Annotated in this window: 52 protein-coding genes and 1 pseudogene (1 of these 53 cut by a window edge); 19 read left to right on the top strand and 34 right to left on the bottom strand. The window is 60.5% G+C overall.

Translation table 11 applies throughout. From position 1 onward, the window contains the following. Positions 1-72 carry the 5' portion of an SDR family oxidoreductase gene (locus QCE79_RS18025; RefSeq protein WP_309846521.1) on the bottom strand. It extends 726 nt beyond the left edge of the window, so only the first 72 of its 798 coding nucleotides appear in the window; the start codon lies at positions 70-72; its stop codon lies beyond the left edge, outside the window. 105 nt (positions 73-177) lie between these two features. Between QCE79_RS18025 and QCE79_RS18020 the strand changes: the two genes are divergently transcribed. Next, positions 178-726 (top strand): MarR family winged helix-turn-helix transcriptional regulator, encoded by a 549-nt coding sequence (locus QCE79_RS18020; RefSeq protein WP_250467814.1) that lies wholly within the window; start codon positions 178-180, stop codon positions 724-726. A gap of 26 nt (positions 727-752) precedes the next feature. Here the strand turns inward: QCE79_RS18020 and aqpZ are convergent, their stop codons facing one another. Further along, positions 753-1,484, bottom strand: a complete 732-nt coding sequence (aqpZ, locus tag QCE79_RS18015; protein ID WP_309846518.1) for an aquaporin Z — start codon at positions 1,482-1,484, stop codon at positions 753-755. A gap of 393 nt (positions 1,485-1,877) precedes the next feature. Between aqpZ and QCE79_RS18010 the strand changes: the two genes are divergently transcribed. Further along, the gene (locus QCE79_RS18010; RefSeq protein ID WP_244831103.1) at positions 1,878-2,624 is read left to right on the top strand and encodes a glucose 1-dehydrogenase; all 747 of its coding nucleotides are present in this window, start codon (positions 1,878-1,880) and stop codon (positions 2,622-2,624) included. 48 nt (positions 2,625-2,672) lie between these two features. On the opposite strand, the gene QCE79_RS18005 is transcribed toward QCE79_RS18010, so the two are convergent. After that, positions 2,673-4,244 (bottom strand): amino acid carrier protein, encoded by a 1,572-nt coding sequence (locus QCE79_RS18005; protein ID WP_250527138.1) that lies wholly within the window; start codon positions 4,242-4,244, stop codon positions 2,673-2,675. Between the two features lie 290 nt (positions 4,245-4,534). On the opposite strand from QCE79_RS18005, the gene QCE79_RS18000 reads away from it, so the two are divergent. Genes QCE79_RS18000 through QCE79_RS17980 form a run of 5 tightly spaced genes read left to right on the top strand, consistent with a single transcriptional unit; the run spans position 4,535 to position 9,175 of the window. Continuing rightward, complete coding sequence (locus QCE79_RS18000; protein WP_309846514.1) at positions 4,535-5,344, top strand: class II aldolase/adducin family protein; 810 nt, start codon at positions 4,535-4,537, stop codon at positions 5,342-5,344. A 31-nt stretch (positions 5,345-5,375) separates the two neighbouring features. Then, on the top strand, positions 5,376-6,380 hold the full coding sequence (locus QCE79_RS17995) for an aliphatic sulfonate ABC transporter substrate-binding protein (RefSeq protein WP_250511373.1): 1,005 nt from the start codon (positions 5,376-5,378) through the stop codon (positions 6,378-6,380). A gap of 23 nt (positions 6,381-6,403) precedes the next feature. Continuing rightward, positions 6,404-7,219: an ABC transporter permease gene (locus QCE79_RS17990; RefSeq protein WP_244831099.1), complete on the top strand. Its 816-nt coding sequence runs from the start codon at positions 6,404-6,406 to the stop codon at positions 7,217-7,219. 3 nt (positions 7,220-7,222) lie between these two features. Beyond that, the gene (locus QCE79_RS17985) at positions 7,223-7,939 is read left to right on the top strand and encodes an ABC transporter ATP-binding protein (RefSeq protein WP_250493852.1); all 717 of its coding nucleotides are present in this window, start codon (positions 7,223-7,225) and stop codon (positions 7,937-7,939) included. A gap of 39 nt (positions 7,940-7,978) precedes the next feature. Then, positions 7,979-9,175, top strand: a complete 1,197-nt coding sequence (locus QCE79_RS17980) for an acyl-CoA dehydrogenase (RefSeq protein WP_309846509.1) — start codon at positions 7,979-7,981, stop codon at positions 9,173-9,175. A 23-nt stretch (positions 9,176-9,198) separates the two neighbouring features. Here the strand turns inward: QCE79_RS17980 and QCE79_RS17975 are convergent, their stop codons facing one another. Genes QCE79_RS17975 through QCE79_RS17945 form a run of 7 tightly spaced genes read right to left on the bottom strand, consistent with a single transcriptional unit; the run spans position 9,199 to position 17,060 of the window. Then, on the bottom strand, positions 9,199-10,497 hold the full coding sequence (locus QCE79_RS17975; protein WP_309846505.1) for an NtaA/DmoA family FMN-dependent monooxygenase: 1,299 nt from the start codon (positions 10,495-10,497) through the stop codon (positions 9,199-9,201). A gap of 15 nt (positions 10,498-10,512) precedes the next feature. Beyond that, entirely contained in the window at positions 10,513-11,742 is a 1,230-nt protein-coding gene (locus QCE79_RS17970; RefSeq protein WP_244831095.1) for an acyl-CoA dehydrogenase family protein, read from the bottom strand. Between the two features lie 10 nt (positions 11,743-11,752). Beyond that, on the bottom strand, positions 11,753-13,120 hold the full coding sequence (locus QCE79_RS17965; protein ID WP_309846500.1) for an LLM class flavin-dependent oxidoreductase: 1,368 nt from the start codon (positions 13,118-13,120) through the stop codon (positions 11,753-11,755). Continuing rightward, complete coding sequence (locus tag QCE79_RS17960) at positions 13,117-14,196, bottom strand: ABC transporter substrate-binding protein (RefSeq protein WP_250467803.1); 1,080 nt, start codon at positions 14,194-14,196, stop codon at positions 13,117-13,119. Before QCE79_RS17960 ends, QCE79_RS17965 begins: the two co-directional genes overlap by 4 nt. A 31-nt stretch (positions 14,197-14,227) precedes the next feature. Then, positions 14,228-15,082 carry an ABC transporter permease gene (locus QCE79_RS17955; protein ID WP_309846496.1) on the bottom strand — a complete coding sequence of 285 codons (855 nt, stop codon included), beginning with the start codon at positions 15,080-15,082 and terminating at the stop codon, positions 14,228-14,230. Beyond that, positions 15,079-15,984, bottom strand: coding sequence for an ABC transporter permease (locus QCE79_RS17950; RefSeq protein ID WP_309846493.1), 906 nt, complete (start codon positions 15,982-15,984; stop codon positions 15,079-15,081). Before QCE79_RS17950 ends, QCE79_RS17955 begins: the two co-directional genes overlap by 4 nt. Next, positions 15,981-17,060 carry an ABC transporter ATP-binding protein gene (locus QCE79_RS17945; RefSeq protein WP_309846490.1) on the bottom strand — a complete coding sequence of 360 codons (1,080 nt, stop codon included), beginning with the start codon at positions 17,058-17,060 and terminating at the stop codon, positions 15,981-15,983. The genes QCE79_RS17950 and QCE79_RS17945 overlap by 4 nt, the downstream gene beginning before the upstream one ends. Before the next feature lie 225 nt (positions 17,061-17,285). On the opposite strand from QCE79_RS17945, the gene QCE79_RS17940 reads away from it, so the two are divergent. Continuing rightward, the gene (locus tag QCE79_RS17940; protein ID WP_309846487.1) at positions 17,286-18,167 is read left to right on the top strand and encodes a prolyl oligopeptidase family serine peptidase; all 882 of its coding nucleotides are present in this window, start codon (positions 17,286-17,288) and stop codon (positions 18,165-18,167) included. Between the two features lies 1 nt (position 18,168). On the opposite strand, the pseudogene QCE79_RS17935 reads toward QCE79_RS17940, so the two are convergent. Beyond that, positions 18,169-18,858, bottom strand: a pseudogene (locus QCE79_RS17935) (GNAT family N-acetyltransferase); the annotation flags it as partial. A 149-nt stretch (positions 18,859-19,007) separates the two neighbouring features. Here QCE79_RS17935 and QCE79_RS17930 point away from each other — a divergent pair. The 3 genes from QCE79_RS17930 (at position 19,008) to QCE79_RS17920 (ending at position 20,323) form a co-directional block, all read left to right on the top strand. Beyond that, on the top strand, positions 19,008-19,187 hold the full coding sequence (locus tag QCE79_RS17930) for a CsbD family protein (protein ID WP_244831087.1): 180 nt from the start codon (positions 19,008-19,010) through the stop codon (positions 19,185-19,187). Positions 19,188-19,342: 155 nt separating this feature from the next. Further along, entirely contained in the window at positions 19,343-19,810 is a 468-nt protein-coding gene (locus QCE79_RS17925; protein ID WP_309846484.1) for a zinc-finger-containing protein, read from the top strand. A gap of 42 nt (positions 19,811-19,852) precedes the next feature. Further along, a complete protein-coding gene (locus QCE79_RS17920; RefSeq protein WP_244831085.1) occupies positions 19,853-20,323 on the top strand; it encodes a hypothetical protein in 471 nt (156 codons plus the stop codon). 2 nt (positions 20,324-20,325) lie between these two features. Here the strand turns inward: QCE79_RS17920 and QCE79_RS17915 are convergent, their stop codons facing one another. Genes QCE79_RS17915 through QCE79_RS17900 form a run of 4 tightly spaced genes read right to left on the bottom strand, consistent with a single transcriptional unit; the run spans position 20,326 to position 24,437 of the window. Next, the gene (locus QCE79_RS17915) at positions 20,326-21,573 is read right to left on the bottom strand and encodes an enolase C-terminal domain-like protein (RefSeq protein ID WP_309846481.1); all 1,248 of its coding nucleotides are present in this window, start codon (positions 21,571-21,573) and stop codon (positions 20,326-20,328) included. Between the two features lie 4 nt (positions 21,574-21,577). Beyond that, a complete protein-coding gene (locus QCE79_RS17910; RefSeq protein WP_244831083.1) occupies positions 21,578-22,885 on the bottom strand; it encodes an MFS transporter in 1,308 nt (435 codons plus the stop codon). 27 nt (positions 22,886-22,912) lie between these two features. Beyond that, the gene (locus QCE79_RS17905; protein WP_250527122.1) at positions 22,913-23,680 is read right to left on the bottom strand and encodes an SDR family oxidoreductase; all 768 of its coding nucleotides are present in this window, start codon (positions 23,678-23,680) and stop codon (positions 22,913-22,915) included. Positions 23,681-23,717: 37 nt separating this feature from the next. After that, the gene (locus tag QCE79_RS17900) at positions 23,718-24,437 is read right to left on the bottom strand and encodes a FadR/GntR family transcriptional regulator (protein WP_309846476.1); all 720 of its coding nucleotides are present in this window, start codon (positions 24,435-24,437) and stop codon (positions 23,718-23,720) included. Positions 24,438-25,346: 909 nt separating this feature from the next. Between QCE79_RS17900 and QCE79_RS17895 the strand changes: the two genes are divergently transcribed. Continuing rightward, positions 25,347-26,738 carry a hypothetical protein gene (locus tag QCE79_RS17895; protein ID WP_309846473.1) on the top strand — a complete coding sequence of 464 codons (1,392 nt, stop codon included), beginning with the start codon at positions 25,347-25,349 and terminating at the stop codon, positions 26,736-26,738. Between the two features lie 15 nt (positions 26,739-26,753). Here QCE79_RS17895 and QCE79_RS17890 read toward each other — a convergent pair whose 3' ends face one another. The 10 genes from QCE79_RS17890 to QCE79_RS17845 all read right to left on the bottom strand — a co-directional run bounded on the left by QCE79_RS17890 (position 26,754) and on the right by QCE79_RS17845 (position 36,956). Next, positions 26,754-27,518 carry an SDR family NAD(P)-dependent oxidoreductase gene (locus QCE79_RS17890; RefSeq protein WP_250493840.1) on the bottom strand — a complete coding sequence of 255 codons (765 nt, stop codon included), beginning with the start codon at positions 27,516-27,518 and terminating at the stop codon, positions 26,754-26,756. Between the two features lie 17 nt (positions 27,519-27,535). Continuing rightward, entirely contained in the window at positions 27,536-28,177 is a 642-nt protein-coding gene (locus QCE79_RS17885) for an ANTAR domain-containing response regulator (protein WP_244831078.1), read from the bottom strand. Between the two features lies 1 nt (position 28,178). Next, positions 28,179-29,333 carry a transporter substrate-binding domain-containing protein gene (locus tag QCE79_RS17880; RefSeq protein WP_250527119.1) on the bottom strand — a complete coding sequence of 385 codons (1,155 nt, stop codon included), beginning with the start codon at positions 29,331-29,333 and terminating at the stop codon, positions 28,179-28,181. Positions 29,334-29,407: 74 nt separating this feature from the next. Beyond that, a complete protein-coding gene (locus tag QCE79_RS17875; protein ID WP_250467791.1) occupies positions 29,408-30,394 on the bottom strand; it encodes an acetamidase/formamidase family protein in 987 nt (328 codons plus the stop codon). Between the two features lie 13 nt (positions 30,395-30,407). Continuing rightward, positions 30,408-31,115 carry an ABC transporter ATP-binding protein gene (locus tag QCE79_RS17870; protein ID WP_244831075.1) on the bottom strand — a complete coding sequence of 236 codons (708 nt, stop codon included), beginning with the start codon at positions 31,113-31,115 and terminating at the stop codon, positions 30,408-30,410. Beyond that, positions 31,112-31,822, bottom strand: coding sequence for an ABC transporter ATP-binding protein (locus tag QCE79_RS17865; protein WP_250467789.1), 711 nt, complete (start codon positions 31,820-31,822; stop codon positions 31,112-31,114). Before QCE79_RS17865 ends, QCE79_RS17870 begins: the two co-directional genes overlap by 4 nt. Continuing rightward, a complete protein-coding gene (locus QCE79_RS17860) occupies positions 31,819-32,799 on the bottom strand; it encodes a branched-chain amino acid ABC transporter permease (RefSeq protein ID WP_250511420.1) in 981 nt (326 codons plus the stop codon). The genes QCE79_RS17865 and QCE79_RS17860 overlap by 4 nt, the downstream gene beginning before the upstream one ends. 66 nt (positions 32,800-32,865) lie before the next feature. After that, positions 32,866-33,735, bottom strand: coding sequence for an ABC transporter permease subunit (locus QCE79_RS17855; protein WP_244831073.1), 870 nt, complete (start codon positions 33,733-33,735; stop codon positions 32,866-32,868). A 63-nt stretch (positions 33,736-33,798) separates the two neighbouring features. Then, positions 33,799-35,031, bottom strand: a complete 1,233-nt coding sequence (locus tag QCE79_RS17850; protein WP_309846463.1) for an urea ABC transporter substrate-binding protein — start codon at positions 35,029-35,031, stop codon at positions 33,799-33,801. Between the two features lie 182 nt (positions 35,032-35,213). Then, entirely contained in the window at positions 35,214-36,956 is a 1,743-nt protein-coding gene (locus tag QCE79_RS17845) for an IlvD/Edd family dehydratase (RefSeq protein WP_309846462.1), read from the bottom strand. 321 nt (positions 36,957-37,277) lie between these two features. Here QCE79_RS17845 and QCE79_RS17840 point away from each other — a divergent pair, with 321 nt between their 5' ends. The 4 genes from QCE79_RS17840 to QCE79_RS17825 are packed head-to-tail and all read left to right on the top strand — an operon-like array spanning position 37,278 to position 40,977. Then, positions 37,278-38,384 carry a sugar ABC transporter substrate-binding protein gene (locus QCE79_RS17840; RefSeq protein WP_309846461.1) on the top strand — a complete coding sequence of 369 codons (1,107 nt, stop codon included), beginning with the start codon at positions 37,278-37,280 and terminating at the stop codon, positions 38,382-38,384. Then, positions 38,384-39,397 (top strand): ABC transporter permease, encoded by a 1,014-nt coding sequence (locus QCE79_RS17835; RefSeq protein ID WP_244831930.1) that lies wholly within the window; start codon positions 38,384-38,386, stop codon positions 39,395-39,397. The genes QCE79_RS17840 and QCE79_RS17835 overlap by 1 nt, the downstream gene beginning before the upstream one ends. Continuing rightward, positions 39,394-40,182, top strand: a complete 789-nt coding sequence (locus QCE79_RS17830) for an ATP-binding cassette domain-containing protein (protein ID WP_244831069.1) — start codon at positions 39,394-39,396, stop codon at positions 40,180-40,182. Before QCE79_RS17835 ends, QCE79_RS17830 begins: the two co-directional genes overlap by 4 nt. A 51-nt stretch (positions 40,183-40,233) precedes the next feature. Beyond that, positions 40,234-40,977 carry a FadR/GntR family transcriptional regulator gene (locus tag QCE79_RS17825; protein ID WP_244831068.1) on the top strand — a complete coding sequence of 248 codons (744 nt, stop codon included), beginning with the start codon at positions 40,234-40,236 and terminating at the stop codon, positions 40,975-40,977. Here the strand turns inward: QCE79_RS17825 and QCE79_RS17820 are convergent. From QCE79_RS17820 to QCE79_RS17805, 4 genes are all read right to left on the bottom strand, one after another. After that, the gene (locus QCE79_RS17820; RefSeq protein WP_244831067.1) at positions 40,974-41,294 is read right to left on the bottom strand and encodes a DUF1330 domain-containing protein; all 321 of its coding nucleotides are present in this window, start codon (positions 41,292-41,294) and stop codon (positions 40,974-40,976) included. The genes QCE79_RS17825 and QCE79_RS17820 overlap by 4 nt on opposite strands. A gap of 90 nt (positions 41,295-41,384) precedes the next feature. Beyond that, the gene (locus QCE79_RS17815; protein ID WP_250493834.1) at positions 41,385-42,191 is read right to left on the bottom strand and encodes a family 1 encapsulin nanocompartment shell protein; all 807 of its coding nucleotides are present in this window, start codon (positions 42,189-42,191) and stop codon (positions 41,385-41,387) included. A 1-nt stretch (position 42,192) separates the two neighbouring features. Next, positions 42,193-43,242, bottom strand: coding sequence for a Dyp-type peroxidase (locus tag QCE79_RS17810; protein ID WP_309846455.1), 1,050 nt, complete (start codon positions 43,240-43,242; stop codon positions 42,193-42,195). A 48-nt stretch (positions 43,243-43,290) separates the two neighbouring features. Next, positions 43,291-43,614, bottom strand: coding sequence for a DUF6566 family protein (locus QCE79_RS17805; RefSeq protein WP_250467782.1), 324 nt, complete (start codon positions 43,612-43,614; stop codon positions 43,291-43,293). 406 nt (positions 43,615-44,020) lie between these two features. On the opposite strand from QCE79_RS17805, the gene QCE79_RS17800 reads away from it, so the two are divergent. Further along, entirely contained in the window at positions 44,021-44,161 is a 141-nt protein-coding gene (locus QCE79_RS17800; protein ID WP_309846452.1) for a hypothetical protein, read from the top strand. 26 nt (positions 44,162-44,187) lie between these two features. Here QCE79_RS17800 and QCE79_RS17795 read toward each other — a convergent pair whose 3' ends face one another. Both QCE79_RS17795 and QCE79_RS17790 read right to left on the bottom strand, forming a co-directional pair. Continuing rightward, positions 44,188-45,804: an NYN domain-containing protein gene (locus QCE79_RS17795; RefSeq protein ID WP_309846449.1), complete on the bottom strand. Its 1,617-nt coding sequence runs from the start codon at positions 45,802-45,804 to the stop codon at positions 44,188-44,190. A gap of 45 nt (positions 45,805-45,849) precedes the next feature. Next, on the bottom strand, positions 45,850-47,259 hold the full coding sequence (locus tag QCE79_RS17790; protein ID WP_250467778.1) for a replication initiation protein: 1,410 nt from the start codon (positions 47,257-47,259) through the stop codon (positions 45,850-45,852). A 635-nt stretch (positions 47,260-47,894) separates the two neighbouring features. Here QCE79_RS17790 and QCE79_RS17785 point away from each other — a divergent pair. Continuing rightward, positions 47,895-49,106, top strand: coding sequence for a ParA family protein (locus QCE79_RS17785; RefSeq protein WP_244831060.1), 1,212 nt, complete (start codon positions 47,895-47,897; stop codon positions 49,104-49,106). Further along, the gene (locus QCE79_RS17780; protein WP_309846444.1) at positions 49,103-50,080 is read left to right on the top strand and encodes a ParB/RepB/Spo0J family partition protein; all 978 of its coding nucleotides are present in this window, start codon (positions 49,103-49,105) and stop codon (positions 50,078-50,080) included. Before QCE79_RS17785 ends, QCE79_RS17780 begins: the two co-directional genes overlap by 4 nt. A 3,391-nt stretch (positions 50,081-53,471) precedes the next feature. On the opposite strand, the gene QCE79_RS17775 is transcribed toward QCE79_RS17780, so the two are convergent. The 3 genes from QCE79_RS17775 to QCE79_RS17765 form a co-directional block, all read right to left on the bottom strand. Next, positions 53,472-54,194, bottom strand: a complete 723-nt coding sequence (locus QCE79_RS17775) for an OmpW/AlkL family protein (RefSeq protein ID WP_404989382.1) — start codon at positions 54,192-54,194, stop codon at positions 53,472-53,474. A gap of 102 nt (positions 54,195-54,296) precedes the next feature. Then, on the bottom strand, positions 54,297-55,031 hold the full coding sequence (locus QCE79_RS17770; RefSeq protein WP_250527108.1) for a TenA family transcriptional regulator: 735 nt from the start codon (positions 55,029-55,031) through the stop codon (positions 54,297-54,299). 8 nt (positions 55,032-55,039) lie between these two features. Then, positions 55,040-57,394 (bottom strand): EAL domain-containing protein, encoded by a 2,355-nt coding sequence (locus QCE79_RS17765; RefSeq protein ID WP_244831055.1) that lies wholly within the window; start codon positions 57,392-57,394, stop codon positions 55,040-55,042. Positions 57,395-57,671: the final 277 nt, after the last annotated feature.

Here is a 57,671-nt window from a genome sequence, read left to right as displayed (position 1 = left end):
CGCATACACCGCGCCGATACCCGACGACGCGCCCGTGACAACCGCAATCTTGCGGGATGCTTGATTCACCATGACTTCTCCCTGACGAAGGAATAAACTGGAGTTAGTTGAGGGCTCAAGTATATGTGTATTTGGCCGAAGCTTGTCAAGCGCGAGGCAATCAACCATCCTATGCGTATGGAAAAGAAAGCTACATCTAAGGCACGAGCAAAGCGTGCCGAGTCCGTCCCGACTATCGAGTCCGATGCCGCGGACGTGTTTGCACCGCTCGCCTGCACGAACACGGCGCTGCGCCGGGCATCGCGTCGACTGAGCCAGCTTTATGACGAGGCGCTCGCGCCGCTCGACATGAAGGCGACGCAAATGGCGCTGCTCTCGCAGATCGATCGATACTGCAAGGAGCACGCAAGCGAAGGACCGTCCCTGCAGGAACTGGCGTCGCGGCTCGGCATTCAGGTGTCGGCGGTGACGCATGCCATGCGTCCGCTCGTGCGTGACGAACTGGTGGAACTACGCGCGGATGCCGAGGACAAGCGCTCGAAGCGCTGTGTGCTTACGGCGTTGGGCAGAAAGCAATTGAAGGCCGCGCTCGCGTATTGGGTGGCTGCGAACCGGCGCGTGGATCGCGTGCTCGGAGCGGGCGCTGCGGCGACGTTGCGGACGCTTGCGGACAAGGTCGCATCGGATGATTTCTTCGAGGCTTATCAGGCCGACAGCGCGCGGTAGCTTCACCGCGCGCCTGGGGCTTGGCGTCAGCTCACCTTGCGGCCCACGATAGGCGCGGTGGGCGACAACGACCCGGACATCGCCGGATAGATCAGACCCGCGAATACCGCGCCTATTATTGGCGCCACCCAGAACATCCAAAGTTGCTGGATTGCCCACATGCCCGCGAAAAGCGCGGGACCGGTCGAGCGCGCCGGGTTGACCGAGGTGTTGGTCACCGGAATGCTTACCAGATGAATGAGCGTGAGGCAGAGTCCGATGGCGATCGGCGCGAAGCCGACCGGCGCGCGCTCATGCGTGGCCGCGAGAATGACGAACACGAACATGAACGTCATCACGACTTCGGACACGAGTCCCGCGCCTAGCGTGTACTTGCCGGGTGAATGATCGCCGTATCCGTTGGCGGCGAATCCCGCGAAGCGGTCGAAGTCCGGCGCACCCGCGGCGACATATGCGAGCACGGCCGCGCCCGCTATAGCGCCAAGCACCTGAGCGACGATATAAGGACCGACATCGCGCGCGGGAAAACGGCCCGCAACCGTCAGGCCGATTGTGACAGCGGGATTAACATGGCATCCGGAGACGGGACCGACGGCATAGGCCATCGTGAGAAGGCTCAGTCCGAACGCGAGCGACACACCAAGGAGCCCGATTCCGACAGTCGAGAATTTTGCCGCGATGATCGCGCTGCCGCATCCGCCCACCACCAGCCAGAACGTTCCGACGAACTCCGCTAACATTCGATTCTGTAGAGGCATGGCCTTTCTCCGCAGGTTAGTCGCAGTTTAGTAAGTAATACCAATCTATCTGAATTATGTGGAGCCGCTGTTGAATACGCAGCCGCCGAAATCGCACCTTCTGTGCTCCTTAAGAGTATGCGAAAGTACGCCGATTGCTAGCCGGATGTTTCAGAATCGGTAATGCTCGCCATTGGGCCCTTTCACCTCTGAAGAATGCGCAAGCCGCGTGGTAATTCATCGTTCAATGAATAACCAGCGTTCGATTGTTCGTTAAATCCCGCAAATCAATTCGTCATATCGGGCTTTTTCAAGATGTCGCTCACGGATACATTGCTTCTCAACGCAAGCCGGCCTGAACCTGATTCAACGCCGGCTTAACTTTCAGCGAATCATCGATAAAGGAAGACAGACATGGGCAAGCTCACCGGCAAGGTTGCAGTCGTAACGGGTGCGTCGAAGGGAATCGGCGCGGCAATCGCCAAGGCGCTCGCGGCAGAAGGCGCTTCCGTGGTCGTGAATTACGCAAGCAGCAAGGCGGGCGCGGATGAAGTGGTCGCGGCCATCACCGCGGCAAACGGCAAGGCGACCGCAGTGGGCGGCGATGTGTCGAAGTCGGCGGATGCGCAAGGAATCGTCAATGCCGCCGTCGAAACCTACGGACGGCTGGATATTCTCGTGAACAACTCGGGCGTGTACGAGTTCGCACCGGTCGAGGAAATCACCGAGGAGCATTACCATAAGCAGTTCAATGTGAACGTGCTCGGCGTGCTGCTGACGACCAAGTTCGCTGCGGCGCACCTCGGCGAAGGCGGAAGCATCATCAACGTGAGTTCGGTCGTGTCGCGTATCACGCCGCCGCAAAGCGCGGTTTATAGCGGCACGAAAGGCGCGGTCGATGCCATCACCGGTTCCCTCGCCCGTGAACTCGGCCCGAAGAAGATCCGCGTGAACTCCATCAACCCCGGCATGATCGTGACAGAAGGCACGCAGAGCAACGGCATCATCGGCTCCGACTTCGAGACTCAGATCGTCGCTCAAACGCCGCTTGGCCGCGTTGGCCGCCCGGACGATATCGCGACGATCGCGGTATTCCTGGCCTCGGATGATTCGAAGTGGATCACCGGCGAGCAACTGATCGCCAGCGGCGGTATGCGTTAAGTTGAGCGTTAACGGGTCCTCGCGAGAGGACCTTCGATCACGCCGCCGTCAGCGGGTTGTCTGCTGCGGCGGCGTGGCGCTTTTCCGATCGTCCAGCCAATATTCTGTCTTCACGCCGATGTTCGCCGAGACGAACCTTCCGCCGCTTCCCTTCCGATAATCCGCCAGCGCGCGATACACGAGCCGTTGCCCGGCCAGCACGATCGGAACGTTGAGCAGCACCATGACGATATTCATCAGGTCCGACAACGCCCACAGGTTCGGCAATTCGAGGCCCGCGAGCACCGTCAACGCGCCGAACGGCACGAACACAAGCGAGCCGACGACTCTTATTCCCACGATGAACGCGCGCCCACGCGAGATGAAATTCGCGGAAATCTCCGCGAACGAGATCATGCCTAGCAACGTTGTGAACGCAAAAAGGCCGTAGCACAGACACATCACGATGCGGATCACGTGGCCCACCGACTCAGGCACCAGCGCCTGCACGGAAGCCAGATAAACCGTGATCTTCGATGCCCTCACCGATTCCCACGCCTGACCATCGACCGTGCCGGTCCACACGTGCGCCATCACGACGATGAAGCCCGTCATCGTGCAGATGACCATGGTGTCGAAGAACACGCCCAGGCTTTGCACGAAACCCTGTTCGCACGGGTGATCGTTATCGGCAATGGCGGCCGCCATCGTAATGGTGCCCTGTCCTGCTTCGTTCGACATCAGCCCGCGCTTCACGCCCTGCGCGAGCGCCGTGCCAATAGCGCCGCCGAACAATGCATGCGGCGCGAACGCCCCGACCACCACTTCGCGAAAGAAGTACGGAATGAGCGGCAGATTAATGAGGATGATAACGAGCGACATCAGGCAGAAAAGCGCGGCCTTGATTGGCACAAGTACATCGGTATAAGCCGTGACTCGCCGAATGCCGCCCATGATGATGAACGAACACGCGACGATCAACCCGCCCGCAATGAAGTAATACACCGCCGATTGCCGCGCGAGATGCGTGCCGGCGACGGTATCGGCAATGGTGCCTATCGCGGTGAACACGTTGAACGTTTGCGGCGGCACGTTGAAAAGCGCATAGACGATAAACACGAGCGACAGAAACGTGCCGACAATTCGCCGGTCGCCGAGAATGCGGCGTCCATAAAACGGCAAGCCGCCGACGAACTCGTTCTGCTTTCTCTCCTTGAAGAGTTGCGCCAGTGTGGATTCCATGAAAGCGGTCGTCATGCCGAAGAACGCCGCGACCCACATCCAGAATAATGCGCCTGGTCCGCCGACGGAAATCGCGCCCGTGATGCCGACAATATTTCCCGGTCCCGCACGCATCGCAAGTCCCAGCATGAACGATGCAAGCGCGCTTACGCCCGTGCTCGATGTCTGCCGGCGCAACATGATACGCACGATCTTGCGCATATTCATGGTCTGGACAAAGCGCGTGCGAATGGAGAAGTAAATGCCGACGCCAACCAGCAGCAGTATTGCGAAGGGGAACTGTCCGAGAACCGGAATCTGTGAATAAGCTTTGAAGTTGGTGGGAAAGTCCCAGAGAAAATCGGAAATGGGCGCGATGAATGCGAAGAACGCATTCACGGATTGGAAAAGATTTTCCACGCAGGCTTATCCTTTGTTGCTGCGACCTGTCCTTTAGGACGGTCGAATTGCAAAAATCTGGCTGATTGCGAGAGCATTGATGCGACCGGCTACTTGCGCGGGCGCTCATTATACTGTCACGCCGCGTCTCAAATAGTCCTGCATTCACGCGCGATTATTTACAAAGCTGTCCCCATCGCATAACTAATCAAGCCGCGCGCTCAATAGCGAATCACCTTTCGATGTTTGTTCGCGCACCTGCATGCCAGCAGAATGCCCTTCTCCATCGAATGCAAGGAAAGGTGACTGCAATGGCCGAAGCGGACAGCGCGACGCTCGTGGATATCGCGGAAATCGCGGAAATCGAACGATTCGAACAGACAGGACGCATCGATCTTGCGGCCGCGCATCGCGCAGCGGTCATGCACGATCTGCACGAAGGTATCGCCAATCACTTTTCGCTGTCGCTGCCCGATCCGCGCGGGCGCTTTCTCGTCGCGCCATTCGGTTTGCATTGGTCCGAAGTCAAGGCCAGCGATTTCCTCACGCTCGATTACGACGCCAACCGCATTGCCGGAGAAGGCGTGGTGGAGCAATCGGCGCTATGCATTCACCTGCCGATCCATCAGGCAGATCCAGTTCGTCATGCCGCCGTGCTGCATACGCATATGCCCTATACGACCGCGCTCACGCGTCTTGCGGATCAGCGGCTGTTGCCTATCGGCCAGGCGGAATTGCTGCTGCTCAAGCACATTGCCTACGACGACGAATACACCGGGCTAGCCTACGACAACGAGGAAGGGCGGCGTCTTGCCGACCGTCTCGGCGACAAGAGCATCTTGTTCCTGGCGAATCATGGCGTGATCGTCACGGGGCGCAGCGTGTCGCAGGCGTATGACCGTCTTTATCTGCTCGAACGCGCGGCGCGCTTTCAGGTGCTCGCGTATTCAACCGGCAAACCGCTGCGGCTTTTATCGCAAGAGCAGCAGGACAAGGTGCATCGCCAATACACGGAAGCGGCAAAGGAAGGCGCGGCTTGGTCCGGCAAGCCCTACCACGTGCTGCATTTCGAAGCGCTCAAGCGTCTGCTCGATCAGCGCAATCCCGGTTACGCCCTCTGACTTCCCGCCACTCTTCTGCCGACATACCCACGTGACCGACCAATCGACCAACACCGTTCTATCCGACGACACTCCCGGCTCTTCGACTCGCCGCAAGCTGATTATCGGCGGCCTCGCCACGGCGGCGGGCTTCATGATCGGCACGTCCGCGCGCGCGGCTCCGGTGCTGCGCGTGGGCGACATGAATTCCATCGGCTGGAAAGCCTTCCTCGAAGCCTCCGGCGAAGCGAAGAATCTGCCGTACGAAATCGAGTGGAGCAAGTTTCCCGCAGGCCAGCCGGAATTGCAGGCCTTCAACGCCGACGCACTCGATGTCGGTCAGACCGGCGACAGCGTGTTCCTCTTTGCATATGCGGCGGGTTGCCCAGCGCGCGCGGTCAGCGCGATTACCTTCGCGCCGAGCTTCATTCCGCTGCTCGCGCAACGCGACTCGGGAATCCGCAAGGTCGCGGACCTGAAGGGCAAGAAGCTCGCGGTCAATGCAGGCGGCGGGCCGCAACTGATGGCTTACGGTCTCATCGAAAAGGCGGGGTTGAAGCGCGAAGACGTGAACCTCGTGTTCCTCGATCCCGGTGCCGCGAAGCCCGCATTTGCCGCCGGCGCCGTCGATGCGTGGCTCACCTGGGCGCCATATTCGACGCTTGCGATCCAGCAGAACGGCGCGTATCCCATCGCCGATCTGCGCGACGTCGACTATCTCTATAGCGGCAACAACTTTCTGCTCGTGCATGAGAAAGCGGCGCGCGACAAGCGCGATGCGATCCGCGACTTCCTCGCTCGCAGCGAGCGCGCGCAACGTTGGGCGCTCGCCAATGTCGATGCGGCCGCCGCCGCGCTCGTGAAGGACACGCATCTCGATCCCGCCACCGCGAAGTCCTTGCTCGCCGAGTACAAGCCGACGCCCGCGCCGCTCGATTCCAACGTGCGCAACGCGCTTCAGCACGCCGCTGACGGTTTCTATCGCTACGGCATGATCAAGCAGTCGATCGGCAACGTGAGCACGGCCTTCGATGGCCAGCTCGCGACGCGGGCATGAACACTTTCCGGAGGATTCGTCTCATGTCGCATCCAACACTTGCCGTCGAAGGCCAAGCCGCGCCCGCGCCGCGACGCGCCGCCGTATTGCGCTGGCGGCGGCTAGTCGTGCCGGTGGCGTTGTTGTCGGCATGGCAACTGGCGTCGTCAACCGGGTTCGTCAACGAACGGCGCTTCTCGTCGCCCGCGCAGATTGCCACGACGCTCTGGGAACTCGCGGCCAGCGGCGAACTCGGCACGCATCTGCTTGCGTCGCTGGCGCGCGCGGGAAGCGGGCTTGCCATCGGCCTCACGCTCGGTGTCGCGCTTGCGCTCGTTAGCGGTCTCTCGCGCCGTGGCGAGGATTCCGTCGATGCCCTTTTGCAAATGACGCGCACCTTGCCGCATCTGGCGCTCGTGCCGCTGTTCATCCTGTGGTTCGGTATCGGCGAGACACCGAAGATCGCGCTCGTCGCGCTGGGCTGTCTGATACCGGTCTACCTCAATCTGTTCGCGGGTATCCGCAGCGTCGATGCCAAGATCGTCGAGATGGCGAGCACGCTCGGCCTCACACGTGCCGAGCAGATTCGCCATATCGTGCTGCCGGGCGCATTGCCTTCGTTTCTTGTCGGCTTGCGCTATTCGCTGAGCATTGCGTGGCTCTCGCTCGTGGTGGGCGAGCAGATCAACGCGTCGAGCGGGATCGGCTATCTCGCGATCACGGCGCAGAACTACATGCGCACCGACATCATCATGGCGTGTCTCCTGATCTATGCACTGCTCGGACTCGTCACCGATGCCCTGGTGCGCGGCGCCGAAAAACGTCTGCTCGCATGGCGGCCATCCACGATCAAGGACTGAGCGATGACCACACGCGATCCCATCATCCGTATCCGGCAACTGACGCGGCGCTTCGGCGCGCACACCGTACTCGATCGGCTCGATCTCGACATCGAACGCGGCTCTTTCGTGGCGTTGCTCGGCCGTTCGGGTTCGGGGAAGTCCACCTTGTTGCGCACGCTGTCGGGCCTCGATGAAGCACCCGCCGGCACGGTCGACGTGCCGGACAAGCGCGCGGTCGTGTTTCAGGAGCCGCGTCTCGTACCGTGGAAAACCGTCGAGGAAAATCTTGCGCTCGGTTTGCGCAAGCCCGACGCGCGCGCCGTGATCGCCGCGGCACTCAACGAAGTGGGCGTCGGGCATCGGCTGCATGCATGGCCGCTGACGCTGTCGGGCGGCGAAGCGCAACGCGTGGCGCTCGCGCGTGCGTTGGTCCGCGATCCGAAAGTCTGGCTACTCGACGAACCGTTCGCCGCGCTCGATGCCCTCACGCGCATCCAGATGCAGCGGCTCATTGCGCACGTGTGGAAAGCGCATGCGGCGACGGTGCTGCTCGTCACGCATGACGTCGATGAAGCGCTGCTGCTCGCCGACCGCGTGCTCGTCCTGGAGCATGGCCGCATTGGCAGCGATATCGACATCGCGTTGCCGCGCCCGCGCGTGTCCACCGATCCCGCGTTTGCGGCGCTACGCGACCGCTTGCTCGCGACGCTCGGCGTGCCCGCCGAAGCGCACGCGTAATCCGACATCTTTCCCTCTCATCGTTCAAGGAAGATCAACGTGACCAACACCGCACCATCTGCACTCGATGTCCGCGACTTGCGCGCGCTTTTGCCCTGGGTCGCCGATCAGGAAGCGCAACCCGGCCGCGACACGGCCGCCTTCAAGGCCACGATGCAGCGCCTTAAAAACGCGCGCATCGGCGCATTGCGTTTGCCGCGCGAACGTGGCGGCGCCGCGTTGACGCTCACGCAGTTATTCGACTTCGTGATCGATCTTGCAGCAGCCGATCCGAATGTCGCGCACGCGTTCCGCAACCATCTGAATCTGGTGGAGAGCCTGTTGATCGACCATAAACGCCTCCCCGCATTCGATACCTATCTCGACCGCGTCGCGCGTGGCGAGACTTATGGCGCATCGGCGACGGAACTCGGCAAGCGCAACGTAGGCAACTTCGATTACGACACAGCGGTCACGTCCGGCCCTGACGGCCTGCGTCTGAACGGCAAGAAGTTCTACAGCACGGGCAACCTGTATGCGGACCACATCTATGTCTATGCAGTCGATGAAGCCGGCAAGCAGATCAAGGTCGTCGTGCCCGCCACGCGCGAAGGCGTGGATATAGTGGACGACTGGGACGGCTTCGGTCAGCAGTTCACGGCAAGCGGCTCGACCAACTACACGAACGTGAAGGTGTTGCCCGATGAGATCGTCGATAACAGCCGCGTCACCGCGCTGCCGTATGTCGCGACCTTCGCGCAGTTGTATCTCTCGGCGGTGGTGGCGGGCATTTTGCAGCGCGTTGTTTCCGATGCCGCGCACTTGCTGAAGTCGCGCGAACGCAATTTCTATCACGGCGTCGATGAAGTACCCGCCAACGACCCGCTTCTGCAAGCAGTGCTCGGCCGCATCGAAAGCGTGGCGCATCTGGCGCGTGTGAGTGTGCTTGAAGCGGCGCAATGGCTCGAACGCGGCTTCGACAGCGCCGCATCGGGCGATGTCTCCTCGCATGCGTTCGAGCGCGCCGCCAACAGCACGGCGAAGTCGAAAGTGGTGATCGACGAACTCGCCTTGCGCGCAGCGGGAGAACTGTTCGAACTCGGTGGCGCTTCGAGCACGCGCGTGAGCCAGCGGCTCGACCGGCATTGGCGCGCGTTGCGTACGGTGACGGCGCACAATCCGCTCATCTTCAAGGCGCTTGCAATCGGCAGGCAGGCGGCGCATGGCACGCCGCTGCCCAATCTCTCCTACTTCTGAATCATGCTCGCGTGCCGTGCAAGTCAACCCGCCTTCACGCGTTCGCGCAACGTCGCATGTTCATACGACGCGGGCCGCAAGCCGCGTCGCCGCAATTCGGGGACCACGAGATCGACGAACTCGTCCATGCAGGCAGGCAACGCGTGCGTGATGCAGATAAAGCCATCGCCGCCGCCTTCATCGAGCAAGGTCTGCAAATGATCCGCGACTTCCGACGCCGTACCCACGACATGCGGTCCCTGTCCCGCAGCGAAATGACGCGCGATCTCGCCGAGCGGCGTATGCGGCGCGAAGTCTTCGGTGATGGTGGAAAGATGCCCGCGAATGCCGCTCGTTTCGCCGATATCGGGAAACGGCGCGTTGGCGTCGAAGCGCGAGAGGTCGGTGTTGAGAAACGCGGACAACATGGTGAGGCCCGCTTCGACCGTCACGTTGTCGCGAATGGCCTTCTGCTTCTGCAAGGCTTCTTCGCGAGTCTGCCCGACGATAGGCACGATACCCCACAGAATGCGCACATCGCCCGCGCTACGTCCGGCTTTCGAGGCTTCGCCCTGCACCTTGTCGACGAACTCGCGCATGCCGCGCGCCGAATGCCGCAAGCCGAACACGAGTTCCGCATGCCGTCCCGCGAATGCCGCGCCCGCGCTCGATGAACCCGCCTGCGCAATCAACGGCCTGCCCTGCGGCGAGCGCGGCACCGTGAAGCGCCCCTGGCTCGCGAAGAAGTCGCCGTGAAAGTCGATCCTCGCGACTTTCGATGGATCGGCGAACACGCCCGACGCGCGGTCCGCGACGATCGCGTCCGGCTCCCAGCTATCCCATAGCGTCTGGCACAGCTTGAGATACTCCTCCGCGCGCCGATACCGCGTGTCGTGTTCATCGAGCTTCTGCCCGAACTGACGTGCTTCGGGTTCGCCCGCCGTGGTCACGAGATTCCAGCCCACGCGTCCTTCGGTCAGATGATCGAGCGTCGCGAACTGCCGCGCGACCCAGTACGGCGGCAGAAACGCGGTACTCAGCGTCGTGATGATGCCAACCGACTGCGTTACACGCGCCATGATCGGAATGAGCGGCAGCGGGTCATGTCGCGGACATTGCACGGCCCAGCGCAAGGTGTCGTCACTGTCGCCGCGATACGTCTCGTAGATCGAATACGAATCCGACAAGAAGATGGTGTCGATGCCGCCGCGCTCCGCCGTGCGCGCAACGTGCTCCCAATACGCCGGACGGTCGTAGCGCAAGCCCTGGAACGAGCGCGGCAGACGCCATTGCCCGACCGTGTGCGGCGAAGCCGAATGCGACAGAAAGAATGCAAGCAGCACGATACGTGTCCTTGTTTAGCGCGTGGAAACGTTCGGACGCTCGACGCCGAGCACGTGTCGCGCAACCACGCCTTTTTGCTTGTCGACCGAATCGTGCAGCGTCAGCGTGCGCGCGTTGCGCCAATGCCTGTCCGCCGCGACGCGCCTCGTGGCCGAACGCGCGCCGCCGATCTGAAAGAGCCGCGAACCCGCCTCGATGGAACTGCCGCTCGCATGCACCTTCGCCTGATAAACGGCGACCAGCACCTCGGCAATATCCGCTTCGCCGCGCGTGAAGGCGTCCATCGAACGGGCTGCTTCGTTGATCAGCGCGCGGCTAGCACTCAGCGCGATGCGGATATCGGCGACATGCGCCTGAATCGCGGGCTCCTCGGCGGCGCGTGCGTAACCGTTGGTCGGCTTCTGCACGTGATTCACGAAGTGCAAGGTATCGTCGAGCGCCGCTTCGCCGATGCCCGCGAGAATCGCCGCAAAGCCGAGTTGATAGAGCGGCGCGAAGATAGCCGCAGCAGGCACGCTGGCCGGATTGCCCGCAACCCAGCGGCCATCGATCACGCTTTCGTTCACGACGAGCCGACCGCTCGATGTGGCCCGCTGACCGATGCCGTCCCACGTATCGAGCACGTTCACCGCTTCGTGACTGCGCGGCAGCAGCACGAGAACGGACTCGGGCGGACGGCCTTCGTCGTCGGTCACGGTCGCGCACTGGAAGAGCGCGTAAGTGCAGCCGACCGAGCCTGTCGCGAAGGCTTTTTCCGCCTTGACGCGCCAGCGGCCGTCGTCGAGACGCTCGGCATACGACTTGAGGTTCGTGCGCTTGTTGTCGTACGTGAAGCGCTCGTCGGGTTCGGCGGCGGTGAAGCAGAAGGTCGCGCCATCGTCGCGCACGGCGGCGGCGAGTTCATCCACAAGTGCGGAATCGGCCAGCAATTCCAGCGTGAAAAGCGCGCCTGTCTGCACCGTATAGAGCTGCGCGGTGTTGCTGCAGGCGCGCGCGATCGATGTCACCGCATCGAAGAAATGCGTGAAGCTCGTGCCGCGTCCGAAGCCCGCTCCGCCGCGTTCCAGCGACAGACCGGCTGCGAGCAGACCCGCATCGTGCAAGGTGCGGATGTTGTCGTAGGGAAACGTCGCGGCTTCGTCGGTTTGCGCACTGCGTTGCTTGAGCACCGGCGTGGCTTCGGCAAGTCCACGATGCAGGCGTGCGATGGCATCGGAGAAAATGGTTCGATCGATCTGGTTCATGTCGGCTGGCTCAAAGGTCGCGATATTGCGCGCCCGGATGCGTCGCTCGCAGATGAGGTCCGCGCCCGGCAAAGAGCTTCTCGCGCAGCGTGCCCTCGGCATACTCGGTGCGATAACGCCCGCGATTCTGCAGTTCCGGCACGACGAGATCCACGAACGCATGCAGGCTTTCGGGCATCACGAGACGCCGCAGATTGAAGCCATCGACGCCAGTTTCATCTATCCATGCAATCAACTGATCCGCCACCTCGCGCGGATCGCCGACGATGAACGGCCCGCGTCCGCCGATCTGATCGAAGCGGCTCATGTCGCGCGGCGTGATGGGCCGGCCTGCACGCTTCGTGAGATTCTCGACGGTCGACTGCAGCGCGTTGCTCTTCACATAGCGAATCGGTTCGTCCAGATCCAGTTCCGCGAAGTCGATGCCGGTCCAGCCCGACACCAGCGCAAGTTGTCCCAACGTATCGACGTATTTGGCATACTCGGCCTGCAATTCGCGCGCGTCCTTCGACGTGCGCGCAACCACGACGGTCGCGCCGAGATAGAGCAGCTCATCGTCGGCAGCGCGGCCTGCATCGACTGCATGCTGGCGGATGTCGCGCGCCGCCGCCGCGACGATGGCAGGCGTCTGTCCTTCGAGAAACACGCATTCCGCATGCTTGCCCGCGAACGCCTTGCCGCGTCCCGACGCACCGGCCTGATACAACACCGGCGTGCGCTGCGGCGAAGGCTCGGTGAGATTGAAGCCATCGACACGGTAATACGGGCCTTCATGCTTCACGCGCCGCACGCGCGACGGGTCGGTATAAGGATGTCCCGCACGCTTGTCGCGCACCGCCGCGCCTTCGGCCCAGCTTCCTTCCCACAGCTTGTAGACGGCTTCGAGGAAGTCCTCGCCGGCCGCGTATCGCTCGTCGTGCTCGCGCGCTTTCGCGAGACCCATGCCACGCGCCGCGCTTTCCAGATAACCCGTCACGACGTTCCAGCCCGCACGGCCGCTCGTCAGATGATCGAGCGTGGAAAAGCGCCGCGCGAACTGATACGGATGCTCGTAGGTGAGGTTCGCCGTCACGCCGAAGCCGATGTGCTTCGTCGCATAAGCCATGGCGGGCACGGTCAGCAACGGATCGTGCGAGGGCGCTTGCGCAGCCGCGAAGAGCGTGGCGTCGGTGCCGCCGCCGTAGACATCGTAGATGCCGAAGACATCGGCGAGAAACACGCCGTCGAAGAGACCGCGCTCGGCCGTCTGCGCGAGTTCTACCCAGTAGCCGAGCGTGTTGTGTTCGAGCGAGCGGTCGCGCGGATGCCGCCAGAAGCCCGCCCACGAATGCGCGGGTGCGTTCATGTGGAACGCGTTGAAGTGGATGTGCTGGGTCATTTTCTGGAGACGATGGTCCGGTTCCACGAGTCCTGCGCGCGATCGAACGCGCCCCAGAACTTGTTCCAGTCCGGGTGATATAGCGCCTGGGCTTGCTCCGGCTTGTAGATGAGCTTGGCCGCGAGTTGCGGGTCGGCTTCGATCACGGGCGCAAGCAGGCGGTTGGTCGGGCCGTAGTAGAAGTCCGTTGCGTTGCCGAGCTGATAAAGCGCGCCGTAGATCTCGTTCAGGAACTGCGCCGCGAGTTCGGGATGCGGCGTGCCCTTGACGATATCCGCCGTCGATGCGAACGCGATGGAGCCTTCCGTCGGACGCACCGCGCGCGCGGGCTTGTAGGCATCCTGAAGCGCGTAGGCACGGCCATCGGCAATGACGGTAAGCCAGATATCGCCGGACTTGATGAGTTGCTCCGCCTGTTGCGAGGTCTGCCAGAACGTGCGCGCATTGATCTTCGCAATCTCCGCAACGGCCTTGTCGAGATTGCCTTCATCGCCGCCATTCAGACGCGACGTTTCGATCAGCAGCGCGCGGCCCGCGCCATTGGCGAGATCGGGCAACGCAACGTGACCCGCGAGCTTCGGGTTCCACAAGTCCTTCCACGATGAGGGCGCGGGAATGCCTGCTTGCTGAAACTTGTCCGCGTTGTAGACGAAGATCGCCGAGACGAAATCGAAGTCAGGCGCATAGCCCTGCGCGTTCTTCGCGAGATCGAGCGCGAAATTCACGTTCGGCACTTTCGCCGGATCGAGCTTTTGCAGCACGCCTGCCTTGATGGCTTGCGCGCGCACGTCGCCGTCGAGCAGCACGACGTCATAGGGCACGTTGCGGCCGTTCGCGGCGACGAGCTTGGCGACGTGATCGATCGACGCGCCATCGATGAATTGCACCTTCACGCCCGTTTTATTGGTGAAGATGTCGCCCGCGTATTTGATCTGCGTCTGCGTGGACTTGCCGCCCCACGACGACACGCGCAGCACGATGTCTTTGGGGTCTGCGCTCTGCGCATGCGCGAGCCCGGCAACGAGGGATGCGGTCAGTGCGAAGAGCCCGAGCGCGAGCCTGGCGATAACTTTCAAGAATGGCCTCGTGAGGAAAGAAGGAGAAGGCTCAACGCCGCGAAAAGAGACGTTCGAGACGGAAGAAACGATTGAGCAGCAACGCGAGCGCGGCCCAGAACGCAACGATCAGCGTGGACAGCGCGGTAACCGCGTTATCGAACTCCACTTCCATCGCGTTGAAGAGTTTGACGGGCAAGGTCGGACGGCTCGGGTCGCCCACGAACCATGCGACCACCACGTCGTCGAACGAAAGCACGAAGGCGAACAGCATTCCCGCGATCACGCCGGGCAAAACGAGTGGCACGGTCACGCGCCAAAACACTTGCCAAGGCGTGGCGCCAAGGTTCTGCGCGGCTTCATCGAGCGCATTGTCGTAGTGCGCGAAGCTCGCGACCACCGAGCGCACGACGAGCGGCAAGGTGAACACGGCCTGCATCAGCACGATGGCCGCGCTCGTTCCGTTGAGTCCGATGTCGTGCCAGTCGGCGGCGAGCATGAAGAACTTGAAGCCCGCCACCGCAATGACGATAGTCGGCACGCCCAGCGGCGCAACGCATAGCGCATTCACGATGCCGCGCCCCGCATAACGTCCGCGCACGATCGACAACGAAAGCGGCACACCGACGAGCGTGGCGAGCGCGGTCGTCGCCGTGCCCAGCGCGACGCTGTAGCGCAGCGCAGCGTAATAGTCCGGCGAGATCGAGCGATACCAGTGGAGCGTCCAGTCGCTCGGCGGAAACGCGAGCGCGCCGCTCTTCGAAAACGAAGCACTGACGATGCCGATAAACGGCAGCAGCAAAAACACGGGCACCGCGAAGGTCGCGATACGCAGCAGCCATTTCAACGCGCTCGATGCGGCATCGCGATGCCACACGACGGACGACGTACTCGCTTGGGTACTCATGTCCGCGCTCCGCTCATTCGCACGGCGAGCAGCATCGATGCGAGCGCGGCGATCATCGTCAGGATGGCGGCGGTCGAGCCGACCGTGTAGTTCAGCACGCCGTGCATCTGCTGATCGATGTAGAGCGCCATGAACATCACCCGATGCCCGCCGAGAATGCCGGGCGTGACGAGCGCGCTGATCGCGGCCATGAAGACCATCGACGCGCCCGCCGCCAGTCCCGGCCGGCACAGCGGCAAGACCACGCGCACGAACGCCAGAAAAGGCGTCGCGCCGAGATTGATGGCGGCTTCCTCGAGCGCGGGATCGATCTTGCGGATGGCGCTCGTCAGCATCAGCACCATGAAGGGAAACTCCACATGCACCATGCCGATGAGCGCGCCGGTGTAGTTGAAGATCCACTGCACGGGTTCCTTTACCAGACCGGAACCCAGCAAGAGCGTATTGAGCATGCCGTGTTCGGTAAGCACCGGAATCCAGCCGAGATTGCGGATCACGGCGCTGATGAGCAACGGCAACACCGTCACGAACAAAAGCGGCGTGCGCCAGCGCGAACGCGTGCGCGCAAGGTGATAGCTGAACGGAAAGCCGAACACCGCGCAGATGATCGCCGTCAATGCGCCGAAGACGAGCGTGTCGAGCAGGATCTGGAGGTAGTACGCATCAGAGAGAAAGCGCGCGTAGTTGGAAAGCGTCCATGTGTCGTCGACACGGCCCATCGAGCCGCCGCCGTGCAGCGACAAGATCAGCAGATAGCCAATAGGCGCGACGAAGAACACGCCAAGAAACGCCAGTCCGGGCAAGGCGAGCGCGCCGTAGGCGGCGCCCCTGCGCTTCGTCGCCGAAAGCGGCGAAGGCGTCGCGGCGAGATCGCCACCTGTCAGCAAGGCATCGTTGCTCATGTGGCGGCCTCGTCGCGCAAGAGGACGGCATCGCCGTGGTCCCAGCCGAGCGTGACGGTATCGCCAGCGGCGGGTGCCGCGCGGCCCGACGTGCGCACGATGAGCGGCTCGCTTGCCTGCGTGCGGACTTCGAGATACCAGCCGTCGCCCGCATACGTGGCGAGTTCCACGCGGCCCTGCACGCGGTTCGGCAAACCCGCGCCGATCTGAATGCGCTCCGGCCGCAACGCGAGCAACAGCGGTTCGCCGGGCGCGGGCGCTGCGCCGCCGGCGAGATCGACATCGAATGGTTCGGCCGTCTCGCGGCTTTGCACGCGTAGGCGGCCATCGGCGCCGAGCGCGCCCGCCGTCACCGCGACGAGATTGATCTTGCCGATGAAACTCGCGACGTATCGATCCACCGGCCGGTCGTACAGTTCCTGCGGCGAGCCGATCTGACTGATACCGCCCTGCCGCATCACGACGATGCGATCCGAAAGACTCAGCGCCTCGCTCTGATCGTGCGTGACAAAGATGGTCGTGATGCCCACTTCGCGCTGAATGCGCTTGATCTCCGCCTGCAATTCCTCGCGCAGTTTCTGATCGAGCGCGCCGAGCGGTTCGTCGAGCAACAGCACGCGCGGATTGATGACGAGCGCTCGTGCCAGCGCGACACGCTGCTTCTGCCCGCCCGATAGCTGGTCCGGGTAACGATCCGCATAACCCGAAAGGCGCACGCGGTCGAGCGCTTCGGTGGCGCGCCGTTTGATCTCCTTGCCCGGCAGCTTGCGCACGCGTAGACCGAAGGCGAGATTCTGCGCGACCGTCAGATGCGGAAACAGCGCGTACTGTTGAAACACCATCCCCGTATTGCGCCGATGAGCCGGAACCTGCGTCACATCCTCGCCGCCGATATGGACCGAGCCCGCATCCGGCGTGACGAAGCCCGCGACCATGCGGAGACACGTCGTCTTGCCGCATCCGCTCGGGCCGAGCAAGGTGAGGAATTCGCCGTCGCGCACGGAAAGCGAGACCGCATCGACGACCGGTGCGCCGTCGTAGCGCTTGATGACGCTATGCAATTGAACCGTTGCCATGGACGCTCTGAGATGCAGCGCGTGGCCGCGCCGGTTGGATGGAACGAGCACTGGAGAGACGCGTCGTCGCAGAGCAAAAAGAATAAGAGCCGGCATGCCGAGGCCAAACCAATTTTCCTGGCTTAGAAAAGTGGCGGCGCGGTGATAAACGAATGCACCGATGGGTGATTAACTAAGGAAACGATCTGATACATTGCGCATCACCCAGACGCTCGAACTCCGCTCATGCGCCTTTCAGCCCTTGTGTTTGTCGCGCTTGCCGCTGTCTCCGTCGCGCGCGCGGACGAACCCGAAAGCCTCGCCGCCGATTTGCATGAAACCGTCGTGCAGGTTCCGATGATCGAGAAAGGCTTGTTCGGCGACTCGCGCCGTGAGCTGGTCGCGACGCTCTATCAGCCGGATGGCGCGGGGCCGTTTCCGCTCATCGTGCTGAGTCACGGCAGTCCGCCCGATCCGCTCAATCGCGTGAAGACCGGGCGTTTTCGGCTGATTCCGCAGATTCGTACTTTCGTGGAGATGGGTTTCGCCGTGATCGTGCCGATTCGCCGAGGCTATGGCGCGACGGGCGGCACGTATGCCGAGAGCACCGGCAAGTGCGCCACTGCCGACTACGAAGCATCCGGCAATGCAGCCGCACAGGACATTCTCGCGACCATCGCGTATGCGAAGACCCTGCCGCAAGTGGACGGCAACCGGATCGTGCTGGCGGGGCAATCTGCGGGCGGGTTTTCTTCGCTGGCGGCGGCGAGCTTCGATCCGCCCGGCGTGATAGCGGTGCTCAACTTCTCGGGCGGACGCGGCGGCGATCCGGCGAGGCATCCAACCGTGCCGTGCGCCCCGGACAACATGCTGAGAGCGATCACGCACTTCGCGGGCACCGTGCGCGTGCCGGTGCTTTGGCACTATGTCGAGAACGATCAGTACTTCGGCCCGGACTACACGCGAAGCTGGTTCAACGCATTCCAGCAAGCAGGCGGCCAAGGTCAGTTCGTGATGGAGCCGCCCTACGGTGAAAACGGTCACGGAATGTTCGCGTCCCGCGCGGCCATTCCGATCTGGCTGCCTTACGTGCGCAATTTTCTCGCGCCTGTCATTCAGATGCGTTGACTCTCAAGCTCGCAAGCGATGCGCGTTGCTTGCCGTCGGCGTCGAAGTTGTCGTCGGCGAGCCAGCGTTCGAATGCGGCGCGCACCGTGGGCCAGTCTTTATCGATGATCGAATACCACGCGGTATCGCGGTTACGCCCCTTGTACACGATAGCTTGCCTGAAGATGCCTTCGAATTCGAAGCCTAGTCGCAGCGCCGTCTTGCGCGATGGCGCGTTCAGGCTGTCGCATTTCCATTCGTAGCGCCGGTATTGCAGGGCTTCGAACACGTAGCGCATCAGCAGATACTGCGCTTCGGTCGAGATGCGCGTTTGCTTGAGCAGCGGCGAAAACGTCACGCTGCCCACTTCGATCACGCCATGAACCGGCTCGATGCGCATCAGCGCGAACGTCCCGACTGCCTTGCCGCTGGATTTATCGATGACGGCGTAGTGCATCGGATCGGCCGATGCCGCCGCTTGTGTCAAATACGTGCGGAACGCCGCAAACTCCTTGAACGGACCGGTGAACAGATAGGTCCAGTCGCTCGGCTCGCTGTACGCGTGGAAAAGATCCTGCGCATGTGCGCCGACATCGAGCGGCACGATCTTGCAGTGCGTGCCTTCGATGACGATTCGCGCGGGCCGCTCGCGCGTTTTCCAGTCGGTCACGGCATCGCCGATAGCTTGTTGGTACTCGTTGGTTCTTGCCATACGCCGAAAGTCTCCTCTTTCAGTTGAATTTGCAGTGTAGTGTGGCACGAACGAAAAACGACCGATCGTTCGCAGGGCAGGCCCGTGTTTTGCGGTAAGGATATTCGTGGAGGCAAACCGTCCCACGCAACCATTCAAGGAGGTTCACCATGAACAAGGATCAAGTTAAGGGTACCGCCGAAAAGGTGAAGGGCAAGGCGAATGAGGCGGTCGGCAAGATGACTGGCGACACCGCCCAGCAAGTGAAGGGTCAGGTCCAGCAAGGCGCCGGCGAAGCTCGCAAGCAATACGGCGACGTCAAGGAAGAAGTGAAGAAGGACCAGCGCTAAGTCGCTGAATGCCTCCTGGAGCGAGCCTTGAGCCACTCCCTGCAAGTCGAGGTTTGATGCCGGCACGAGAGCTTCGCGCTCACTTGCCGGCATCGTTTCATTTCGCAGTTTGCGTTTGATATATTGGCCGCTTCCGTCCCTCGACTTATTCAACAATGCGAGTCGGCCGCCCGGTCAAACCTCTGCCTCATCCCGATTGCGACTATTGCGGCGCGCCCGCGACGCTTGTTCGCTCGGACGATGAAATCTACCCGTATCGCGACGATCACGGCCCGCTCTGGGATTGTGCGCCTTGCCAGGCGTGGATCGGTGTTTTCGCGCGCAGCACGCGCCAGGTTCCGCTCGGGCGTCTGGCCGATGCCGCTTTACGCGATCTGAAGACAAAACTACACGCTGCCCTCGAACCGCTCGCCCAGGCAAAAGTGCGCCGCGACGCGTGCAATATTTTCGAAGCCCGTGCAAAGGGCCTGAAGTGGCTCGCGCAGCAAATCGGCGCCGATACGGTAAAACCGTCCATCCACTCGCTGGATGCGGCGCAGTGCGAGCGCGCCATTGCGATCCTCGAAGAATTTGCACGCACACGCCAAAACAACCCTTCAGAAAACGCGTGGGACGAACGTTAACGAGAGAAGTCAACCACGACGGCGCTTCTTTCGCTTATACGCATGTCACGCACCCTTCCTTTTCAGCGTTCGCCGCAGGCTTCGCGCGCGCGGCTGTCCAAAGCGCAACTGCTGCCGATTCCTCGCGCGGTAGCCAACGAACTCGCGTTGCAAGTGCATCTGTCATTGCAAGCGCTGCGTGCCGGCGCCACCGACATCGCACCCGCCCAGCAGATCACCGAAGCGATGCTGCTCGCGCGCTTCCTGTCCGAAGCGGGTCACGGCGACTTCTCCCACGACGCGCTGATGGCCGCGGACCGCATCATGGCCGAAGTATTCGATGGCGGCCGCGAATCCGGCACGTGGACCCTCGCGCCGGAAGCATTCGAGCAGATCGCGGCAATCGTCTCCTTATACGATCATCAGTTGCAGCGCGCCACGCTCGCCGCCCTGACGACGGCAAGCGAGCGCCTCGACCGCTTCAAGGCTGGCGAAGCGTATCAACCGATGCAGCAACGCCGCGCCTTGAGTTAGCTTCAAGGCGTTTGCAGGCTGCCGTCCATGAGGCGCGTTTGCGTCCATACGGTAACGTCGGCCTCGCAGGGATATTTCGCGGCTTCCTTCTCGTCGATATCGACGCCCAAGCCTGGCTTGTCGTTCGCATGAACGTAGCCGTCGCGAAACTCCGGCAGGCCGGGGAACACATCGAGCAAGGCGGCACGCGGCCCTTTCAGATTCTGGATCACGAAATTGGGCGGCTCCGTGCCCGACCATTCCTGCACGCCGAAATTACGCGACGCCAGATCGATATGAATATTCGCCGCATGCGCGAGCGGCGACATATCGCCTGGACCGTGCCATGCCGTGCGCACGCCGAACTGCTCCGCGAAAATCTGCAGCTTGCGTCCCGCCGTGATGCCGCCTATCTGACTCAGATGCACGCGCACGAAATCGATCAACCGTTCAGTGATCAGAAAACGCCATTCATAAGGGTTGTTGAACAACTCGCCTTGCGCGAGCGGCGTCGTGGTCTTCGCGCGTAGTTGGCGCATCCATTCGCCTTCTTCCAGCGCGATCGCATCTTCGAGAAAAAAAAGTTCATACGGTTCCAGCTCGCGTGCGAAGCGAATTGCTTCCACTGGCTTCAGGCGCTCGTGCACGTCGTGGCACAGCGCGACATCGAAACCGATCTTGCTGCGAATTCCATCGAAAAGCTTCAGCGTATCGCGAATATATTTGCGGCTGTCGAGATAGATGCCATCGGGCGCGCCGCGCGGTGCGCTCTGCGGTGCCTTGCCGAAACCGCCACCGCCATAACCACCGCTTTGACAGCGAATATGCGTGATGCCCTGCTCGCGATATCGCTGAATGTTCTCGCAGAGTTCGTTGAGATCGCGACCATCCGCATGACGATAGATCGGCACGCCTTCGCGCACCTTGCCACCGAAAAGCTGATAGAGCGGCATGTTCGCAAGCTTGCCCTTGATGTCCCACAAGGCCATGTCGATGCCGGAGATCGCGTTGTTCTCTATCGGCCCGTTACGCCAGTAAGCGTTTTGATGCATGAGCTGCCATTGCTCTTCGATAGCTTGCGCATCGCGCCCGATGAGCAGCGGCCGCAAGTACTCTTCGATCAGACATTTGACCGCGAGATGCCGGTAGGCGAAGGTCGCGCAGCCGAGCCCATGGAGACCGTCCTGATTCGTCTCGACCTTCACGACGAGCAGATTGATGCCTTCCGGCGCGGTCAGTATGACTTTGACATCGGTGATGAGGATGGCCATGACGTTACTTCGCAAGAACGGAAGGCGTGGACTTGCCCGCGCCTCCCTTGGGCGTGGAGCGTTCGCCGGTGGTGGCGGGCACGAGCATCATCAGCACGACCGAAGCGAAGAGCGCCGCAGCCATGAACACATACGATGCGGACGGACTACCCGTCGCGCCATTCAGATAGCCGACGACCCACGAACCGCAGAACGCGCCGAGTGCGCCGCACGCATTGATGAGCCCGATCGCCCCGCCAAGGACGTTGCTCGGAATGAGTTCCGGCACGAGCGCGAAGAACGGTCCGTAGGGCGCGTACATGGTGCCGCCCGCGATCACGAGCAAGCCGAACGAGAGCCAGAAGTTGGAGCTGCCGACGAGATAGGAGCCGACGAACGCGATCGTTCCAATCAGCAGCAGCGGCCACACGAAGAGCTTGCGATTACGCGTCTTGTCGGAGAGCCACGATGCCAGCAGCATCAGGATGATGGCCGCGAGATAAGGCACCGCCGCGAGCCAGCCGACCGACACGATGTCGATGGTCGAAGCCGCCTTCAGGATGGACGGTAGCCACATGATGAAGCCGTACACGCCGATACTCCACAGCGCATGGATGGCGCAGCACTTGAGCACGATGGACGACCGAAACGCAGACTTGTAATCGCGCACGGGTGCGATGTGCGCCTGTTCCGAGACGAGACGCGCTTGCAGTTCGGCTTTCTCGGCGTCGCTCATCCAGGTGACTTCGGAGGGACGGTCCTTCACCGTGAACCACCACACCACGGCCCATGCAATAGCCGGCACGCCTTCGATGATGAACATCTCGCGCCAGCCGAAGCTCTTCACGAGATAGCCCGAAACCACCGACATCCACAGCACCGTCACGGGGTTGCCGAGAATGAGGAACGTGTTCGCGCGCGAGCGTTCGGTGCGCGTGAACCAGCGGCTGATGTACATGAGCATGGAAGGCATCACCGCCGCCTCGACGATGCCGAGCACGAAGCGCAGCACCATCAGCATCGGGATATTGCTCACCATGCCCGTCAACGCGGCGCACACGCCCCAGAGCACGAGACTGATGAAGATGAGTTTCTTGACGCTGTTCTTTTGCGCGTAGATCGCGCCGGGCACTTGAAACAAGCAGTATCCAAGAAAGAACAGCGAGCCGATGAGCGACGACGTCGCATGCGTGATGCCGAGATCGCGGTCGATGCCCGCCGCAGCCGCGAAGCCGTAATTCGCACGATCCAAATACGCAAGACTGTATGTGATGAAGATGATGGGCATGAGATACCACCATCTTTGCGGTGCCACCGTTTTGACGCTATCCATGTTGTCTCCAAGATTCATGGTGATACTTCAAAGCACGGCGAGCCAACCGCCATCGACATAAATGATCTGGCCGTTCACATAGCTCGATGCAGGCGACGCGAGATATACCGCCGTGCCGACGAGTTCCTCGGGCTTGCCCCAGCGTTGCGACGGATTGCTCGCCTTGACCCATGCGTCGAACTGCACGTTATCGACGAGCGCCTGATTCATGTCGGTGAGGATGTAGCCAGGGCCGATGGCGTTCGCCTGAATATCGAACGCGGCCCATTCGGCGCTCATGGCGCGCGTGAGCATCTTCACCCCGCCCTTGGCCGCCGTATAAGGCGCGACGGTGGCGCGCGCGCCTTCGCTCGTCAGCGACCCGATGTTGATGACCTTGCCACCCTTGCCGCGCGCGATCATGCGCCGCGCCGCTTCCTTCGCGACGATGAACGCGCTCGTGAGATTGGTGTCGATCACGCGTTGCCAGTCCGCGAGCGCGAGTTCGACGAGCGGCTTGCGAAACTGGATGCCCGCGTTATTCACGAGGATATCGACCTCGACGCCTTCGGCGTCCCACGCCTCGAAGGCGGCGGCGACCGCGGTTTCGTCGGTGACATCGAATGCACGGCCTTGCGCCGTGGCGCCCCGTTCGCGCAGACGGCGCACGGCTTCATCGACGGTATCGGCCTGCGTGCCGTTCACGATGATGCCCGCGCCCGCTTGCGCCAGGCCTTCCGCCAGCGCAAAGCCGATGCCGCGCGCCGATCCCGTTACGAGCGCGGTGCGGCCGCTCAAGTCGAACAACTGTGTCATGCGTAAGTCCTCGGTTGAATCGTTTCGCGTTGCAGGTTCAAAGCGGCTTGTCGTTGAGCGTGCGCGTCATCGCGGCGCGATCGTCGAAGTCCTTCTCCGCCCGCTCGATGAGCGTAAGCACCGCGCGCTCGGCGGCGGCGGTATCGCCCTGTTCGATTGCGACGCAGAGCGCTTCGTGCATCGGCAACGAACGCGCGGGACCGCCCGCGATCTCCGAGCTCAGTTCGAAACTCGTGCGCAGGATGGCCGACAGCGCGTTCTGCATCTGCTGGATGAACTGGTTATGGCAAGCGGTGAGAATCGCGCCGTGAAAAGCAAGGTCGGCGGGAACGTATTCGCCCTGGCCCGCGACAGCCCGCTCCATTGCCTTGAATGCGCGTCGAATGTCCTTGCGGTCCTGCGCGGTCGCCCGTTTCGCGGCGAGCTTCGCGGCATTCGGTTCAATGATGAGCCGCAACTCCATCAGGTCCTGAATGAGCGCGTCGTCGATTGCGCCTGCGCGTGCGCGCCACGTGATGACGTCGGGATCGAAAAGCTGCCACTGCGCGCGCGGCAGCACGATGGTGCCGTGGCGGCGGCGCACCTGAAGCATGCCCTTCGCCGACAACGACTTCATCGTCTCGCGGATAGTGACGCGGCTCACCTGCATCTGCTCCGCGAGTTCTGTCTCGGCAGGCAGGATGTCGCCGGGCGCGAATTTGCCGGAGCAAATCTGTTCGCCCATCTCGTTGAGCACTTGACTATGCAAAGTCGGCATTTTTATGTCTCTAGATCATACGTATGATTTGGAAGGTACCAATCAAATGGCCGTCAGAACAATGCGGGTTGTCCCTAGGATGGCGTCAGCGAAGGCCGGGGCGCCAGGATTCGGCGGTTAGTTGCGCGGCGTCGATCAGACGGCCGTATCTCGCTGGACTTGAGTGCCGCATATGCGCCGAACAGAACGTCGAAAAGGCATCACCTTCACCGATTGAAAGGCGAGCACGCGCATTAAACTTTGTTCCGTGGTGCTGATCAACGCACCGCACGAAAGCGGACCCGGCGAGTGCTGAACACACGGCCTCACCTACCTACCTTGACCGAAGCGCAGCCAAGCCAAGGTTCGCTTGAAGCAGTTGCAAACAGAAGTTGTCTGAAACCAACGCGTCATCTTTAACGCAACAAAGCGCAGCACGTTTTCCCGCTGTAGCCGTAATGCAGGCCTGAGCGCAATGGTCAGGAAGTGAGCAATGAGCAAGTGCAACGACGAAACCCCGTTCGGCCGATGGCCCAGCGGGGTTTGGTTTTTTGGACTTTGAAACCGGCGTGATGAACTTCCTCGTCATCGTTCCCTGAATGCCTAAAGTTCGCCACTGCCGCGCCGATAACGTACTTGTTGCAGCGATGCTTATAGGACGATCGGTCGTTCTTGCAACATCGGTTCAAGCGACTTTTCAAGCTTTTCTCAAACGCGAGCTTCGAGCAAACGATTGTCCGACGCTCGCCGCCCAGGGCCGCGCGTCGTTGAAGACGCAGGCTGACGTGATACCGCTTTAGTGGTCCAGCACCGATCTTCGTGTCGGACGGTTTCGTTCGTCCTCGGATTTGCGTTTATACGGATGACTAACTTCCGTCGCGTCTGGTCCGTGCGGATGATCACGCCTTCTTTAAGGGATTCTGTATCGTTATGACGACCGCGCCTCTTTTCTCTGCAACCCGTTTTACCGCGCCAAGCGCGATCAAGCTTGCAGCAGCGCTCGCCGCGAGCCTCGTTCTCGCGGCATGTGGCGGCGGCGGTGGCGGAGGCGATGCAAAGGAAGCGTCGAGCACCTCGGCGGCAGGCACTAACTCGTCCGGCTCCGCAGCGACGACTACAACCACGACCACGACCCAAAACGGCGCTGCATCGGCTTCGGCCGCGACCACGACGACGACGACGGCATCCACGAGCGACACGACGTCGTCCGCGCATACGGTCAGCGGCAGCAACTCGACCAGCAGCAACGACACGACCGTCATCGCGCCCACGGCGCCCGCAGCGCCCGTAACGCCTATAACGCCCGTAACGCCCATTGTCCCGCCCGCTGCAAACAACCCTCCGGCGTCATCAGGCTCCCCCGCTTCCGGCACGATCGTCACGCCCGTCACGCCCGTGACCGTGCAGTCGATCTTCTATGGCGCGAACGGCCACAACAACGAAGGCGGCGCCTACGACATATCGAGCCCCGCGCTGCAACTCTCGCAGTTGCAGGATCTAGGCGTGAAGATGTATCGCAACGAAGTGTTCAGCGCGTATGGTGCGACCAAGCTCGCCGGCATTGCAACGACGATGGCCGCGGGCGGCGTGACCGTCTACCCCGTCATGCTGATGGACCTGAACTACAGCAGCGAAGCCGATGCCTATAACGCGGCCTTCACGCTCGGTCAGCAGACGGCGGCCGCATATCGCTACCCGTACTATGAAGTCAGCAACGAGCTCGAAGCGCTATGCCTCACCGGAAACGTGGACGGCATCTATCCGCAGCACTACGACAACGCGAAGTTTCAGATTGCACGCGGCGTGATCCGCGGCATGATCGCGGGCGTGAAGTCCGTCGATACGGCGGGCAAGATCGTCATGGGCGGCGGCGCGTGGATGCACTACGGCTTCGATCAGATGCTCGCCAACGGCACGCAACCCGACGGCACCACGAATCACCCCATCGTCAGCTGGGACATCACCGCATGGCACTGGTATTCGGATCAGGGCGACATCGTGAACGCTTGCGGCGGCACCGGATGCCACAACGTGCTCGCGGCGCTCGCGCAGTTCAACAAGCCCATCTGGATCAACGAATTCGGTGTGCGCCCGAGCTATGGCACGGACACGCAAACCGCGAACTATCTGGTCGGCAACCTGATGATGGCGGAGTTCGTGCTGCTCGCGAGGCAATACAACATCCAGTCTATCCAGACTTACGAGCTGTATGACGACCCGGTGGGCGGCGAAGGTCCCTACGGCCTGATGCAGAACGACGGCAGGACCATCAAGCCGAAGTACACGGCGTTCAAGAACTTCGTCGCCGCGAACCCAATGTAAGGGCCGCTGTGCCGCTCAAAGCTGCACGCCGCGAGTGAGCGCGCCATCGACGACGAAGTTGGCGCCGCTCACGAAACTCGCCGCCGGACTCGCGATGAACGCAACGGCGTTCGCGATCTCCTGCGGCTTTGCCATACGTCCTGTCGGGTTCAACGCGAGCGCCTTGGCGAAGAGCTCGGGATCGTTATGCTCGATCCAGTCCCACACGCCGCCTTCGAAGTACACATTGCCGGGCGACACCGTGTTCGCGCGAATGCCCTTCGCGGCAAGCTGATTCGCAAGCCCCTGCATGTAGTGAACGAGCGCCGCCTTGAAAACACCATACGGTCCCGCCGCGAAATCGATCTCGCGTCCCGACACGCTGGAAATGGCCACGATAGACGCAGCCGCGCTCTGTTCGAGGTAGGGCATGGCGGAATTGACGAGATGAACCGTGCCGAGCAAGTCGGTCTCGAACTCCTTGCGCCACGATTCGATGTCGTTGCCGATAGCGAGCGCGCTCACATTGGCGACGATGATATCGATACCGCCCCAGTCCTCTCCAACGCTTTGCACCCAGGTCTCGAGCGCCGCGCCGTCGGCGACATCGACGGCTGCGCCCAGCGAACGCGCACCGCTCAGTTCCGCGAGCGCATCCGCTGTGCTTGCCACGCTTGCCGCATCGCGCGCACAGATGGCGACATCCGCGCCCTCCTTCGCCAGCGTCTGTGCAATGGCAAGGCCAATGCCCTTGGTCCCGCCCGTGACGATCGCTTTCAATCCCTTGAGTTGCAAGTCCATGTCCGTGGCTCCTGTGCCTAACTTTCCTCTCCGGGCGCGGCGCAGCGTTTGAGCTGCAGCACTTCGCCCGCTTGAATGACCGAGTGACAGATATCGTCGATAGTCACGCGCTTTTCCATCGCCTGCGCCCTGAGCATGTCGTAAGCCTGACTCTCGCTGATCTGATGCATGAGCATGAGGATGCTCTTCGCCTCGCTCAAATGCCGACTGTCGAGCAGCTTCTGTTCGAGCTTCGCAATACGCTGCGTATGTTGACGCGCGCGTCGTGCGTGATAGAGCGCCATGACGATGGCGGACAACAAGCCAGACGCGCGTATGGGCGTGGTGATGATGCCGTCCGATCCCATCTTGATGGCCTGATCGATAAACGTCGGGTTCTCGTAGCCGATGACGCAGATGAGCGGCGGCGCGTCGGGACCGAGCCATTCGTCCTGCGGCGCGCGTTCGTCGGGCCGCAACGCGCGAAACACGAGATCCACGTGATCGGGCAGCACATCCGTGGGCGGCCATACGCGTTCGACCTCGAAGCCAATGCGTCGCAAATGGCTCGTCAACGTGAGGCCGTCGTCATCGTCCGGATGCACGACGATCACGCGCGGACTGCGCTCCAGAATGGAGCCAGTCAGACTGCGCTGTCCTCTGTCGCCTCGCGTGCTCACGTCAGTAGTCCCGCAAGCTCAGCTTGGTCACCCAATCGCCGAGCGTCTGATGCGTCATATAAGGATCGGGCGCGACCGCGATCTTCGACTCGCGCAACACGCTGAAGTGACCGTCTTCATTCGCGCGGCCAATACGCGGATACAACGCCATATGATGATTCACCGGGTCGATACGCACGCGTCCCTGCGGTGCCGCATACTCCGCGCCGAGCAGATGCGGCATGATCGTGCCGATCTCGTCCGAGCCCGCGCGCGCGCAGGCTTCGGCGAACATGTGCATCTGATAGTACGCAGCCTCCCAGTTCATGTCGGTGGGTGTATCGGCGCCAAAGCGCGTCTGATGATGACGCACGGCGGCGTGATTCTCCGGCGTATCGATGCTTTGAAAATAAGGCGCGGCCGTGTAGTGTCCTTGTGCGATTCCTCGTTCCATTGCATGAATCTCGGTCTCGGACGTGTTGAGGCTGGCAATGGGCATCACCGCGGGATCGAGGCCGGCGCGCGCATAGGCTTCGTAGAGATACGGCACCGTGGCGCCGATCAGCGTGCAAAAAATCCAGTCGGGCGATTTGCGTTTGATGTCCGCGATGACTTCGGCGAACGGCTCGCGCGATACATCGAGCGGAAGATAACGTTCACCGAGAATCGCGCCTTCCGGATGCTGCAACAGCAACTCCTGCATCGTGCGGTTGCACTCATACGGATAGACATAGCGCGAGCCGACCATATACACACGCGCACCGAACGTCTCCGTCATGAAGTCGGCCAACTGCACGCCATTCTGATTCGGCGATGCCCCGCTATAAATGATGTTGTCCGAATACTCGAAGCCTTCATACTGCTGCGAATAAATGAGCAGACGATTGTGCTTCTCGACCACCGGCAACATGGCCTTGCGGCTCGTGGACGTATAACCGCCGAAGATCACGTTCACGCCGTCTTTCATGATGAGCCGTTCCGCCCGCTCTCTGAATGCCGCCGGGTCGGACGCGGGATCGTAATGAACCGCCACGAGTTCGCGCCCGCCAATGCCACCGCACGCGTTGATCTCGGCCATTGCAAGCGCCGCCCCGCGCCATTGCGAACGTTCGAGCAGTGCAGTCGCGCCGCTCGTGGAAGAAAGCAGGCCCACTTTGATGGGATCGGACAAAGCCATAGCGTGACACGCTCACCGGAAATGTACGGACGCGCAACGCGTGAACTCGAGCGTCGCACGCCTTTATTTGAGTGTTATTTCAGGTAGCGCTTCGCGACCATGGCGCCCACCGTGTATTTCGGATCGACGAAGTTGCCGAGCCGAACCTTGCCTACCTGACTCAGCATCATATATGCATCCCACTTGTCGAAACCATATTCGGCGGCCATCCACAACACGAGCTCACGGTACGCAATGCGTGTGGCGTCTTCCAACGGACGCGCACTACCGATACTCATCAGCGCGTCTTCGTTTTCGAGTCGCGGCCAATCGATCTTCCAGCCCTTGATGAGATCGACGCGCACCGTCGTCGTGCTTCGATACTCCACCGCCGTGCCGCACACTTCGCCATCGCCCTGGCAGGCGTGTGCATCGCCGATAAAAAGCCGTCCGCCTGGCGAGCGCACCGGCAAGTAGGTGATGCTGCCTGGCCCCATGTCGGGCACATCCATGTTGCCGCCGTGCGAATCCGGCGTGAGCGAGTTGATGGAGTCGATCTCCGGCGAAAGACTCAAGGTGCCGATATGCGGCTTGTACGGCAACGTATTGCGCTTGCTCCAATAGACGTTCTCTTCGTCGATCTTGATCTTGCGCACGATCTCGGGCAGCGGCTCGTTGAGAAGCGCCGTGTAGTCCGTGCCCGTGAGGCCGCCGAAGTTGGGGATCATGCAGCAGAAGCCGTGCGGGTCGTCACCGCGCGGCGACATCTTTTCGATGTACACGGCCACCACGTCGCCCTTCTCCGCGCCTTCTATCATGACGGGTCCGTTCTGCGGATTGAGAAACGGCACAGTCAGCAGTTCGGATGGCTTGTCGGTCTCTTCCTTGATCTTGCCTTCGAAGGCATCGCGCGTTTCAACCACGATACGGTCGCCCGGTTTCACATGCAGCACCGGTTGCGAATAAGGACCGATGGTGTAGTGGAACGTCTGCTGCAACTCTTCCGTGAGATGGTGCTCAACCGGCTCGCGGCTCGCGCCGACGCCACGTTTCATCATGATCGAATCTTCAAGCCATTTCATGTCCGATGCTCCTTCACAGTGCCAGATACTGGCGAATCAGTTGTTCGTCTCCGAGTTGCGCCGGGCTCAGGGTATCGACTATGCGGCCCTTGTCCATCACGCAGCAGCGCGACGCAATGCGCTCCACCATGCCCATGTCCTGCTCGACCAGCAATACGCCGATACGCGCCTCCCGCGCAATCCGTTGAATGGTGTCGCCGATGAGCGTGACGATCGACGGTTGAATGCCCTCGGACGGCTCATCGAGCAACAACACCTTGGGCGCGCTGATCAACGCGCGCGCAATCGCCAGTTGCTGTTGTTCGCCGCCGCTCATGGTGCCCGCCTTTTGCCGGTAACGCGCCTTGAGAATCGGAAAGTACTCGACGACTTTTGCCTTCATTTCGGCGGCCTGCGCGCGATTGGCCTGTGCACCGACCTGCAGGTTCTCGGCCACGGTCAACATGCCGAATATCTCGCGCCCTTGCGGCACATAACCGATGCCTTGCTGCGCTCGCACGTAAGGCTTCGCATGCCCGAGCTCGACGCCATCGAGCGCAATGCTTCCCGCGCTCAACGGCACGAGTCCGATCAACGCGCGCATCAACGTGGTCTTGCCCACGCCGTTGCGGCCGATCATTGCGAGCACTTCGCCGCGTTCTATGCCGAAGGACACGCTATTCAACACGCGTCCGCCGCCATAGCCGCCTTCCACGCCCGATACCTCGAAGAAGGCGCTCATTGCTTCTTCCCCAGATAAACCTCGGCAACATCGTCGCGCGCGAGGATTTCATCGAGCGGACCATCGGCGAGAAGGCGTCCGCCGTGCAGCACGCTCACGCGCGTTGCGATCTGCTTCACGAAGGTCATGTCGTGTTCGACGACCATCATCGTGAGACCATCGTCGCGTAGTTGCTTGATGAGTTCGCCGGTCGCGTGCGTCTCTTCCACCGACATGCCGGCCACGGGTTCATCGAGAAAGAGCAGCTTCGGGCGCAGCGATACGGCCATCGCTATTTCAAGCCATTGCTTCTTGCCGTGCGAAAGATTGCGCGCCGGTACATGCTCTTCCTGCGCGAGCAAGAAGCGCTGCAAGAGTTCGTCGATGCTCTCGGGCCTGTCATCTTTCGCGCGATGCAGCGACAGTTGCAGATGCTGGCGCACGGTGAGGTCCGGGAACACGCCGGGTATCTGAAACTTGATGCTCATGCCCATGCGTATGCGCTCATGCGGCAACACATGGTTCATGTCGCGGCCGAGAAAATACACGCTGCCGTCCGATGGTCTATGTTCACCGGTGATGAGCTTGAAGAACGTGCTCTTGCCCGCGCCATTGGGACCGATCACGCAACGTATCTCGCCCGCGTCGATCTGAAAGTCGATACCGTTGATCACGTGCGCGCCGCCGAAGTGCTTCTTGAGCGCGCGCGTTTCGAGTAAGGCCGTCAAGATTTGCTCTCCTTGTGCGCATTGATCGCGCCATGCGAATGCGTCCGGTCGCGTTCGAAGAGTCGTCGCAGCAACTTCGCCGACGATGGCAGCAAGCCTTCGGGCGCCGCGAGCACGACGATCAGCAGGATCGCACCCATCAGAATGAGCGCGTACTGGCTGCCGTACACCGCGAGGTTTTGCGAGAGCCACACGAGGAATGCAGTGCCGATGATCGCGCCGCCGATGCTCTGCCTGCCCGCGGTAGCCACCCAGATGACGGGCATTGCGGCTGCGGTGAGTCCCATCGTCGATGGCGTGATATAGGACCCCCAGATCGTATAGAGCGCACCGGACAGGCCGCCGAGCGTGGAGCCGAATACGAAGATCATCCACTGATGCCGGCGGATATCCACGCCCAGCATTTCCGCGCGCTGCGGGTTCTCGCGGATCGCGACGAGCGTGAGTCCGAAGGTTCCGTCGAGCAGGCGTTTAGTGATCGCATACACGATCAGCAGCAATACCAGCACGAGGTAATAGAAGCTCGCGTTCTCCAGCGTGAGCGTGCCGCCGGGCCACGGAATGGTGAGCTGCGGCATGCCGCCCATGCCGTTGTAGCCGTTGAGCGGCGCCTGTCCTATGGTCCATTGCGGCCCCGCCGTCTGCGCCATGAACGTTTCGAGCACGAGCGTGACCGACAAGGTCACGATGCCGATGAACACACCCTTGATGCGCCCGTAGAAGATCATGTAGCCGATCAACGCGGCCACCACGACGCTCACCAGCAAGCCGACGATCACGCCGAGCCACGACTGATACCAGTAGTCGCCGAAGTTGAGCGTAAAGACGCCATACGTATAGCCTGAAAGCCCGAAGAACGCGGTCTGTCCGAACGAGAGAATGCCGCCGTGGCCCCACATCGCCGCAAGTCCGACGGCGCTGAACGCCCACACGAGACAATAGGCGAGATTGCCGCTTGCGGTGGCGTCGATCACCATCGGCAAGCAAAATGCGACGAGCCACGGCAGACACTTCAATGCGATTGATTTGTTCACACGAGGCTCCTAACGCAAGCGGGTGAACAGATTGCCGAGGCCTTGCGGCATCAGCCGGATGACGACGATCACCGTCACCAGCAAGCCGATCTGCCCGAACAACTGACCATACGATGCAGTGAGCGCCGTCTGTATCACCGCGAGCACGGCAGCGGCAGGCGTGGTGCCCGCAATGACGTTGGCGCCGCCGACCACCACCGAGACGAAAGCCTGCACGATGAAGTTGCTGCCCATCGTGGGCACGGCGGTCATGGTCGGTGCATAGAGCGCGCCGGTCAGCCCCGCGAGCCCCGCACCGAGCGCGAAGGTCAGCGTGTAGAGCCGGTCCGTGCGCAAGCCGAGACATTGCGCGATGTTCGCGTTCTGTATGGTGGCCCGTGCGCAGACGCCATAGTTGGTCTTGAAGAACAGGAGGTACAACGCGAACAGAATCACGAGCGCGATCACCGGCAGGACGGCGCGATACACCGAGAACGAGTATTCGCCGACATAGAACGATCCGAACGGCGTGCCGATGCCTTCTATCGACGGCCCGGCGACCAGCAGCATGGTCTGTTGCACGATAAGGCTGATGGCCCACGTTGCGACCACCGAATCGAAGAGACGGTCGTAGAGATGACGTATCACCAGACGTTCGATGACGACACCCGCTATCGCAGCGGCGATCGCGCCGAGCAGCATCGCGAGCGGTAAGGGCACGCCGCGCTTCGCCGCGATGATCGTCACATACGCGCCGCACATGATGAATTCGCCATGCGCAAGGTTGATCACGCCCATCATGCCGAAGATCACGGCAAGACCGAGCGCTGCGAGCACGAGATAAGCGAAGCTGTCGCCGAATTGATAAACGAGCGAATAAAGTACGGACACCGTGGCCATGAATGCGTCACCCAGGTTGCCGGCGCGTTTCGCTCGTGACGAGCGGCGCGCCGTTTCCTCAACTTACGACTTCTTCGGCAGATTCGTCGGCGTGTACTGACGATGGTCCGGCTTGTTCGGCAGATCGCAGCCGACCTTGCCGAGCCAGTAAGGCTGCACGTCGTCCCATACTTTCGGAATGTCGACCGAGTGATCGTCCTTCACATGCACGAGGTAGATCGTGTGGCTCACGTGGTGGCTCTTCGGATCGATACACGCCTTGCCCTGCGCGCCTTCCGTGCAGATGCCGCTTTCCAGCGCCTTTTGCACCGCCGCCTGATCAGTGGTCTTGGCCTTTTCAGCCGCCGCCTTGTACAGATAGATGGCGTCGTAAGCGTTGGCCGCTTCCTGGTTGATATACGGCTCGTTCGGGAACTTGGCGTGGAAGCGCTTCTTGAAGTCGTTGCTCGCGGGGGTATCGACTTCCTCGACATAATTCGCCGTCACGTACATGTCCTTGAGCGCGGGCGGTTTGAAGCGCTTGTGCTCATAGGCCTGGCCCACGTTGACCGAACTCGCCATCGGCAAGTTCAGATGCGCGGACGCTTGCTGCTCGTAATAAGAAGCCTGATTGGCGCCCACCAGCAAGGTCACGACGAAGTCGGGCTTGGCCTTCTGAATGTTCTGAATGGTCTGGCCGAACTGCGAAACAGAAAGCGGAATGAATTCCTCGCCGACCATCGTGCCGCCATTTTCCTTGACGATATTGCGCACCCATTCCGCCGAGATCTGGCCGAAGTTATAGTCGGCCGCGATGGTGTACACCTTCTTGCCGAACTTCTGCATCATCCACGGCAGCAAGGTCGAGAACTGCTGTTCGGGCACGGCGCCCGTGACGAATGTGGTGCTGTCGCAGACGCCGCCTTCGTACTGGTTATCGTAGAAATAAAGTTGCTTGGCGCGGTCCATGATCGGACGAATGGCCTCGCGCGACGCGCTGGAAAACGCGCCGAAAATCACGTCGGGTTTGTCGGTCTGAACGAGCCGCCGTGCAAGCTCCTGGAACTTCGTATTGTCGGACTGCGTGTCATACGCGATCAACGTGATGGGGCGCCCGAGAATGCCGCCCTTTGCGTTGATTTCATCGACGGCGAGTTGCGTCGCGTGGATCTTCGGGATGGTCGCAAGCGCGAAGTTGCCCGAAGCATCTTCGAGCAAGCCGATTTTCACGGGGTCCGCCGCGCTGGCAGCAAGCGACGACAGACCAAGTCCTGCAAGCAGGGCCAGACGCATCCAGCCAGACGGCTTTGGCAACATTGAGGTTCTCCAGGAAAACAGACAAAAAAAAGCCCCCTGACGAACGCACGGTTCGTCAGGGGGCTTCTACGCCGGGTCCTCAGGCGGACATCGTTGTCGGGCCGTAAGGAATGGAGTCGATACTAGTGCGCCGAAATTCGCGTTGTCAACGAGAAATCAAAATAGTTCGGTGCGCTTCGTGTCTAGTGCGAGTGACGCGGCACCTCCGCGCCCCGGCAGCCCACGAGAAAGTCGAAGTCACAGCCTTCGTCGGCTTGCAGCACATGATCGACATAGAGCTTGCGATAACCGCTCTGGTCCGCGGGCGTCTCGGTCTTCGCCGCCTTCCATGCTGCGAGCCGAGTGTTGATCTCCGCTTCGTCGATATCGATACGCAGCACGCCCTGCATGGCATCGAGCTCGATCCAGTCGCCGTTGCGCACGATAGCCAGCGGACCGCCCGCGCGCGCTTCCGGTGCAACGTGCAGCACGACGGTGCCATAAGCGGTGCCGCTCATGCGAGCATCGGATACGCGCACCATGTCGGTCACGCCTTGCGCGAGAATCTTGGGCGGCAAACCCATGTTGCCGACTTCAGCCATGCCCGGATAACCCTTCGGTCCACAGTTCTTCATCACGAGCACGGAGTCTTTCGTGACCTCGAGTTCGGGATCGGCAATTCTCTGCTTGTAGTCGTCGAAGTTTTCGAACACGACCGCGCGTCCGCGATGCTTGAGTAACGACGCCGTCGCCGCCGACGGCTTCAGCACCGCGCCATTGGGCGCGAGATTGCCGCGCAGCACGCACAGGCCGCCGTCTTCCACGAGCGGTTTGTCGAGCGGCCGGATGACTTCGTCGTTATAGAGCGGCGCTTCCTTGCAGTTCTCCCAGATCGTGTGACCATTCGCGGTGAGCGCGTTTGGATGCGGCAGCAAATTCGCTTCGCCAAGGCGCCGCAGCACCGCAGGCAAGCCGCCCGCGTAATAAAACTCCTCCATCAGAAAGCGGCCCGATGGCTGAAGGTCGACGAGCGTGGGCGTGCCGCGTCCGACGCGCGTCCAGTCGTCGAGTTGTAGATCGACGCCAATGCGCCCGGCAATCGCTTTCAAGTGAATGGCCGCATTGGTCGAACCGCCAATGGCCGCGTTCGCGCGGATGGCGTTCTCGAATGCTTCACGCGTGAGGAGCTTCGACAGTCGCAAGTCTTCGAGCGCCATGGTGACGATACGCATGCCGGACAAATGCGCGAGCACATAGCGGCGTGCATCGACGGCAGGAATCGCGGCGTTGTGCGGCAAGGTCACGCCGAGCGCTTCGGCCATGCACGCCATGGTCGATGCGGTGCCCATGGTGTTGCAGGTGCCCGCCGAACGCGACATGCCCGCTTCCGCCGACATGAATTCGTGAATCGATATCTTGCCCGCCTTCACTTGCTCGCTCAGTTGCCACACGACCGTGCCCGAGCCGATGTCGCGCCCGTGATGCTTGCCGTTCAACATCGGCCCGCCCGACACGACGATGGCCGGCACGTCGCAACTCGCCGCGCCCATCAGAAGCGCGGGCGTGGTCTTGTCGCAACCGACGAGCAGCACGACCGCATCGACCGGATTGCCGCGAATGGCTTCCTCGACATCCATGCTCGCGAGATTGCGTGTGAACATGGCCGTGGGACGCAGGTTCGATTCGCCATTCGAAAACACCGGAAACTCGACGGGAAAACCGCCCGCCTCGAATACGCCGCGCTTCACGTGCTCGGCGAGCTTGCGGAAGTGCGCATTGCACGGAGTTAGTTCGGACCACGTATTACATATGCCGATGATCGGCTTGCCTTCGAACTCGTGATCCGGAATGCCCTGGTTCTTCATCCAGCTTCGATACATGAAGCCGTTCTTGTCCGCGGTGCCGAACCAGGCGGCCGATCGAAGCTTACGTTTTGGCTCATCCATGTCTTTTACCCACTCTTTGAGAGATGCTGGAAATAGCATGACTATTGCGCTTCATCTTACCGGGAAAACGCTAATCGAAACGTGCGTGAACGCTGCATATAGTTTGGCTAATTCGGCGAGAGACAATGCTGCAGCGAAGCAAACCGAGTGCTTCGAGCTTCACCACGCCGAACCTGAAAGCGCGATGAATCGAAGAAATAGAACAACGTCGGAGCTGCACGAGCATCCCATCATTTGACGCAAACCCGCACCACTCACTATCTGAACATGATCGACGATCAGTCGACCCATCGACCAACGAGAAAGGGCTAGGAGGAAGACATGGCGCATGATTCAAAAGACGCGGAAGACAACAAGAGCACGATCAACAACGGCCGTCGCGGCCTCATGCAGGGTGCGGGTCTGGGAGCAGCGCTGTCGCTTCTCGGCGCGGCCGGCGGCGCGGGCGGATTGATCTCGTCGGCGCAGGCCGCGGAAACCGCATTTCCGCAGCACAAGAAATGGAAGATCGTGTTCGTCAATCACGTGACCACGAATCCTTTCTTCGTGCCAACGCAATACGGCATTCAGGACGCCTGTTCGCTGCTCGGCATGGATTATCAGTGGACGGGCTCCGCCACTTCGGATGCGGGCGAAATGGTGCGCGCGGTGAATTCCGCCATCGCGGCCAAGGCGGATGCCATCGCCGTTCCTATCGTCGATCCGACCGCCTTCGACAAGCCCATCCAGGCCGCGCTCGATGCGGGCATCGCCGTGTTCGCCTATAACGCCGATGCGCCGCGCGGCAAGACGAGCCCGCGCCTCGCGTACATCGGGCAGGACTTGTATCTCTCTGGTTATCAAATGGGCGAGCGTATTGCGAGTCTCGTCGACAGCGGCCTGGTGGCGCTTTTCATCGCGACGCCGGGACAGTTGAACATCCAGCCGCGCCTCGATGGCGCGAGCGACGCGATCAAGAAGTCCGGCAAGAAAATCGACGTTCAGACGGTCGCCACGGGCGCCACGGTCAACGAAGAGCTTTCGAAGATCAAGGCGTTCTATCTCGGCCATCAGGATCTGAAAGGCATGTTCGCGGTCGATGCAGGCAGCACGCAAGGCGTGGCGCAAGTGATGAAGGAGTCCAACCTGCCGTCGAAGGGCGTGCACGGCGGCGGCTTCGATCTGTTGCCCCAGACCGTCCAGCTGATTCACGAAGGCTTCCTCGATTTCACCATCGACCAGCAGCCTTATGTGCAGGGCTTTTATACGGTCGTGGAAGCGTTCACGTTCCTGGCTTCCAGTGGACTCGTCGGGCCTGCCAACATCAACACGGGCCTGAAGTTCGTCACCAAGGGCACGGTCGAGCCGTATCTCAACACGTCGACGCGCTATGAAGGCAAGTCGACCAAGCCGCAGATCGTGCCGATGAACGGCGCGATCAAATCATGATGAACGCGGTCAACGAACCGCAGAAGACACAAGCTCCCGCGCGCGTTCCACGGCCGCGCGGGGCCTTGTTGTCGAACTGGGCGGCGGAGTTGCGCATCCTGCTCGTGGCCGTGCTGTTGTGCGCGTACTTTCAGGTCATCAATCACGACTTCCTGTTGAGCAACGCGAGTCTCGTCAACCTCTCGCAGTTCATCGCGCCGGTGGCGATCATCGCGTTCGGCGAAGTGATGCTGATGATCGGCGGCGACATCGATCTGTCGGCGGGCATGGTGTTCGCCTTCGCGCCTTTCATGATGGTGTTCGCCAACGACGCGGGCGCGCCCATGTGGCTCGCGGTGATTGCGGGACTCGTCGCGGCGGCGATCATCGGCTTCGTGAATGGCGCGGTGACGGTATGGCTGCGCCTGCCTTCATTCGTCACCACGCTCGGCACGCTGTTTCTCATCAACGGCATCACGTTGACGCTTTCACGTGGCACGCCGGTGGCCACGCCGGGCGAACCCGGCTTCGCTGCCGTGATGGGCGGATGGGGCTATAGCGAGATCATCTGGACGGTGGCGATAGGCTTCGTCATGCACGTGCTGTTACGTCATACGCGATGGGGACTGCATACGCAGGCGGCCGGCGCGAACGCCATTGGCGCGAGCGAGGCCGGAATTCAGGTGAACCGCTTGCGGCTCGGAAACTTCGTTCTCGCCGCAGTGCTCGCGGGCTTCACGGGCATTCTCGAGGGCTACCGCATTACGTCCATCGACCCGCAAGCAGGCGGCAACCAGATCATGTTTCTGGCCGTCGCGGCGGCCGTGATCGGCGGCACGCCACTGACCGGCGGCTCGGGCACCATCGTGGGCGGGCTCATCGGCGCGGCCGTGCTGGGCATTCTGAACGATGGCTTTACGCTCATCGGCATCAACGCGTTCACGTTCAACATCATTCTGGGCGCCGCCATTCTCGCCGCGATGATCTTCAACATCCATATCGGCCGCGTTCGCCGCAAGGGAGGCCGGGTATGAGCGATGTTTTGCAAACCGCCCCGGCGAGCTATGCGCTGCGTGGCGACAACCTCGTCAAGCGCTTCGGCGCGGTGACGGCGCTCGATGGCGTGTCGTTCTCGCTCGGCTCCGGCGAAATTCTTGGCGTGCTGGGCGACAACGGCGCGGGCAAGTCCACGCTCGTCAAGATACTCACGGGCTACCATCAGCAGACCGATGGCAAGCTCGAGATACACGGTGAAGAAACCTTGCTGCGCTCGGTCGATCATGCGCGTTCGCTCGGTATCGAATGTGTGTATCAGGATCTCGCGCTCGCGAATTCGCTGAGCATCTATCACAACATGTTCCTGAATCGCGAGATCGTGAAGCCGGGCCCGTTTCGTCTGCTCGATCACAAGCAGATGCGCGAGCGCGCCGCGCAATGTCTCGACGATATCGGCGTGCATGTGCCTTCCGTCGATCTGCCTGTGGAGCGTCTTTCGGGCGGCCAACGTCAGGCTATAGCGGTGGCGCGCGCCGTCAATTCGAACGCGAAGATTCTGTTGCTCGACGAACCGCTCGCCGCCATGGGCGCACGCGAGGCTGCGCTCATCATCGATCTCGTCTTGCGTCTGAAGGAGAAAGGCGGCCTGTCGATCATCATGATCATGCACAACTACGCGCAGACGCTCGATATCGCCGATCGCATCATCCTGATGCAACGCGGACGCGTGACGTATGAGCAGCGCAGCGCGAATACGTCGGTGGCGGAGCTGATGGAAATCGTGCGGCGGGAATATCGCGCGATGCGTGCGACCACCGCGTAGCGGACGCAACGGGCGCAACGGGCGCGACTTCAGGACATCGGCCGGATCGATATGGACTACCGTAACCCGGCGAAACGCAAGAGCATGCACGGACGCATCGTGCAGGAACTCGGCATGCAGATCGTGAGCGGCGTGTTCGCGCCGGGACAACGTCTGCCTGCCGAGCCCGCGCTCTGCGAAACCTATGGCGTGAGCCGTCCCGTGCTGCGTGAAGCCACGCGCGTGCTGGTGGCGAAGGGACTCGTCGTCTCGAAGCCGCGCGTGGGCAGCGTGGTGCGTGCGCGCGACGAATGGCACATGCTCGATCCCGATGTGCTCGTCTGGACCGTCGGCAATCTCCGTGAAGGCGAGTTCTTTCGTTCGCTGATGACGGTGCGGCAGATCATCGAGCCTGCCGCTGCGGCGCTCGCCGCCATCTCTGCAACGAACGAGGATATCGAGCGTATCGGCGCGGCATATAAGAGCATGGAAGCCGCGCAGACCGCCGAAGAACTGCTCGAACCGGATCTGTATTTTCATCGCGCGATCATGTCCGCGACGCACAACGACATGCTCGCGTATATCGGCAATATGCTGTCGCTCGCGCTGTCGGAATCGATCAAGCTGACGAGCCGGCATCCGAACACGCATGCGCTGTCGCTGCCGCGGCACAAAGCCATTCTCACGGCAATAGCGCATCGCGATGCGCTCGCCGCGCGTCAGGCGAGCCTCGTGCAACTCAACCACGCGCGCGCCGATGCAACGTCCATTCTGGGCGGCGCAGCCCTGGAACCCGAGCGGCCGCTGTCGGGTTAAGTCAGGATGTCGGTCGCTTTGTGATCCCTATCCACGCCATCGATGAAGAACACCGCGCTGCTCGCGTGCTTCGTGCGTAGCGGCAGGATGCGTTGATAAGCGTCGGATTCGTACCAGGCGCGCACTTGCGCGAGATCGGGAAAGGCGATCACGATGAGATCGCCTTTCCACTCTCCCTCGCGCATTTCCGGGCGTTCACCGTGAATGATGAAGTGACCGTCGAAGGGCGCGAGCGTCGCATCGATCGCTTCCAGGTATTGAACGATATCCGCGCACATCTCGACTTCGTGCAGTTGGCCCACGGCGTATGCGGTAATTCGAATGTCTCCCGTTTGATGAGGTGAAGACATCTTCGCGTGCGCCGTGCCGTGCGTCGATTACCTGAGAGGTAAGGCGTGGCCCGCGCTTCAAGCCGATGCAGCGACCACCGCCACCGACGCCTCGCTCGTCAGCATCAGGAAGGTCAGCGTTTCGCGCAGATAGAGTTGCACGGTCGTGTCCGTATGGCTCGTATAGCCTATGGAGAGGTCCTGCCCGAGATGCAGTTCGTAGTCGCCACCGCGCGTGGAAAGCACGCAGCCGCCCTTGATGGCAGGCGCCCAGATGAGATCGCCATCCACTATGCGCTTGATATGCTGGATCACCGGATAGCCTTGATCGCTGGCTTCGGCGAGCGCCGTGTAGGCATCCGCGCCGAGCAGCACCGTGTACGGACCGTCCACGCCCGCAAGCCGCAATTTCTCCAGCGACTCACTAATGGCACGCGGATAGTCGCTTACGTCGGCAGGCAGTGTCGTCGCGTCGTTGGACGATCCTTCGCGGATGCCCGTGATGTCCGCCGCGCGGAAACCATCGAAAACGGCGCTGTCTTCGGCGATAGCCAGTTCGCTCGCCGCCGTCTTCGCGGGCTGCCAGTCGCCGTCGTTCGAACCGCGCTCGACGCTGTCGATCGATTCGCGCTGCAACGTGAAAGGCACCGTCAGTTCGATGAGCGTCCTCACGTCGTAACGCTTCGCGCTCACGCCCTTGGCAGGCGATGCAATCGCCGTCTGATGTCCCGTTCCCACGCCCGAAAGATCGACACCGCCGGGACCTTTCACATCCACCACGCGCCGGCCGGCAAGCGAGCGCTTGAAGGTGCGCGCCACTTCCGCTTCGATTTGCGACCATGCCGCGCTCGAAATGGGCGCGAGCTCGCGATGCAGGTTATTCATGTCAGGACTGTCCTTTGAGTGAACCGATGTTCAGTGAGCCGTCCGCACGGCTCGGCGTTGCATCGGAAGAAGACGACGATGACGATGCGGGCGCGGGTTGTGCGGCGGGATCGCGGTCGGCGAGTGCTTCGAGCAAGTCGGCCGACGGTACGAAGAACAAGCCGCCCGTGACGGCGTGACTGAAGTCGAGCAGCCGGTCGTAGTTGCCGGGCGGCCTGCCGACGAACATGTTCTCCATCATCTGCTCGGTGGGCGCGGGCGAACGCGCATAGCCGATGAAATACGTGCCGAACTCGCCCGCGCCGGGCCGTCCGAAGGCCATGTTGTGACGCAGGATTTTCACTTCCTGGCCGTTTTCATCGAGCGTGGTGAGCGAACTGTGCGAGCACGAGGGTTTCACCGCTGCGTCGAGTTCGATATCGGACAGCTTCTTGCGGCCGATGATCTTCTCCTGCTGCTCTACCGTCAGCGCGTTCCAAGCGGCCATCTTGTGCAGATACTTTTGCACGATCACATAGCTGCCGCCCGCAAATTCCGCATCTTCCTCACCGATGATCGCGAAGTACTGCGCCGCGCGGCCCGATGGATTTTCGGTGCCATCCACGAAGCCGACCATATCGCGCAGATCGAAGTAACGAAAGCCGTGCACTTCATCGACGACGGTAACGGCATCGCCGAGTGCCTCGAGCATTTGCGCAGCAAGCTCGAAGCACAGGTCCATGTGGTCCGCGCGGATATGCAGCAGAATGTCGCCGGGCGTGGAAATGGCGCGCCGCTCGCCCGAACCGAACTCGCGGAACGGATGCAGCGCGGCCGGGCGTGGCGAGCCGAACAGCGAGTCCCAAATGTCGGAGCCGAAGCCGCACACGCAAGAGAGATTCGCGGTTGGAGCCCGCGTGCCGACTGCGCGGACCAGCGCGGCGATATCGCCGCACCAGGAGCGCACGGTGTCGCCGTGCTCGCGTCCGTGCGCCACCGTGGCGACGATAAAGATCGCGCTGCGCGAAATGGGGTTACAGACAGCTTGCGATTCCGGAATCTCGTTGGGCATCTGTTCTATTCGATTGCAAGGGATGATGTTGTCGTAGGCGAAGCGGCTTCAACCGACGCGCACCACGACCGCTCCGGGCCGATGCTCGAGTTCGTCGTTGAACCAGGTTTGCGCGCGCTCGCGCTCGGCTACGTCGGAGTGGGAAGGATCGTTGAGAAAGCGATGCCGGATGGTGCGACGCGCCCACTCTATGCCGTCGCGTAGCGCTTCTTCGACGGTGCGCCATTCCGGCTGCGTGGTCTGCGGCCATTCGTCGATGACGGACGCGCCATCGCGACGAACGTCGATATCCGCGACCCACGCTTCGCGCTCGTTGCGCTTGGCGCGCACGGAAATCTCGAACCCTGCATAAACGTCAACGGCTGACTCCATGGCTTCCTCCACTCGGCATACATGGACATGGTTTCGAAGTGCGTCGTGCCGCCGTCTTTTTCCTGCTGATGACAAAGCGGTGAACGAAATTCTAGATTACAACAAGTTCGTGAAAATGACGTTGAAACGTGCACTCGGTTTGTTGCCGCAGCCCTGTCGAAAATCATTGTACGGATGGACGCATGATTTATTATTTCGTCATCCGAATCAATTTGGCAGGAAGGAAGCCGCTTTCGATTCACGCTTTCATTGCGCGACCGGAATCCATCGCGCGTCACTTCGCGCTTGAAAGAGCCCTTTGTGTATCTCGACGATGAATGCGAACGTCAGTCTATTCGTCGTGTTCGTTGGCGGTGCGCGTCTCGTTGCGCAAGTGCCGCCCGAATGAAATCGGGGCGACAAAACGATGAAGCGTTTTGTCATTCCCCTCATTGTGCTCGCGGTGTTGATTGCGTTGCTTTCGGCGAACTCGCGGCGCTTGACGTCAGCGCTCATCGACTGGGCTTCGAGAGCGATTGAAGTGGTCATCGACGAAGTCGTGTGCTGAAACGACTCCGTCTCGACTGAGGTTGCTTACTGCTCGTCGGTTGGCGTGGTGGCTTTGCGCGACCGGCTCGTGCGTGACGTCGTTTTGCGCGCTTTTTTTACGGGCTTCGGAATGTCGGTTGCATCGCCAGGCTGCACGAAAACGCCTGTATCCGAGGACGCGATAGCGCTTTCGGCGGCCTTCTTTGCAGCGGTCTTTCGCCCGCCGCGTCGGCTCGCTGAGGGCTTCTTCTCGGTGTGAGATGCAGCGGTGGGTCCCTGGTTGATCGGCGCGGCGGGTTCGTCGGTGACTTCAGACGCGTCGTTATCACTCGATGCGCGACGCTGCGCGTCTCTTCGGCCATTACGCTTGCCCCGCCCGCGTGGATAGCCCGTGGGTTCGTCGGCGAGTGCGGACGCGTCGTTGTCAGGCGACGCTTGCAAGCGCTCCGACGCGTCTTCGCGACTATCGTGATCGCCGGGTACGACTGCGTGGCCCGCAACTTCGAACGTGTCGTCGTCAGCCAAAGCGCGTGCGAATTCGGGCGCAGGACGCTGCGAGCCTCGGCGATCATTCCGCCTGCCACGTCCACGCGAATGGTGGCCCGAGGGTTCGTCGGCAGTTGCGAGCGCGTCGTTGTCGGCAGACTCTTGCGCGGGATATTGCGCGTCTTCGCGGGTATGCTCCGTGAATTCATCCACGACTTCGAATGTGTCGTCATCGGCCGAAGTTTGCACGGCCTCCGCAACGGCATGCTGCTTGTCCTTCCGGCCGCCACGCTTATCGCGTCGGCGCTGATTGCTCTGAGGCTCCGCCACCGCTTCTCCCTGCCCCGCATCCGCGCTCACCGTCTGGGCCGCACGAAAGACAAAAGAGCCGGACTTGTCATCGCGACCGACTTCCAGCAGACCGCGCGAACGCGCCTCGTCGAGCAGATTCCCAAACGCGCGAAAGCCATAGTGCGATTCGCTGAACCCCGGCTTGCGACGCTTAATCGCGCTCTTGAGCACCGACGCCCAAATCTTTTCGCCCTCGCCTCGCTCGGACACCAGCGCCTCGAAAGTCTCCACGGCGATCGCGACCGCCTGCGACTTGCGCGCGTCGGGCTCCTGCTTGGGCTGCCGGTCGGCATCGGCGGGACGCTTGGTTGCCACGTTCGCCTCGCGTTTGGCGAGCGCGCGCTGCTGCTCGCGCACGAGGTCGTCGTAGAAAATGAATTCGTCGCAATTGGCGACGAGCAAGTCGGAGGTCGAGTTTTTCACCCCCACGCCGATCACCTTCTTCGCGTTCTCGCGCAACTTCGAAACGAGGGGCGAGAAGTCCGAGTCGCCGCTGATGATGACGAACGTATCGACGTGCGACTTCGTGTAGCAAAGGTCGAGCGCATCGACGACGAGCCGGATATCGGCTGAATTCTTGCCCGACTGCCGCACGTGCGGAATCTCGATCAGCTCGAAACTTGCCTCGTGCATCGCGGACTTGAAGCCCTTGTAGCGATCCCAGTCGCAATAAGCCTTCTTCACGACGATGCTGCCTTTGAGGAGCAATCGTTCGAGCACGGGCTTGATGTCGAACTTTTCGTACTTCGCGTCGCGCACGCCGAGCGCGACGTTTTCGAAGTCGCAAAAGAGCGCCATGCTGACGCTATCCTGATTCGCGGGCATACAGCTTCCTGGTGAAACGCGGGAGCGCTGTCCCGCTGGCATCGGTCACGCTGGCTTCAAGCCCGCTCTGACCTTCTTCATCTTGTTGAAAACGTGCGAGCAGAATGCATCCGCGACCACGCGATTGACGGTGAGGATATTGTCGGCGCTCAGGGTTTCACGCGAGACGCCCTGCTTCTCGATGAGACGCTGCGGAATCAGTTGACTCACGAACGACTGACACAGTTCGCGCCGCAGCGGCGCATCGGCGGCTTCGAAAAACTCGCGGCCCGCCTTCGTCTCTTCGCCCATCTTTGCGCGGGCCGTGTCGTTCTGTGCCTGGATGCTGGCTTCGAGCTGCGCTTGCGCGTCGGTGTGATCGCGGCGCGTCTTCTTGTCGTCTTCGAGTTGCTTCGCCTTGATCGACGCCATCTTGCGATCCGCCTCGCCGATCCGGTAATTGCCCTCGAGCGCCTTGAACAGATAGCCGCGCGGACTGACCGTGACCTTGCCTTCGTTCAGCTTGAAACGCGTGTATTCGATAGCCTGCTGAAGACGCTCGTCGGTCCAGAGGTCGCGGCGGCTCGCGAGGCGCTCGAAGTCGGGGGTGTCGAAGGCAAATTCGTTGTGGAGCACGAGATACATCGAGTCCTGAATGCCGGCTCGGGCTGCATCGGCGCCCTGCTTCTTCGTGAAGCGAAAACGAATCTTCAGCTTGTCGCCCGATACGCGTTCCGCATTGGGTTCCCAGCTGACATCGAAATCAGATACTTCATTGAGCTGATCGATGGCGGGTTCGAGAAAGCGCTTCTTGAACTCCTTCACCTCTTTTCGCGATTCGCCGACCTTGCCGGGCCACTCGATCACTTCCGAGAACGGAAACCATTCGGTCACGCCGTGCCCTTCGCAGGGAATCAGACGGTCGTAGATGGCGCGCGCAAGCGACAATGAAAATGCCGTCGATGCGCGCAAGCTCAGCCAATGCGCCTTGTACGGGCTGATCAGATACTTGATGACGCGCCCCGCCAGCAGAATGCAAACGACGTTGCGCTCGATATAGCAGTCGCCGAGCAGACTGATGGTGCCCCACGAATCTTTCTCGGTGAGTTCTTCGATAGACGGCGCCGTCATGATTTCGACCCGCGCCCGTGCCGCCGAGCGCATTTGCGCGATCAGGTGGCTATGGTTGCGGCTGTCGTAGCGCATCAGCCACTTGAAGTAGTTGATGTCGGCTGTGAAGGTGTAGACCTTGTCGTCGATCAGTTCATCGGGCGCCTTGGTGGCCACGATGAAGTAGGCGGCGTCCAGCACGCGGCGTGCGGCGATGCCGAGGCCACCGACCCGCGTGAAAATGTTGTTGCGCAGAAAGCCGATGTCCCTCGTGGACTCGCAAATAGCCGAGCCTTGCGAGGACATGTCTTCGTAGATGTCCAAGGCGAGTTGCTGCGGCGTAGCGGTGAGGTCCTGAGCTTGCATGCGTTTGGTTCGGTTCGATTCCCCGGCACTCTATCAGGCGACAAAGGCGTGTCAACACAAAAACCACCCCGGTTGCGTGCGAAGCGATCCGCACAAAAAGCGCCCCGGCAGTCGGACGGCTTGCCCAATTTCCGACCCGCAGCTCACAACTTCCGCCCTGTCGTTCACATTTTCCGGCCTATCGCGCACAAAAACCGCCCTGTACAGCACAAAAAGCGTCCCTATCCACAGGGGTGATCTTTGATTCGAAACGGTTTTTCGGTCTCTGTTTGTAGGTTTGCGGGTTAAAGTTTACAAAAGTACAGAACAAACCGGATCTCGCGGAAAATAGGGATCTTCGAATTTTGGTATATAAGTCCTTGAAATCATTGATTAAGTCGTGTTGCACAAAAAGCGACCCCGGGGTGGTTTTTGTGCAACCGTTCTAAGGTCGACGATGTGTGCGGGCGTCATTGGTCAAGATTAGGCATTGGCGACAAAGTTTGACGCGTCTTCGGCGACAATAAATCGCTAATAAACAAGGAGTTAGGCCGTGCGTGTGTCTGCGTGCGATTAGCTCCGATTTTCGCTACAACCTTGTTTACGCGTTATCGTGTATTCTGCGCTTCGACATCAAAACAAGGAGGAAGCGCAGAATGGCCAACGTAGGCACCCTACCGATGGAAGACCGCAGGGTCACGCTTCGGGAAGTCGCGGAGTTCGCCGATAACCTCGAACCTTTCTCGGACAATCTTCGCGAACAGATCCTAGCGCCTCGTCCGCGTAAACTTGCGCCGTATTACACGATCGGCGAGCTTGCGGAGATGTGCAATCTAACGCGGCAGCAGATTCAATATCTTGTGACCAAGGGCGAAGGCGGCTTGCCGCAAGGCACGCTCAACGGCAACGGCCGCAGCCGTACGTTCACGCTGCCCGAGGTTCGTCTGTGGGTGAAGATGGCGTCCGATATCTATCAGACTCGTCTCGCGGACGGCGAAAGCGATTTCCGAGGGAAAGTGCTGACGACTGCACAGCTCAAAGGCGGCTCTGCTAAGACAACGACGACTGTATGTCTTGCGCAGGCATTGACGCTGTTGGGACGTAAGGTACTGCTGGTTGACTTGGATCCGCAAGCATCGGCGTCCGAGCTTTGCGGACTCTATGCCGAGAAGGAAATCTCCGGAGACGACACCGTGCTCCCCTACATATATGACCAAAATGTCGAAGGCGGTCTGGGCGCGAGCGTTCAGTCGACCTATTGGGATGGACTCGACATCATTCCAGGTCACACGTTCCTCTATGGCGCGGAGTTCTTGCTGCCCGCGCGTCAGAAGACGATTCAGGGATATCGCTTTTGGGCGGTCCTCCGTGAAGGTCTTGAGCCTTTGAAGGCGCAGTATGACTACATACTGATCGATACGTCGCCGTCGCTCTCGTATATGAATCTGAACGCGTTGCTCGCAGCGGATGCGCTTGTCATGCCGATGATTCCCGAGAACCTCGACTTCATCAGTTCGCTCGCATTTTGGCGTCTGTTCTCCGATGTCGCGGAAGACTTTTTGCCCTATGAGGAAGACAAGGTCTATGACTTCATTTCGATCTTGTTGTCCAAGGTCGATTACGGAAAGACGTCTTCAGCTCCGGTCGTTCGTCAGTGGGCACAGAGTGCGTATGGACGGTGGCTCGATCCGTTCGAAATCCCGGCAAGTTCTGTCATGAGTGGAGGAGCTTTGTCCTTTTCAACTGCGCTCGATGTAGTGAGCACGCACTCGATCGCCAAGTCGCTTCAGCGTGTTCGTCAGCCGATGATGCAGTATGCCAAGTGGCTAGATGACATGTTCGTCAAATCCTGGAAGGAGTCGGCATGAGCAATAACATCAGAGAACAACTCATGGCCAAGACGGCCAACTTGCCGAAGCCGGCAGACTTCAAAGGCGAGACGAAGAAGGACAAGTCGGCGCGCGGTCCGCAAACCATGCCGGGAATTACAAGTGCCTTGGCGGCGGCCCAACTTCGGATTCAGGAGTTGGAGGGGAAGGGCGTCGAGACTGAGATTCCGGTGAGTGAGATCGTACCGAATCCCTGGCAGCCTCGTCGGCAGTTCAACGAAGCCAAGCTCTCGGAGCTAGCACGTTCGATTGATGAGGTCGGCTTGCTGCAAGCCGTTACCGTCCGCCGTTTGGGTGATGGGTTTCAGTTGGTTGCGGGCGAGCGGCGGCTTCGCGCTCATAAGCTGATCAATCGCGAGAACATCAGGGCGGTGGTGATCGAGTGTTCGGATCAAGACATGGCGGCGCTTGCGCTGATGGAAAATGTCACGCGAGATGATCTTTCCGATTATGAGATCGCAATTTCGATTCGACGGGCTGAAGCAGAGTTTCCTAATCGAACCCGACTCGCGCAAGCGATGGGTATCTCGCGTAGCGACCTATATCGTTTTTTGGCCTATGACGATCTGCCGGATTTTGTGAAGCGTGACCTTGATTTGAATCCGGCGGTATTGGGTGCTTCATCGGCACAAGATACAGTTAATGCGCTCAAGAGGACCGGTGAATCTGGAGTGCGGGCCCTCGAAGAGTTGTGGCCGCAGGTCGTGTCGGGTGATCTAGTTCAAACAAAGCTGGCGGCTAGTTTGAGCGCGCAGGCGGGACAGCGTGGTTCTTCTACGGATGCCGGCGGAAGAAGCATTTTAAAGATTTTCGCGGGGAAGGTTCAGGCTGGGAGCATTACTAAAGACGTGAAGGGACTTACGTTCAAGTTCAAGTCTGGTGTGATGACCGAGGAACAGGAAAGTCAGCTTAGGGAACATATTGGGAAAATGTTTTCGATTCGGTCGGAGTGATGTTTGAAGACTCTTAACCCGCCGCTGGCGGGTTTTTTTTGCGCGAAGCTTATGTACTGTAGCTACAGCCATCCCAAAGTCGCATCGAAGTGTCCGAACTTGGACAGTTTTCCGAATACGCGTGCGCACTTCAGCGCATAAAGTCATTTTTTGCAAGTGAGTCCACACTCGGTCGGGTGCGGCGACTATCGCTTCGCAATCTCATGTGCTTCTTGTGCATTGTCGACGCGTTAAAGTCCAGAGGTTCTAACAATTTCTCGCGATGAGTGCGGAAAGGGTACTCGCCGTTGTGAGATGAATGTACAAGCGAGATAGATCTGTCTGTTTCCGCGCGGCAGAATATTTCGACTGACGCTGCCGTTTAGCGAGCATTAGCGTGGCGCCTGCCGGTGGTTCCCCTCCGCTACCCTGCCGGCGTCGATGTGGACGCTCGCAAACACTCTGCTGTTCAACATTACTTTAAGCAAATTCGAGTTGAAGAGACCTTCGCACCACCGGCGCAGAGCGCCGTTTCGCTGGTACGTAGCATTAACTAATGAGCAACTCTAGCGAGCGCTTTAGTTAACGTGCAGCGCACGCCTCCCGCCTTGCTCGCGCTTCTCATGACTGTCCGAATTCGGACAGTTTCGTCCGTGAACGAAGTTTGCAGATCGAGACACACGTGCCAGTCCACGATCGCGCGCCGTCGCTAAGACACAATTTACGGTGCAAGACGGATGACGCCACGCTCGCAAAATCTTGAAGCATTGAAATTGCGTGTATGCACAACTTAGGCGATAGCGCTTCGACCGTTATGGGGTGCAGTTGCACGCCGATGATTCAGCACCATAGGCGAGGATCGAGTGTAGCGGTCTTGAGGCGCCGGACCCTGGGTGTCCGAATTCGGACAGGCAGTCGGAGAAGTTGATAGCTTGGCTTTGAGGCATCCGCAACGCATGAACAGACGCAGCAAAATGGGGCGATATGCCGACCTATTCGAGGGGAATGAGTGTCCGAATTCGGACATGCGAACATGGGCTTGTAAGGTTCTTTCGACCAAAAGGCATGCATGGTCATCCTCTTGCGCGACTTTGACGATGGCTTTCCTGATGCTCGCAGATTCCTGTCCCGAGTTTCGACGGCTATTAATCACCGGTTCGCGCACGCCAAACAACAGGTGACTCACGCAATCCAGTACATGTCACGGCATGTGAAATCACGTCGCTGCTCAGGGTTCGTTCAGTGAGGCTGATGGGCATGCGTCGGCCTGGCTTTCATCTCGCGCTGGCGTCGCGGCTATCGCCGGGCGATAAACAGTAAGGCAGCAAAACTTTCTATGGTCGGATTGTTGCTCATTCGCGCGGCGGTAATTCCCCATCCGCGTTTAAGATCGCGTTCCTTGAGCGCCGCTGCTTTTTTCGAGTACATGAGGCAGTGCGGTCGGATATATGTCGCTGACAAATGCTGCCTAAGTGCTTTGGACCCCCAGTGCCGTCTGAGTGCTCCCATCTCCCGAAAGCAATTGGTCGTCCTGGCCGCAGAAACCTAACCATCGATCAAAACCGTGCCGTTATTGCCGTGGCCCAGTGATCTGCCGAGACGAGATGCAGTGCTCCAACTCAATAAACAACGATTCGGCCCTTGAGGGGCAGGCGTCCGCGATGACGTTTGCGAGTTCCGCCTGGTCAATACGTGATACAGGGAGAGCGCATCTAAAGTCGATGATGTATGTGTTGCAACACGTGGGACGACTGCTCATCCAAAAGGGAGTACGGATATTCAGGCGAGTGGACTGCTCGGACTTACTTCGGCGCTGTGTAAGTGACTGGACAATTGAGCTCAAGCGCTGCGTTGGAGACCAATTTCCTCGGCGCTGATTAAGTCGAAGCGTGTTCGAACGCAAGCTCCAGGCGCATTCAATCTGCGCTCTGTCCTCTCCAACTGGCCAAAAGTGAAGGAAGTCCAAGCGTGCAATCGCAACTATGTGCATAACAGCAATATCGACGCTAACTCCGTAAAACTAAGTCAATGACGCAATACGCCGCGCAACTTGAGTTGCGCTCGAGAAGAGGGGAGGGGCGGCAAAGAGCAGCCGCATTTGGTTGGCTGGGTTCGAGTGTCTTTAACCTCCGCGCTCCTCGCCGAATAAGGCAGGTAAGAAACACTAGGAATGGACTCGGCTGTATGCGCACCGGCATTGACATGCACGGCTACTTCCATGGCGCCAGCTTAGACGGCACCTTAGGTATGCCGCAACATCGCGGCGGGGACCATGGATGCTTCACCGCATCAGAAAGACCAAATACCGCCGCACCTTCGTGAAACAGCAAGGCAGAAAGCGACTGGCAGATTTAGCATTCGATGACAGACGGCACTCGGAGGCTTTGCGCCGAGTCGCCAACTACTTTCGCACAGCTTCGCATAACGTTTGTAACGCTGCTGGGGAAGCGCGCCACGCATGCCACATTTGCTTACTGTGTAATGGCCAGTCGATGGTTGATAGAAACGGAGCCAGACGCCGGCTAGTTGGCGACCAAGGCATGATCCTGCAAAGGAAGAAAGTCCTCTTAATCAAGGCCTGACTAGCCATAGATCGACCGAGCCACACCAGACCGGGGCTCGCATCGCGGAATGCATTTGCACGCGTAGTCGGGTTAAACAATGATCACGATCAGGCGTCTTGAACTCCACGCAGCAGAGGTGCCGCGAAAGCCTCCAAACCGGTTTAACTCTCGACCATTAAACAGCTTTGAGTCCAAAATCGCGTGAAGAAATGCTGAGATATCGATGCATCTGCAAGCGCGACACAGTCACGACCGTGAAACAGTGTCGTCTCCTTGTGGCTTCAATTTATCTCTTTTAAATCAGATAGTTAGGAGTAGAAATGCAAGTTGTTTCACGCAACTAAGCAGCCTTTGGCCGGTCAGAACTAGCCGACTTGGCAAAACCTGAACGGAAAACAACATGCAAGCGCTTGATTTCAGTTCGACGTATCAAACAATACGCTTTTCGTATTTAAGTTTGAGAATGCGCAAGACGCCTCATATAAGCTCCGACGCAAATTAGCAACCGCTGATCGGCGAACCAACACATCTGCGGTTCAGCAAAAACAATCAAACTCTCGCCGACTCGCGCGTCGGTGCTTCGGAAAGTTGGACACCAACAGCGACACACGCATCGGGTTTATTCAAAAAGTTCGTCGCAATACAAAGCCCTCGCGCGACGCTGATAAACCGCCGCTCACACCCAAGCACCCACCGAACCCAATCTGACCCACGAAGAATCAAAAGTCCCTAACCAAAGCGACCACCATAACCACGAACAGCAACAACGCACTCACCCCGTCGCCAAATCGCCACCCGCGCATACGTCATCAACCAACACGACATCAAATACGACAAACAACAACCCATCAAAACCGATACCCCACCGAAAGAAACGTCACGATCGGATCGAGCTTGATCTTCGATTCACTCCGCACCGTCCCCACCGCTGAATTCGTCGTCAACGTCGCTCGTGCCGACAGCCACATATAAGACACCGAAAACGCCGCCGACCAATGCTGCGTGAAGTTATAGGCAAAGCCCGCATTCACCACTGGCGCAAACGAACCGCTGATGTGCGCCGTCGTCGGTCCAGTCAGCGCGGTTCCAAATTGCGGCGAGTAAAGAAACGCGCCATTTGACATCGCCGAACTGAGCTTTACATCCGAGAACCACACATAAGACGCGCCCGCGCCGACATAAGGCCGGAATTTGCTCTGCGCGCTCATGAAGTAGTACTTCAGCAAGAGGGTAGGACTCCACTCGCGCGCCGTGCCGAGCTCGCCCAGGCGTCCGAGGGTGCCGTTGCCATCGAGATGAAATTTCGGCGCCACGCCGGCGATTCCCTCGACCGCAATGTGATCGGTGAAGAAGTAAGCCGCCGTGAGTCCGAGCGTGTCCGAGTTACTGACAGAAGCGCCCGCGCCCGGCGATGTCATCGATTGTCCGAGCGCCGAGATGTTGAACGGATCGCTCGAATCCTGCGGCGCAAAGTGCATCCAGCCGGCGTTGAGCTGAATATCCCCGGCGGCCTGTGCGTGTGCACCCGTCGCGCAAAGCGCCGCCATTGCCGCACATGCCATCAATTTGATCTTCATTCTGCTGTTCCAGATTCGGTTCGGATTACGGCCGAGCGCATCCGAACCGCTCAGGCAGCGCCTGCGGAACCGGAGCACCACAAAGGAAAGCAAGCCTCAAAAACAGCAGTCGAGGCTCACCTTGAAATACTCGTAACTCATCTCGATGCTGCGCTTGACCGCATGCACTTCATCGACGCCCGGCGCATTGCCGAGCAACGTCGCCACGATCTCCAGCGCTTCCCACGGATGCGCATCGTCGTAATGGGCGTGCAGGCTGAGCCAGCGCATCGCCTTGCGACGCATCGAAGGCGCAAAGCTCATTGCGTAGGTATCGGTGCTGCAGACCAGCGTGGACCATTCGCCCGTGACGCCTTCGATAGCGAAATTCGTCGCGGCGATGCTCGCAGCCAGCGCATCCGTGCTACTGCTTTTCCAGCACCAGTGGCTGAGCGCATAAGCGAGCGACGGGCCATTGCCCTTCATCAACGCGCGCTTGCTGACATCGTGAGCCGCGGCCCAATCGACCCAGTAATCCGCATGGTTTTGCTCGACGCGAATGTTGCGCGTCAGATAGCGACGCGCCAGATCTTCGCCGCGCGAATGTCCATAGCGCAGCTTCTGCAGATTCATCGCCATGTATTGCGGAAACTGCTCGACGACCGGCCAGCCGTTCACGAGGAACGCTTCGGCCTGACGCGGTTCAAGACGCGCTTCACGCATCGCCGCGAAAATGGGATGGTCGACGACCCGTTGCTTGGCCGCATGTGTTTCAGCCAGGACATCCGCGAGCCATGCCGGATAGCTGGCAATGTCCTTGAGGTCACCGACCCGCTGAAAAGTGGGATCCAAAACTCCTCCTAGTTGATCGCAAGGAACTCGACGTTCTGCGCCCAGAGAGCCGGGCGGCCGACGTGAAAGCCCTGAACGAAATCGACGCCCATCGCGGCGAGTGCGCGCAAGATCGCTTCGCTCTCGACGTATTCCGCAATGGTCAAGCGTCCCATCGAATGGCCGATATCGTTGATTGCCGCCACCATGTCTCGGTTAACGGCATCCTTCAACATGTCCTTAATGAATCCTCCGTCGATCTTGATGTAGTCGACCGGAAGATGCTTCAAATAGCCGAACGAGGACATGCCCGCGCCGAAGTCGTCGAGCGAGAACTTGCAGCCGCGGCTCTTGAGTTCGCGGATAAAACGCGCGGCCGTCGCGAGGTTGGCCACGGCCGTCGTTTCCGTCACTTCGAAGCAGATCGACGAAGGCGCGATATGGCTGACCGCGAACTGATCGTTCAAGAACTGCAGGAAGCGCTCGTCGCCAATGGAGGCGCCCGAAAGATTGATCGCGTACTGCACGCCCTCGTGATTTCCGGTCTTCGCAAGCACCGCGAACACGGCGCGCACGACCCATCGATCGATGGCGGACATGAGGCCATAGCGCTCGGCCGCTGGCATGAAGAAGTTCGGCGGAATGATCTTGCCGCCTTCGCCCACCATGCGCAGCAGCACTTCCACATGCCGTGGATGCGACTCGCAGTGCTCGGGCGCAATCGCCCGAATCTCTTGCGCGTAGAGGCAAAAGCGATTGTTGGCGAGCGCGTCCTTGATGCGCCCGCACCACGACATCGCGCTTGCATGGCGCGTGAGTTCCGCGTCGCCGCGCAGCGCGAGATGAACGCGATCGCGTCCGCGTTCCTTCGCGAGATAGCAGGCAATATCACCGAAACGCATGGCGGTTTCGACATCGAGTCCCTTGAGATCGACGAGGCCGATGCTCACGCTCGTCGATAACGTGTGCGTCTCGCACGACCACTCGAAAGCGGCTATTTCGCTGCGCAGACGTTCGGCGATCTGCAAGGCGTGGTTTTCGTGGCAGTCGAACATGAGCGCGGCGAATTCGTCGCCGCCCAGACGCGCGAGCGAATCTTCGTCGCGCAGACATTTTTTGATGAGCGCGGCCACTTCGCGCAGCATGGTGTCGCCGGCTGCGTGACCGTAGGTGTCGTTGACGACTTTGAACTGATCGAGATCGAGCATCATCAGCATGCAGGCGCGTTCGGTTGCGCTGTCCGCTTGCGGATCGAGCGATGCCGCGAGACGCCGTTCGAATTCCGTGCGGTTGAGCAGCCCCGTCAAGCCATCGTGCGATGCCTGCCACGAAAGGCTCGACACGTACTCGCGCTCGCGCGTCATGTTGCGCAAGAGCAGCACGACGCCGGTGATCGTTTCGGACGTATCGTGCACGAGCGACGTAATGGCCTGCACGACGGTTTCGACGCCATGCACGTTAGTCAGAATGAGATCGCCGCCCGGTTCTTCGCGATCCGCGCCGCGCAGCGCCTTCTCGATGAGATCGACAGGCCGTCTGTCCCATTCCCTGACGATGGTTACGAGATCCGTGAGCGGGCGCTTCACGCAAGCGGCGGCCTCGCGGCAAAGCAGGCGTTCGGCGGCGGGATTGATGAACTCGACCAGTCCCATCGGGCCGACTGAAATGACCGCTTCGCCAATCGACCCGAGTGTCGCTTTTGCGCGTGCCTCGCTTCGACGCAAGGCGTTTTCGGTGGCGATGCGTCCGGTGATGAAGCGCCGCGCGTACCACACCGACAGCGACACCAGAATGACGGCGACCAGCAGATTCAAGACGAACAAAAGCAGCGCGGTTTGCCGGAACGCGGCACCGAGAACATCGGCGAAAGCGCGCGAGATTGGCGCGATGGACGCGTTGATGTTCCACACTTCGCCCGTCAAATAGTCCACTTCATTGCGCGCCGAAACGCCCGCCGCCTTTGCGGTGCGCAACTCGCGCGCGGCGACGGTCAACCGTTCGACGTAAAGATCGCCGCTCGTCCAGTAGCCGACGGCCTGCTCGAAGTAACTCGCGCGGCGAAACGTGCGAAAGACCCAGATCACCGAACCGACATCCGCGGGATAGACGCCGCTTTCGAGCAGCGCGGCGCGCGCCGTTTCGACATCGGGATGAGCACGGTCGAGCGCGAGCCGCGCGCGCTTCAAATTGAGCGGGATTGCAATCGAGCTTTCATATTGCCGATACGCCTCTTCGTCGCCCGTTTGCGCGTAGCGGATGAGATAGAACACGGCGTCTTTCTGGCCTTTCGACCAAGTGCTTTCGCCACCGATATACGCGCGCACCGACGACATGATCGAAAGGCTCGTCGCCACGAGCGTGAGCAACGAGACCACCACGGCCACGAAGGGCCATGTCGTTCTGAACAGCTGTCGATTGGTTCGGGAGGCCGCAGGCATATCGAGCCTTTCTTTTCCGTTTTATTCCGGGGTGGGGCGATGCAGGTTTTGCCGCATGGCAGCCTTCTTGACCTCCGGCTAAGACTTTCTGCGCAGGAAAGGTCCTGTCGCTTCGAGTACTAACGGCACTTTCGGCGCAGAGTTGAGGCTCTATTTCGCAAGAAGCATGAATGGGAATAATAGCCGCGAAGCTAGCGGTTTTTTAATTCGTAAGAAGAAATAG

It is taken from the genome of Caballeronia sp. LZ003 (assembly GCF_031451465.1).
Taxonomy (GTDB): domain Bacteria; phylum Pseudomonadota; class Gammaproteobacteria; order Burkholderiales; family Burkholderiaceae; genus Caballeronia.
The sequence above is the reverse complement of the archived record's forward strand: the minus strand, read 5'-3'. Positions and strand labels throughout refer to the sequence as shown.

Excerpts from the sequence above, each read along its gene's own strand:
- QCE79_RS18020 (WP_250467814.1), top strand. The coding sequence starts at position 178 with ATGGAAAAGAAAGCTACATCTAAGGCACGAGCAAAGCGTGCCGAGTCC.
- aqpZ (WP_309846518.1), bottom strand. The coding sequence starts at position 1,484 with ATGCCTCTACAGAATCGAATGTTAGCGGAGTTCGTCGGAACGTTCTGG.
- QCE79_RS18010 (WP_244831103.1), top strand. The coding sequence starts at position 1,878 with ATGGGCAAGCTCACCGGCAAGGTTGCAGTCGTAACGGGTGCGTCGAAG.
- QCE79_RS18000 (WP_309846514.1), top strand. The coding sequence starts at position 4,535 with ATGGCCGAAGCGGACAGCGCGACGCTCGTGGATATCGCGGAAATCGCG.
- QCE79_RS17990 (WP_244831099.1), top strand. The coding sequence starts at position 6,404 with ATGTCGCATCCAACACTTGCCGTCGAAGGCCAAGCCGCGCCCGCGCCG.
- QCE79_RS17985 (WP_250493852.1), top strand. The coding sequence starts at position 7,223 with ATGACCACACGCGATCCCATCATCCGTATCCGGCAACTGACGCGGCGC.
- QCE79_RS17970 (WP_244831095.1), bottom strand. The coding sequence starts at position 11,742 with ATGAACCAGATCGATCGAACCATTTTCTCCGATGCCATCGCACGCCTG.
- QCE79_RS17965 (WP_309846500.1), bottom strand. The coding sequence starts at position 13,120 with ATGACCCAGCACATCCACTTCAACGCGTTCCACATGAACGCACCCGCG.
- QCE79_RS17955 (WP_309846496.1), bottom strand. The coding sequence starts at position 15,082 with ATGAGTACCCAAGCGAGTACGTCGTCCGTCGTGTGGCATCGCGATGCC.
- QCE79_RS17950 (WP_309846493.1), bottom strand. The coding sequence starts at position 15,984 with ATGAGCAACGATGCCTTGCTGACAGGTGGCGATCTCGCCGCGACGCCT.
- QCE79_RS17945 (WP_309846490.1), bottom strand. The coding sequence starts at position 17,060 with ATGGCAACGGTTCAATTGCATAGCGTCATCAAGCGCTACGACGGCGCA.
- QCE79_RS17940 (WP_309846487.1), top strand. The coding sequence starts at position 17,286 with ATGCGCCTTTCAGCCCTTGTGTTTGTCGCGCTTGCCGCTGTCTCCGTC.
- QCE79_RS17930 (WP_244831087.1), top strand. The coding sequence starts at position 19,008 with ATGAACAAGGATCAAGTTAAGGGTACCGCCGAAAAGGTGAAGGGCAAG.
- QCE79_RS17925 (WP_309846484.1), top strand. The coding sequence starts at position 19,343 with ATGCGAGTCGGCCGCCCGGTCAAACCTCTGCCTCATCCCGATTGCGAC.
- QCE79_RS17920 (WP_244831085.1), top strand. The coding sequence starts at position 19,853 with ATGTCACGCACCCTTCCTTTTCAGCGTTCGCCGCAGGCTTCGCGCGCG.
- QCE79_RS17915 (WP_309846481.1), bottom strand. The coding sequence starts at position 21,573 with ATGGCCATCCTCATCACCGATGTCAAAGTCATACTGACCGCGCCGGAA.
- QCE79_RS17910 (WP_244831083.1), bottom strand. The coding sequence starts at position 22,885 with ATGGATAGCGTCAAAACGGTGGCACCGCAAAGATGGTGGTATCTCATG.
- QCE79_RS17905 (WP_250527122.1), bottom strand. The coding sequence starts at position 23,680 with ATGACACAGTTGTTCGACTTGAGCGGCCGCACCGCGCTCGTAACGGGA.
- QCE79_RS17900 (WP_309846476.1), bottom strand. The coding sequence starts at position 24,437 with ATGCCGACTTTGCATAGTCAAGTGCTCAACGAGATGGGCGAACAGATT.
- QCE79_RS17895 (WP_309846473.1), top strand. The coding sequence starts at position 25,347 with ATGACGACCGCGCCTCTTTTCTCTGCAACCCGTTTTACCGCGCCAAGC.
- QCE79_RS17890 (WP_250493840.1), bottom strand. The coding sequence starts at position 27,518 with ATGGACTTGCAACTCAAGGGATTGAAAGCGATCGTCACGGGCGGGACC.
- QCE79_RS17880 (WP_250527119.1), bottom strand. The coding sequence starts at position 29,333 with ATGGCTTTGTCCGATCCCATCAAAGTGGGCCTGCTTTCTTCCACGAGC.
- QCE79_RS17875 (WP_250467791.1), bottom strand. The coding sequence starts at position 30,394 with ATGAAATGGCTTGAAGATTCGATCATGATGAAACGTGGCGTCGGCGCG.
- QCE79_RS17870 (WP_244831075.1), bottom strand. The coding sequence starts at position 31,115 with ATGAGCGCCTTCTTCGAGGTATCGGGCGTGGAAGGCGGCTATGGCGGC.
- QCE79_RS17860 (WP_250511420.1), bottom strand. The coding sequence starts at position 32,799 with ATGGTGATCGACGCCACCGCAAGCGGCAATCTCGCCTATTGTCTCGTG.
- QCE79_RS17855 (WP_244831073.1), bottom strand. The coding sequence starts at position 33,735 with ATGGCCACGGTGTCCGTACTTTATTCGCTCGTTTATCAATTCGGCGAC.
- QCE79_RS17850 (WP_309846463.1), bottom strand. The coding sequence starts at position 35,031 with ATGTTGCCAAAGCCGTCTGGCTGGATGCGTCTGGCCCTGCTTGCAGGA.
- QCE79_RS17845 (WP_309846462.1), bottom strand. The coding sequence starts at position 36,956 with ATGGATGAGCCAAAACGTAAGCTTCGATCGGCCGCCTGGTTCGGCACC.
- QCE79_RS17840 (WP_309846461.1), top strand. The coding sequence starts at position 37,278 with ATGGCGCATGATTCAAAAGACGCGGAAGACAACAAGAGCACGATCAAC.
- QCE79_RS17835 (WP_244831930.1), top strand. The coding sequence starts at position 38,384 with ATGAACGCGGTCAACGAACCGCAGAAGACACAAGCTCCCGCGCGCGTT.
- QCE79_RS17830 (WP_244831069.1), top strand. The coding sequence starts at position 39,394 with ATGAGCGATGTTTTGCAAACCGCCCCGGCGAGCTATGCGCTGCGTGGC.
- QCE79_RS17825 (WP_244831068.1), top strand. The coding sequence starts at position 40,234 with ATGGACTACCGTAACCCGGCGAAACGCAAGAGCATGCACGGACGCATC.
- QCE79_RS17815 (WP_250493834.1), bottom strand. The coding sequence starts at position 42,191 with ATGAATAACCTGCATCGCGAGCTCGCGCCCATTTCGAGCGCGGCATGG.
- QCE79_RS17810 (WP_309846455.1), bottom strand. The coding sequence starts at position 43,242 with ATGCCCAACGAGATTCCGGAATCGCAAGCTGTCTGTAACCCCATTTCG.
- QCE79_RS17805 (WP_250467782.1), bottom strand. The coding sequence starts at position 43,614 with ATGGAGTCAGCCGTTGACGTTTATGCAGGGTTCGAGATTTCCGTGCGC.
- QCE79_RS17800 (WP_309846452.1), top strand. The coding sequence starts at position 44,021 with ATGAAGCGTTTTGTCATTCCCCTCATTGTGCTCGCGGTGTTGATTGCG.
- QCE79_RS17795 (WP_309846449.1), bottom strand. The coding sequence starts at position 45,804 with ATGCCCGCGAATCAGGATAGCGTCAGCATGGCGCTCTTTTGCGACTTC.
- QCE79_RS17790 (WP_250467778.1), bottom strand. The coding sequence starts at position 47,259 with ATGCAAGCTCAGGACCTCACCGCTACGCCGCAGCAACTCGCCTTGGAC.
- QCE79_RS17785 (WP_244831060.1), top strand. The coding sequence starts at position 47,895 with ATGGCCAACGTAGGCACCCTACCGATGGAAGACCGCAGGGTCACGCTT.
- QCE79_RS17780 (WP_309846444.1), top strand. The coding sequence starts at position 49,103 with ATGAGCAATAACATCAGAGAACAACTCATGGCCAAGACGGCCAACTTG.